Origin of the sequence: Halomonas sp. GD1P12 (assembly GCF_025725645.1) — a bacterium.
In the GTDB taxonomy this organism is placed as follows: domain Bacteria; phylum Pseudomonadota; class Gammaproteobacteria; order Pseudomonadales; family Halomonadaceae; genus Vreelandella.
The window spans coordinates 622,521-678,856 of sequence record NZ_CP107007.1; the positions used below are offsets into that span (position 1 = coordinate 622,521).

The window sequence follows — 56,336 nt, forward strand, 5'->3', positions numbered from 1 at the left end:
GTCGTTGGCGATGGCGTCCTGCCACTGGGGCGCCTGGGCGCGAAACTGCCGCAGCCAGGCGCGGCCCAGGCGAAACTCCTCGAGACTCGCCGAAGGCGAGGCGCCGCCCAGGCTCGGCAGCTGGCTGTTATCGAAGCCCTGGCCCTGGGCGGTGGGAAAAGCGCTTGCCAGTACCAGCGTAAACGCCAGGGCCGAGCGCTGCAGAAAACGACGGTGCGACATGGCATCCTCTTGTGGTCTTGCGGCTTGCATCCGTACCGCGGCCCGTTGGGCGGCGAGACGTTGATTCGAGCCGGGAAGTGCCGTTAAATCAAACGCGAAAGCGCATCGGTGAACACCAGGTTTATGTCACAATGCCAGCTTTGCCCAGGCATTTTAAGGGAGTCACCATGACCGATGATGAAGGGTGTGACCAAAAGGCGCCAGTGCCGCTTGCGCCGGACGCGGTCGTCGACGCCTGTGGGCTCGCCTGTCCGCTGCCACTTTTGAAGACCAAACAGGCGTTGGCCTCGATCGCGTCCGGCCAGCTGCTGGAAGTCGTGGCTGACGACCAGGGCTCGTGGCGCGATATTACCTCGTTCACCGAGCAAAGCGCCCACACGCTCGAAGGGCGTGAGCAAAGAAGCGGTCATTATCATTTCTGGATACGCAAGGCGGGAGGTTCATCCCTATGACCATGCGCAGCATCCTGAAAAGCTGGGTAGAGCGCTACTTCTCCGACGAAGAGGCGCTGATTCTGCTGCTCGTGCTGGTGACCGGGTTTGCCGCGATCATCTGGTTCGGGCGCATGCTGGCGCCGTTTTTCACCGCGCTGGTGCTGGCCTTTCTGCTTCAAGGCGTGGTGAACATCTTCACCCGTCGCGGCGTGCCGCATCTGCTGGCGGTGATTCTCGTCTTTGTGGTGTTCGTCGGGGCGCTTTTGACCCTGGCGTTCTTTTTGATGCCGCTGATCTGGAACCAGCTCGTGGGGCTTGCGCAGGAGTCGCCGCGCATGTTCGCCAGCGGCCAGGCCTGGCTCGACGATCTTCAGGCGCGCTACCCCAACCTGATCACTCCGGATCAGATGCAGAACTGGGTGGGCGTGGCCAGTCGCGAGATCAGTCAGCTTGGCCAGCGCGCGCTGACCCTATCGCTAACCTCGCTTGGCAACGTGATGTCGATCATCATCTACCTGGTGCTGGTGCCGATTCTGGTGCTGTTCATGCTCAAGGACCGCGAGCAGCTGGTAGGGTTCATCCTCTCGCTTTTGCCGCAAAAGCGCACGCTGTTGACGCGCATCTGGCGCGAAATGGATCACCAGATCGCCAACTATATTCGCGGCAAGTCGATCGAGATCATCATCGTCGGCACGGTGGCGTTTTTCACCTTCACGCTGTTTGGGCTGCCCTATACCGCGCTTTTGTCCGTGCTGGTCGGCTTTTCGGTGCTGGTGCCGTTCATTGGCGCCGCGGTGGCGACCCTGCCCGTGGCGGCGGTGGCGGGGTTTCAGTTCGGCTTGAGCGAGCAGTTCGCTTACGTGATTCTGGCCTACGGCGTCCTTCAGGCGCTGGATGGCAACGTGCTCTCGCCGATTCTGTTCTCAGAGACCAATAATATTCATCCGGTCTCGATCATCGTCGCGGTGCTCTTTTTCGGCGGCATCTGGGGCTTCTGGGGGGTGTTCTTCGCCATTCCCTTGGCCACGCTCTTGAAAGCGCTGGTTTACGCCTGGCCGCGCCGAACTGATTTACAGCCAACGCCTTTGGATAACGCGATCCTGACCGAGGACCGTACGCCGCTACGCTAGCGAGCGCCAAAGTTGGTCAGCGCCCAAACGAGTAGCGCCCGCCCGATTGGGCGGGCGCTTGCGTTAAAGCGCTCTCTTTAAAGCGGCTATCAAGAGGCTTGCTGGTCGAGCGCCTGGGCCTTTTCCAGCACCTCGTCCACATGGCCGGGCACCTTGACGCCGCGCCACTCGTGGGCCAGCACGCCCTGCTTGTCGAGCAAAAACGTGCTGCGCTCGATCCCCAGGTGCTCCTTACCGTACATCTTCTTGAGCTTGATGACGTCAAATAGCTGGCACACGGTTTCGTCCTTGTCGGAGATCAGCTCGAAGTTGAAGTCCTGTTTGGCCTTGAAATTCTCCTGGGCACGCAGGCCGTCGCGGGAAACACCGATGACGACCGTGTTGGCCGCCTTGAAGCTTTCCATACGATCGCGAAAGTCGCCGCCTTCGGTGGTGCAGCCCGGCGTGCTCGCCTTGGGATAGAAGTAGATCACCACCTGCTGGCCCTCGAGGCTCGAAAGCTCGACGGTGGTATCGCCGGTGGCGGGGGCGCTGAAATCCGGGACGGGTTTGCCTAATTCCACGGCCATGAGCGTGCTCCTGTTTTTCAAGTTCGTGTTCTCAAGTGAATGTTATCAAGTGAGTGTCGTGAAGTGAGAGTCGTGAAGTGAGAGTCGTGAGATGAGCGCTCGATTACACGCAACGCGGCGCGCCGTGTCAAAGCCTGATCGGGCCCGGAAGGGCGGCTTGCGCAAACTCGCCGCGCTTTACGCTGTACAGGCTCGAATCCGCTGAGTACCATTTGCCCCTTGAGCGTGGCGGTCGAGGGCAGGGCGCAGGCAGTGCGATGCGCCGTGAAACGATGATCGATTCAACACGACGATTTTTGCAACGATGCGCCCGGGCGACCGGGCGCCGCTATCAGGTGAGGAATAGACGGATGATCACAGGCAGCATAGTCGCCCTGGCGACGCCAATGAAGGTCAATGGCGATATCGACTGGGAGGCGTTACGTCGTCTGGTGAACTTCCACCTTGAGAACGGCACCGACGCCATCGTCGCCGCGGGCACCACCGGCGAGCCCACCACCATGTCCTTTGCCGAGCACTTCGACGTCATTCGAAGCGTGGTGGAAGAGGTCAATGGGCGTATTCCGGTCATCGCCGGCACCGGCGCCAACGCCACGTCCGAGGCGGTCGAGCTTGCCCGCTACGCCAGCGAAGTCGGCGCGGACTACTGCCTGTCGGTCTGCCCTTACTACAACAAGCCCACCCAGGAAGGCCTCTACCAGCACTTCAAGGCGGTGGCCGAGGGCAGCAAGCTGCCGGTCATCATGTACAACGTGCCGGGGCGCACCTGTTCGGATCTCTACAACGAAACCGTGGTGCGGCTGGCCGAAGTCGACAATATCATCGGTTTGAAGGACGCCACGGGGAACCTTGAGCGCGCCGAGGATCTAATTGCCCGCTTGAAGGGCAGCGATTTCATGCTCTACTCCGGCGACGACGCGACCGCTTGTGACTTCATGCTGATGGGCGGCCACGGCGATATTTCGGTCACCGCCAACGTGGTGCCCAACGCCATGCACGAGCTGTGCACCGCGGCGGTCAACGGCGACAGCGAGAAAGCGCACCAGATCAACACGCGCCTGATGCCGCTGCACACCAACCTGGGCATCGAGGCCAACCCGATCCCGGTCAAGTGGTCGCTCCACCGCATGGGCTACATGGACGCCGGCATTCGCCTGCCGCTGACCTGGCTTTCGGAAAAATACCACGCCACTGTGAGTGAAGCGCTGCAGTTGGCAGGCGTCGTCGAGGAGTGATCCGCGGCGTCCGACCCCTGGGCCCGGCCAGTGCCGGGCGAGAGAACTGTTGACTTAAGGTGGCTTGATGAGCTCCATGCTTGAAAGACCCGCGCTGAAATGGATACCGCTGACGCTCGTAATGGGGGTAGCGCTTGCCGGCTGCGCCCGCGAAGGCTTTTACGACGACCGTAACCTCGACTACACCGACGTGCGGCCCGCGCCGCCGCTGGTGTTGCCGGAGAGTCGCAACACGCAGCGCTATAACGACGCCATGCCGGTGCCCCAGGCCGCGCTACAGGGAAGCCGGGTCGACGGCGCCGCCGATGTCGCGCCGCCGCCGTCGCTTTCGATGGGCAGCGGCCTGCAGCCGGAGTTCGTCGAGCGCCGCCAGGTCGGCAGCGACGTCTGGCTGGTCGTGGCCGCCGACACCGGCGCGGTCTGGCCGCAGCTGGAAGCCTTCGCCCAGAGCCGGGGGTTGGGGATTCAACGAAGCGACGCCAACCAGGGCGTGATCGAAACGAACCAGGCGACGCTGTCGCTGCAAAGCGCGCTGCGTGCCGGCAGCAGTGAAGTCCGCTGCGAGCAGGGTGGGCGCAGCGTAGCCAACTGCCTCGATGCGCTGGAAGAGTACCTGGGCGCGCGCAGCGCGACCGCCAGCGCCTCCTCCTGGAACGCCCAGCGGCTTTCCAACGCGCGCACGGTCGAGATCCGCCAGCAAAACGGTGCCTGGGAAGTGGCCATCCCGCAGACCGCCGAGCGCGTCTGGGCCGAGCTCGACCACTACCTGACGCTCGATTTCACCGTCGAAAACCGTCGCGAGCTGCTCGAGAAGTCGCCGGAAAACTATTCGTTTTTGGTCAACTACATGACCGCCTCGGAAGAGAGCCGTAACCCGATCGAGGTCGTTTTCAGCCGCGACGTTCGCCGCATGACCCAAAACATTCGCCTGGTGCTCGAGCCTCAGGGAAATCAGAGCGTGCTGCGCGCGATCAACGAAAGCGATCGCGAGCTAAGCGCTGACGACCAGCGTGAACTACTCGAGCGCGTTTCCGGCTACCTGCGCTAACGTTTTTTATTCTATTTCGGAGCTTGTATGGAAAAGCGTGACGAACTCTACGCTGGCAAAGCAAAATCGGTTTACACCACCGATGACCCGGACCTGCTGGTTCTGACGTTTCGCGACGACACCAGCGCCTTCGATGGCAAGAAAAAGGAGTCGCTGGCGCGCAAGGGCATGGTGAACAACGTTTTCAACGCCTTCATCATGGAGCGTCTGGAAGAAGCCGGTATTCCGACCCACTTCGAAAAGCAGCTCTCTGATACCGAGAGTCTGGTCAAGAAGATGGACATGATCCCGGTGGAGTGCGTGGTGCGTAACGTCGCCGCTGGCGGCCTGGTCAAGCGGCTGGGCATCGAGGAGGGCAGCGAGCTCACTCCGCCCACCTTCGAGCTGTTTTTGAAAAACGATGAGAAGGGCGACCCGATGATCAACGAATCATTGGCGGAAACCTTCGGCTGGGCGAGCCCTGAGCAGCTCGCTCAGATGAAAAAGCTCACCTTCAAGGTCAACCAGGTGCTCAAGCAGCTTTTCGCCGAAGGCGATATGATACTGGTCGACTATAAGCTCGAGTTCGGCGTGTTCAAGGGCGAAGTCGTACTCGGCGACGAGTTCTCCCCGGACGGCTGCCGCCTGTGGGACGCCAACACCCGCGAGAAGATGGACAAGGACCGCTTCCGTCAGGGCCTGGGCGGCGTGATCGAGGCCTACGAGGAAGTCGGCCGCCGGCTCGGCATCACCTTTCCCGCCTAAACGCTGACGTCCAAGCGCTACGGCCTGTACGGCTCGATCGCCACCACCTCCAGGGTGGTGGCATCTGCTTCAAGGCCACGAAATTTCACGTCCACATCGCGAAGGCGCACCCCGTAAATGCGGGCCGTGTCGGCATGGTAGGCCGGACGCGGGTCCTGGCCGATCACCTGCTCGATCAGCGCGTGAAGCGAGGCGCTGTCAGTGCGCAGGCTTAGCGCCTCGCGCGCCGCCACGCCAAACACCACTCGCTTGAGCGCCGGCGCCTCGGGGGCGAAGCCCGCCCGCGCCTGGGGCTGCGACTCCGCCCAGGGCAGGTAGGGTTTGATGTCCACGACCGGCGTGCCGCTGACCAGATCGCACCCCGTCAGGTGCAGGCGCACGCCGGCGTCAAGCTCGATGCCTGCCAGCTCGACCAGCGAAAGCCCCAGCCGGTTGGGGCGGTGGGTACTGCGGCTGGCGAACACACCGACCTTCTGGTTGCCGCCAAGGCGCGGCGGGCGCACCAGCGGCGTCCACCGCTGCGGACTCTGGTGGAAAACGAAGCTCAGCCACAGGTGGCTGAACGCCTCGAGCCCGCGCACCGCGAGCGGGTCGTTGTAGGGCGGCAACAGCTCGAGGCTCGCCCGCGCCGCAGGGGCCAGCCCCGGCTGGCGCGGAATGCCGAACTTGTCCGGATAGTCGCTGGTGATGACCCCGAGGGTGGTAAGCGAATGAGTCGCGGCGTTGTGCATCGCGTAACCTTGTGCTGAGATGAACGCTTGAAAAATGGCGGGCTAAAGTCGGCCCGCTGTAAATGACCCAGTATAAACCCTGCCATTTCACCGCGCGCGTTTGGCGCCCTGTCTGTCCGAGGTAGTGCATGTCGACCCACCACGAGCCCTCATCCTCGAAGCCCGCCGCCGCCCGAATCACCTACCGCCAGGCGCTGTCGCGCGATGCCGGGGATCAGGCCGAAGTGTTCTATCACGCGGTGATGCAGGGCGCCTCCGGTCACTATGGCGTGGCCGAGCGCGAGGCCTGGGCCTGCGCGCTGCCGCGCGAGGCGAGTGCCTGGGCGGCGCGCCACGCGTTCTACACCACGATCGTGGCGGTGTGTGACGGGCGCTGCGTTGGCTTTTTGGAGCTTGACGTTAAAAACGCGCGCATCGTGACGCTCTACGTCTGGCCATCGCTTGCCGGGCGCGGCATTGGTAGCACTTTGCTGATCCACGCCGAGCGGCTGCTGCTCGAACAGGGCGCCGGGCGAGTCGATATCGAGGCGAGCCTGGTGCTGTTCGAGCGTCTGGAGCGCCGCGGGTTCGAAAACCACGGCGAGCAGTGGGTCGAGCGTGGCGGACAGTGGCTCAAACGCTACCGCATGAGCAAGGCGCTCAGCGCTGTCGAGACCTGAGTCGCCGATGTTTAGCCCGTCAAAGGAGTACGCTCTCGTGACTCAGTCCGAAAGGCCCGGCGTCTGGCCCGGCGCCCGCCCGGTCGACTCGCCCAACCAGGATGCCCGCGAGAAAGGAGAGGTGTCGCTTCTGGTGATTCACGCCATTAGCCTGCCGCCTGGCGAATTCGGCGGCCCCGCTATCGAGGCGCTGTTCACCAACACGCTCGACCCAAACGCGCACCCGTTTTTCGAGACGATCGCGCACCTTCGCGTCTCGGCGCACTTTTTGATTCGCCGCGAAGGCGCTTGCGTGCAGTTCGTCGATACCGACCACCGCGCTTGGCACGCCGGCCGCTCGCGCTGGTTCGACCCGCGCTTGAGCGCCGCGCGCGAGGCGCTCAACGACTTCTCCGTCGGCGTCGAGCTCGAAGGCGACGGCGAGCACCCGTTCACCCGCGCCCAGTACGAACGCCTGGCGACGCTGACGCGCTGGCTGATGGCGCGCTACCCGCTACTCAATGAGCAGCGCATCACCAGCCACGCTCACGTGGCACCGCTTCGAAAGCAGGACCCGGGCCCATGTTTCGATTGGGCTTACTATCGTCAGTGCCTTTCACGTTCGTGACCTGCGTCAGAAAACGCGCACTTGCCGGTGTGAAAAAGGTGCGAGCGCACCAAAGTAATTCATTCCCAAGAGAATAAAACGGTAGTTTGACTACAATTTGGCGTTCTAGAGGCTTTGGAAATGCCTTCCAAAAGCATTATGTTGCGGTGCAATATGTTGTTTTGGATGGAATTTCCATTGCGTGATAATTGGCAGAATAGCGACTTTGCGGTATCTTCTCTATACAAAAGGCTAACCTGTATGGCCCCTGTGTAGCGCTGCTACATTCAAGCGCCATTAACCTCGCTAGCGCTGAATGTAGAACCCAAAACCTGTCAGACACGCAAGCTCGGCCTCACTATCGGCCCTGGCGGCTCAACGTCGCAGCCGCCCCATCCCCAAAAGGGTAGCGGGCGTATTGTCATTTATCGTCATTCGGAGAGACCTCTATGAGTCTGGAGACAAGAGAAGATCTCGATCCGGTCGAAACCACGGAGTGGCTTGAATCCCTGGAATCGGTACTGGATCGTGAGGGCGAAGATCGCGCCCGCTACCTGATGACCCGCCTGGCGGATCGTATGCGTCGGGACGGGATGAAGGTGCCCTTCTCGGTGACGACCCCGCACCGCAACACCATTCCGGTTCATCGCGAAGCGCAGATGCCGGGCGATCTGTTCATGGAGCGGCGCATCCGCTCGCTAATTCGCTACAACGCGATCGCTCAGGTCATCCGTAACAACCGCGCAAACCCGGGGCTGGGCGGCCACATCGCAAGCTTCATGTCCTCGGCCACACTCTATGATGTGGGCTTCAACCACTTCTTCCGTGCCGCAAAAGACGACTTCGCAGGCGACTTGGTCTACATTCAGGGCCACGTGGCGCCGGGCATCTACGCACGCTCCTACCTGGAAGGGCGTCTCTCTGAAGAGCAGATGGACAGCTTCCGCCAGGAAGTCGACGGCGACGGCCTCTCCTCCTACCCGCACCCCTGGCTGATGCCGGAGTACTGGCAGTTCCCGACGGTTTCCATGGGGCTGGGCCCGATTCAGGCGATCTATCAGGCACACGTGATGAAGTATCTGCATCATCGCGAGCTCAAGAACATGTACGACCGCAAGATCTGGTGCTTCATGGGCGACGGTGAGTGCGACGAGCCGGAATCCCTGGGCGCGATTTCGTTGGCCGGGCGTGAAAACCTCGACAACCTGATCTTCGTCATCAACTGCAACCTTCAGCGCCTCGACGGCCCGGTGCGCGGCAACTCCCGCGTGATGGACGAGCTCGAAGGCGTGTTCCGCGGCGCCGACTGGAACGTGATCAAGGTCGTCTGGGGCCGTCACTGGGACCCGCTGTTCGAAAAGGACAAGAAGGGCGTTCTGCAAAAGCGCATGGACGAAGCCGTCGACGGCGAGTACCAGAACTACAAGGCCAACGGTGGCGCGTATACCCGCGAGCACTTCTTCGGCAAGTACCCGGAAACCGAGGAGATGGTCAAGGACCTCTCCGACGAGGACATCTGGAAGCTTAACCGCGGCGGCCACGACCCGTTCAAGGTCTACTCGGCCTATCACGAGGCGGTGAACACCCAAAACGGCAAGCCCACCGTCATCCTGGCGCACACCGTCAAGGGTTACGGCATGGGCGCCGGCGACGGCGAAGCGGCCAACGAGGCCCACCAGGTCAAGAGCATGGAGTACGAGGCGCTGAAGAAATTCCGCGACCGCTTCGGTATTCCGCTGTCTGACGAGCAGCTCAAGGAAGTGCCGTACTACAAGCCCGAGGAGGACTCCCCGGAGCTCAAGTACATGCACCTGCAGCGCGAGCGCCTGAACGGCTACCTGCCGGCGCGCCAAAGCGATTTCGAAGCGCTCGAGATTCCGAGTCTCGAAGACAAGACCTTCGCCTCGCAGCTCGGCGGCTCCAAGGGCCGCGAAGTCTCCACCACCATGTCCTTCGTTCGCGTATTGAACGGCCTGGTCAAGGACAAGAAACTCGGCAAGTACGTCGTGCCGATCATTCCGGATGAGGCACGTACCTTCGGCATGGAAGGCATGTTCCGCCAGCTGGGTATCTATTCGGCCGCCGGCCAGAAGTACGAGCCGGTCGATAAAGGCCAGATCATGTACTACCGCGAGGACCAGAAAGGTCAGGTGCTCGAGGAAGGCATTACCGAGGCGGGCGCGATGTCGGCCTGGATGGCGGCCGCGACCTCCTACAGCAACAACCACGTCACGCTGTTGCCGTTTTACATCTACTACTCGATGTTCGGCTTCCAGCGCATTGGCGATCTGGCCTGGGCGGCCGGCGACCTGCAGGCGCGCGGCTTCATGGTCGGCGGCACTGCAGGGCGCACCACGCTCAACGGCGAAGGGTTGCAGCACCAGGATGGCCACAGCCTGATCCAGGCCTCGACCATTCCGAACTGCAGAAGCTACGATCCGACCTACGGTCACGAAGTCGCCGTCATCGTTCAGGACGGTTTGAAGCGCATGTTCACCGACAAGGAGAACTGCTTCTACTACCTGACCGTGATGAACGAGAACTACGAGCATCCGGAACTCGAGGACGTGCCCACCGAGGACATCGTCAAGGGCATGTACCTGCTGCGCGAAACGAAGGGCGACAAGGGCCGCGTTCAGCTGCTGGGCTCCGGCACGATCCTGCGCGAAGTCGAAGCCGCTGCCGAGCTTCTGGCCGAGGATTGGCATGTAGGCGCCGACATCTGGAGCGTCACCAGCTTCAACGAGCTGCGCCGCGAAGCGCTGACGCTGGACCGCGAAGCCTTCCTGAACCCGGATGCCGAGGTGCAAAAGCCGCACGTCACCAAGTGCCTGGAAGGGCGTGAGGGACCGGCGATCGCCTCAACGGACTACATGAAGCTTTACGCCGACCAGGTGCGCGCCTGGGTGCCCACCGAGTACACCGTGCTGGGCACCGACGGGTTCGGTCGCTCCGACACCCGCGAGAAGCTGAGAAGCTTCTTCGAGGTGGATCGTCACTTCGTCGTGGTCGCCGCTCTGCGCGCGCTTGCCGAGCGTGGCGATATCGAACGCAAGCTGGTAGGCGAGGCGATCGCGAAGTACGGCATCGACGCCAGCAAGCCTAACCCGCTGATCAGCTAAACCGCAGTCCGGCGGGGTGACCCGCCGGCTCGATCCGATTTGGAAGGAGCGCGACCTTGAGTAGCGAAATCATCAAAGTTCCCGATATCGGTGGCGATACCGATGTCGAAATCATCGAGATTGCGGTGTCAGAAGGCGACGTCATCGAAGCGGAAGACGCCCTGATCACGCTGGAATCCGACAAGGCCAGTATGGACGTGCCCTCGCCCAAGGGCGGCAAGGTCATCAAGGTGCTGGTCAAGGAAGGCGATAAGGTCTCCGAAGGCGACGACATCGTCGAGCTGGAAGTCGAGGGTGACGATAGCGACGACGATCAGGCCGAGGACGACCAGGACGCCGACGCCGACGATCAGAGCGATGACGATCAAGGCGACGATGGCCAGAGCGACGACGAGCCGCCGAAAAGCGACTCCTCCGGCAGCGCCGAAAAGTCCAGCGGCGGCAAAAAAGCCGGCGGCAAGCAGACCGTGGACATCGTGGTCCCGGATCTGGGAGGCTCTGAAAACGTCGAGATCATCGAAGTCGCGGTCAGCGAAGGCGACAGCGTCGACGCTGAAGACGCGCTGATTACGCTCGAATCCGACAAGGCGTCGATGGACGTGCCGAGCCCGCACGGCGGCAAGATCGTATCGCTTACCGTCAAGGAAGGCGACACCGTCTCCGAAGGCGACGTGATCGGTCAGATCGAGATCGAAGGCGAAGGCGATGACGACGACACTGATGACAGTGTCGACGACGAGCCCCAGGCCTCCACCGATCAAGACGACGTCGCGACGCCAGACGCCGAAGAGGGCGAAGACGAGGACGACGGCGACGACGAGAGCGGCGCGACCGAGCGCAAGGAAGTCCGCGTGCCGGATCTTTCCGGCGCCTCGGACGTACCGGTCATCGAGCTTGCCGCCTCTGTCGGCGATGAGATCAACGAAGAAGACGCGCTGATCACGCTCGAGTCCGACAAGGCGTCGATGGACGTGCCGAGCCCCTACAAGGGCAAACTGGTCGAACTCAGTGTCAAGGAGGGCGACACCGTCTCCGAAGGCGACGTCATCGCCTACATCGAAGTCGCTTCCAGCGGCGGCAAGAAGTCTGCCAAGAAGCAGGAGAAGAAAGCCGCCCCTGACAAGCAGGCCGAGGGCAGCGCCAAAAAGTCCGAAGCGAAGTCCGACAGCGGCAAAAGCAAGGGCGGCGACAAGAGTGGCAAGAGCGAAAGCGCCGGCGGCTCACCAAGCCCCGAGGCGGCCATGGCGGCGCACAAGCCCCGCGATGGCAAGCTCGTGCACGCCGGCCCCGCGGTGCGCATGCTCGCCCGCGAGTTTGGCGTCGATCTCGAGCTGGTCAAGCCCAGTGGCCCCAAAGAGCGCATCCTGAAAGAGGACGTGCAGGCCTACGTCAAGCAGGCGCTTGCCGAGAAGGGCAGCGCCCCGGCGCAGTCCGGTGCTCAGGCGCCGAGCGGCGGCGCGGGTATTCCGGCGGTGCCGGAGGTCGACTTCAGCCAGTTCGGCGAAGTGGAAGAGAAGCCGATGGGGCGTCTGCTCAAGATGGGCGCGACCAATCTGCACAGAAGCTGGCTCAACGTGCCCCACGTGACCCAGTTCGACGAGGCGGACATCACCGAGCTCGAGAACTTCAGAAAGTCGATGAAGGCCGAAGCCGAAGCCCAGGGCGCCAAGCTCACGCCGCTGCCGTTTCTGGTCAAGGCGTGCGCCTTTGCGCTCAGGAAGTTCCCGCAGTTCAACGTCAGCCTCAAGGGTGACGGCGAGACGCTGGTGTGGAAGAAGTACGTCCACATCGGTATCGCCGTGGACACTCCGGAAGGCCTGATGGTGCCGGTGCTGCGCGATGCCGACAAGAAGTCCCTGATCGACATCGCGAAAGAGATGGCCGAGCTTGGCAAGAAGGCGCAGAGCAAGAAGCTCAAACGCGACGAGATGACCGGCGGCTGCTTCACCATTTCGAGCCTGGGCTCGATTGGCGGCACGGCGTTCACGCCGATCGTCAACGCGCCGGAAGTAGCGATTCTGGGCGTTTCGAAGTCGCAGATGAAGCCGGTCTGGGACGGCGCCGCCTTCCAGCCGCGTTTGATGATGCCGCTGTCGCTCTCCTATGATCACCGCGCGATCAACGGGGCCGACGCTGCGCGCTTCACCGCGTTTTTGGCCGACGTACTGACCGACATCCGCCGCCTGCTGCTCTAAGCGCGCAGCGACGGATGGCAAGCGGCGCCCATTTTTATGGGCGCCGCTTGCGTTTTGATTCTTTAGGCAGTGACCCGGCGCCCACCAGGCAAAAAAAGCCGCTCTCTGAGGCTTTTGGAGAGTTGTGCCGCTGGGGTCGCGCGGTTATTGTCTTTGCATTCTCTTTTTACTTTGAATGCTATCCACCTTTGCACGTTTTACGACTCGAGGAGCAGTGCCATGCGTTTGATCTTGTTGGGTGCCCCAGGCGCGGGTAAGGGAACCCAGGCCCGATTCATTTGCGAGCGGTTCAAGATTCCGCAGATCTCTACCGGCGACATGCTCCGCACGGCGATCAAGGACGGCACCGAGCTTGGTTTGAAAGTCCAGGAAATCATGAAGACCGGCGGCCTGGTGTCCGATGACATCATCATTGCCCTGGTGAAAGAGCGCATCAGCCAGCCCGACTGCGAGAACGGCTTTCTGTTCGACGGCTTCCCCCGCACCATTCCCCAGGCCGACGCGATGCGTGAAGGCGGCGTGAAGATCGACCACGTGCTCGAAATCGCCGTGCCGGACGAAGAGATCGTCGACCGTATGGCCGGTCGCCGCGTGCATCCGGCCTCTGGCCGCGTCTACCACATCGACCACAACCCGCCGAAAGAGCCGGGTAAGGACGACGTCACCGGCGAGGCCCTGATCCAGCGCGAGGACGATCAGGAATCCACCGTGCGCAACCGCTTGTCGGTCTATCACGATCAGACCGAGCCGCTGGTGGACTACTACCAGCAGTGGGCCCAGACCGAGCCGGACGCCGCGCCGCAGTATCACCGTGTGAAAGGCGTGGGCAGCGTCGCCGATATTACCCAGCAGGTGAAAGACGCGCTAAGCTAACCCTCACTACGCGCCGACGCTCGCCGCCGGCGCCGCTTCTTTTTCGAGTATCGAAGGCCGGGCGTTACGCGCTCGCGCCTTTTGCCGTTTGGAGTATCAAGTCGCCATGTCGTCATACCTTCTCGCCCTGGACGCCTCGTCGAGCGCCTGTTCAGCGGCGCTGATTCGCGCCGAAGGCGAGCATCGCGAATGCCTTTCGCGCTTCGAGCACACCCCGCGCGCGCATACCAAACGGCTTTTGCCGATGATCGACGAGGTGCTGGGGGAAGCAGGTATTACACCGAAAGAGCTCGATGGCGTCGCCTACGGCCACGGGCCGGGGTCGTTCACCGGCCTGCGTATCGCCGCCGGTACCGCCCAGGGGCTCGCCTTCGGGCTCGACTGCCCGCTGGTCGGGGTGTCGACGCTGGAGGCGCTGGCACTCCAGGCCCATCGGCGCTATCACTTTCGCCATATCGTCACCGCCCTGGATGCGCGCATGGGCGAGGTCTACACCGCCGCTTGGCGCTGCGGGGAGGATCTGGCGAGCCTTTGCGATGACGAGGTCGTGATCGATCCTGCCCGCGTCATTCTGCCGGACCAGCAAACCGACTGGGTCGGAGTGGGCTCGGGCTTCGCGCTCTGGGATCAGTTCGACGATCTCTTGAAGGCGAGTATGACGCAGCACCTGACAGATCTCGAACCGCGGGCCGAGGAGATGGCCTGGATTGGCCTGCGCGGGCTTAATGCCGGCGCTGGCCGCGCGCCCATCGAGGTGCAGCCGGTGTACCTGCGAAACGACGTGGCCTGGAAAAAGCCCGCGTGAGCGCAGACCCGGATCAGAGCGTGTGCGCACTGCCCGACGGGCTTGCGCTTCAAACCGTGGATGGGCGGCTGGCGCTGTGCGGCGACCCTAAGGTGTTTGGCCACCCGCTCAGCGTGGACTTCGTGGGCGGCAAGGCGGGGCACCGGCGCCAGTTCGGCGGCGGGCGCGGCCAGCTCGTGGCCAAGGCGTGCGGGCTTGCCAAAGGCGTGACGCCGAGTATCGTGGACGCGACCGCCGGGCTTGGCCGCGACGCTTTCGTGCTGGCGAGTCTTGGCGCGCCGGTGCTTTTGATCGAGCGGGTGCCGGCAATCGCCGCGCTATTAAAAGACGGCCTGGAGCGGGCGCTGATCGATGCCGAGGTGGGAGAGATCGCTGCGCGCATGACGTTACAGCAGGGCGACAGCGCCACTTTGCTTGCCGCGTTGATCGAAGAGGCGGCGTTCGAAGCTCAGGTGATTCATCTCGACCCGATGTTCCCCCACCGCGACAAATCGGCGTTGGTGAAAAAGGAGATGCGCCTTTTCCAGCGGTTGGCCGGCAGCGACGACGACGCGCCCAGGCTTTTGGAGCAGGCGCTGGACGTCGCCACCCACCGGGTGGTGGTCAAGCGCCCGCGCAAGGCGCCGCCCATCGAGGGGCCAACGCCCAACCATACGCTGATGGGCAAGACCAGCCGCTACGATCTCTACGTGCATCGCTCGCTTGCCAAATCACGCTAACGCCCAAGGAGTCGCCATGTCGCCTCTATGGCGCGACGGTAATCGCTTCACCCTGCTGCCGGAAGCGGCGGTGTTTCTGCCCAACATGCTCGAGACGATCGACACCGCCGAGCACTACGTGCTGGTCGAACTCTACCTGATGGAGTCCGGCGAGCTCGCCGACCGGCTGAGCAAAGCGCTGATCGACGCCTGCGCTCGCGGCGTGAAGGTCTACCTGCTGCTCGATGGCTACGGCGCCATGGGGCTTGAAAACGCGGACCGCACGCGGCTGATGCAGGGCGGCGTGGCGCTGGCGTTTTTCAACCCCCTGGGGCTTCACTCGCTGGCGCGCAACCTGAGTCGCGATCACCGAAAGATCGTGGTGGTCGACGGGCGCGTAGCGTTCACCGGCGGCTTCGGCGCGGTGGACGAATTCCTCAAGGCCTGGTACGAGATCGCGGTACGGGTAGAAGGCCCGGCAGTGGCGGACTGGGAGGCGCTGTTTCGAAGGCTATGGCGCTCGACGCTGACCCGCCATGACAAACAGAGCCCACGCCCGGCGCTTGCCCCGCGCCTGGCGCCGCCGCACTTCGAGGACGGCGCGTTTGGGCGAGTGATGCCGGCGCGCGGCTACCGCTACCAGGCGATTCGCCACTCGCTGCATGCTCAGGTGCGCGGCTCGAAAACCAGGCTCTGGCTCTGCACCCCGTACTTCGTGCCCACCTTTGCGCTTAGACGGCGGCTCGCCCGGGCGGCCAGGCGGGGCGTGGACGTGCGCCTGCTGCTGCCGGGGCAAAAGCACGACCACCCGGGTGTGCGCTACGCGGGGCAGCGCTTTTATCAAGCGCTATTGAAAGCCGGGGTGCGCATCTTCGAGTTCCAGCCGACCTTCATTCATGCCAAGTTCGTGCTGGTAGATGACTGGGTGAGCATCGGCTCCTGCAACTTCGATCACTGGAATCTTCATTACAACATGGAGGCGAACCAGGAGATTCGCTCGCTCGCCATGGCGGAAGAAGTGCAGGCGCTGTTCGAGCGTAACTTCGCCGCAAGCGACGAGGTCGACGCCCACGCCTGGGCGTCCAGACCCTGGCCCCAGCGCGTGCGAGAGTGGCTTTACGGGCTGCTGGATGCGGTGGTAACGCGCCTGAAATAGCTCTTTGGCTGAAATAGCTCCCTGGCTGAAATAGCGCCCTAGCGCTTTTGACCCTTGGGCGGCTTTTTACCGCCGGCGGGCTTTTTCGGCCGTGGTTTGGGCTTGGCTGTTTCCGGCGGTACGCGGTAGTGCAGGTACAAGTCGAGCACGAGTTCCGGCAGCTGGCCGACCAGCTCTTCCTGGCGGGCGGTATCCTTTGAAAGCTCCACCATGTCCGGCTCGTCGTCGAAAAGCCCCGACAGCAGCATGAAGGGCAGTAGCAGCGTGGCGGCGGCCTCTTCGTCGTCCTGGAACCAGGCCGCTTCGTCGCTGAACACCGCTTCCATGAAGCCGGCACACCAGTCGCCGATGGGCGTCTCTTCCGGGGCGATGCCATCGAGAGTCAGCTCGAACGGCAGCTCCGGAAGCCCACCCTGCTCCAACACGCTGATTGCGTTGTCGCGAAGCCGGGTCAAAAGCGCAGTGATCTCCTCGCGCTCGGCGTCACTCTGGTAGTCGGGCTCGCCCTGGAAAAGCTCCTCGAGCCAGGCCTCGACGGGCTGCTCGCTGGGGGCGACAGCCAACGCCACCAGAAAACCGTGGGCGGAGATCAGATCCAGCGCATCCTCACCCACCTGGTCGGAGTCGAGGAAGTCGTCGAGCCGGTCGAGCTCATCGTCGGCCAGCAGCGGCTCCGGTGGAAGCTGCTCGGCGTGGTCACTGCTCGCATCAGAAGGCGGCTTTGCCATAAAAGGCCTCGTTCGATCGGTTTTGAGAAATTCGGCGCGAGCGCTCACACTCATGAGCGTCACTTCAAGGGTCAGTTTATCATCAATGAGCCGTTCACCACTGCCCGCCTGGTCGCCCGAGCGATTAAACGCGCTGAGCGCGCGCGAATTGCTCGAGGCCGCGCAAACCCGCGTCGATGAGACGCTTATCCTGGCCCGCGAGGTTCACCCGGCGCTGCCCGCCCCGAAGGTGTGGTTCGATTTGAAAGGCGCCAGCGCCGGCCAGGCGCACCTGGGCCGGGGCGGGCTGCGCTTCAATCAGGCGCTGCTGCTGGATAACCGTCAGGCGTACTTCGACGAGGTCATCCCCCACGAAATGGCCCACTGGCTGGTGTTTCACCTGGAAAACGGCCCGCGGCTCAAGCCCCACGGGCGCGAGTGGCAAACCGTAATGCGCAAGCTTTATGGTCTCGCACCCAGGGTCACCCATCGCTTCGATATCGCGCACAGCCAGCGCCGGCCCTACCACTACCGCTGCGACTGCCAGAGCCACTATTTCACCGGCCAGCGCCACGCCCAGGCGCGCCGGGGGCGGCGCTACGCGTGTAGAAAATGTGGCACAGCGCTTCGCTTTATTGTTGAAAGTGAACCAAAATAGAGCATTAAGCATCTGTTTTATATGGCAAATTGGCTACTACCAATGTCTAAGAGGAAGGGGCCTTAAGTAGGTTTATGCTGAATCATCAAAAAGGCAAGCCACGCTCAGAGCGCTGTGGCTTAACGTTTTAAAATCCCTGCATTTTCACGGATCGAGGCTGTGTCATGAGCGAGCATAAAAACGTCTATCCGGTGCGCGATCACATCGCTTCCAACGCGTGGGCCGATCAGAAAACCTATCAGGCCCTTTATCAGCGCTCCATCGACGACCCGGAAGGCTTCTGGGCCGAACAGGCCAAGCGGCTCGAGTGGATCAAGGCGCCGAGCACGATCAAGAACACTTCCTTTGCCCGCGACAATGTCGATATCCGCTGGTTCGAGGACGGCACGCTCAACGTCGCCGCCAACTGCCTCGACCGCCACCTGGAAAAACGTGGCGATCAGACCGCGATCATCTGGGAAGGCGACGACCCGAAAGACTCCAAGCACATCACCTACCGCGAACTTTTTGAGCGCACCAACCAGCTCGCCAACGCGCTGAAATCGCTCGGGATCGAGCGCGGCGATACGGTGACGCTCTACATGCCGATGATTCCCGAAGCCGCCATGGCGATGCTCGCCTGCGCGCGCATCGGCGCGGTGCACTCGGTGGTCTTCGGCGGTTTCTCCCCGGATGCCGTCGCCCAGCGCGTGATCGGCGCGGACTCCAAGCTCGTCATCACCGCCGATGAGTCGGTGCGCGGCGGCAAGCAGGTACCGCTGAAAGAGAACGTCGACGCCGCGCTGACCCGCGACGGCACCGACGTGTGCAAGAACGTGCTGGTGGTCAAGCGCACCGGCGGCGACATCGAGTGGAATGAAGGCCGCGATCTCTGGTTCGATGAACTGGTCGATCAACAGTCCACCGAGTGCGAGCCCGAGGCGATGGGTGCGGAGGACCCGCTGTTCATCCTCTACACCTCCGGCTCCACCGGCGCGCCGAAAGGGCTCAAGCACACCACCGGCGGCTACCTGGTCTACGCCTCCATGACCCATCAGTACGTGTTCGATTACCAGGAAGGCGAGGTCTACTGGTGCACCGCGGACGTCGGCTGGGTCACTGGCCACAGCTATATCGTCTACGGGCCGCTCGCCAACGGCGCGACCACGGTGATGTTCGAAGGCGTACCGAGCTACCCAAGCCATGGGCGTATCGGTGAGATCGTCGACAAGCACAAGGTCAACATCCTCTACACCGCGCCAACGGCGGTGCGCGCGCTGATGGCCCACGGCGATGGCGTGATGGATTCGAGCTCGCGGGAGTCGCTGCGCATTCTCGGCTCGGTAGGCGAGCCCATCAACCCGGAAGCCTGGGAGTGGTTTTACCGCGTCATCGGCGACGAGAAATGTCCGATCGTCGATACCTGGTGGCAGACCGAAACCGGCGGCATCATGATCGCGCCGCTGCCAGGCGCGACGGATCTCAAGCCCGGCTCCGCGACCAAGCCGTTTTTCGGCGTGAAGCCGGCGTTGGTCGACAACGAAGGTAATATTCTCGAAGGTGCCACCGAAGGCAATCTCGTCATTCTGGATGCCTGGCCTGGCCAGGCGCGCTCGATCTGGGGCGATCACGAGCGCTTCGTGCAGACCTACTTCTCGACCTACGACAACATGTATTTCACTGGCGACGGCTGCCGGCGCGACGAGGACGGCGATTACTGGATCACCGGCCGGGTCGACGACGTGCTCAACGTCTCCGGCCACCGCATGGGCACCGCCGAAATCGAGTCGTCGCTCGTGGCGCATAGTGCCGTGGCCGAAGCCGCGGTCGTGGGCTTCCCCCACGACATCAAGGGCCAGGGTATCTACATCTACGTCACCGTCAACGACGGCGTCGATGCCACGGACGAGCTCAAGAAAGAGCTCACTCAGTGGGTGCGTAAGGACATCGGCCCGATCGCCTCGCCGGACGTGATCCAGTGGGCGCCGGGGCTGCCCAAGACCCGCTCGGGCAAGATCATGCGCCGGATTCTTAGAAAGATCGCCGCCAACGAGTGCGACGGTCTGGGCGACACCAGTACGCTGGCCGACCCCTCGGTCGTGGATGATTTGATCGAGCACCGCGCATCGAAGTAGCGTTTCACGCAGGGCGGCGGTTCAAGCGCCAGCGAAACGCACGCGCTAACGCGTCAGCTATGTTAAGTTGAACGCAGGTCATAACCGCTCGGGTGCCGGCTTCACGCCGGCACCGCTTTTTTAGCGCCAGACCACCTGTGATAAATTGTGCGTGGTGGTGCTTTTGTATCTCAAAGCCCATGGGGTACCATGCTTCAACCGAATGAGCCAGTCGCTGCGGCGAAGACTTCCCGCGCTCGTGGAACCGGAGGAATATCATGGCAGTAGCCCATAAGTTTATCGTCGCAGACGATCATCCGCTGTTTCGGGCAGCGCTCACCCAGGCGTTGCGTCAGTTGGCTCCCCAGGCCGAGATCGTCGAAGCCGATACCATGGACGCTACGACCGAGGCGGTCAGCCGACACCCCGACGCCGACCTGATTTTGTTGGATTTGCATATGCCCGGTGCCCACGGCTTCTCCGGGCTGATCCAGCTGCGCGGTCACATGCCGGATGTGCCGGTCGCGGTGGTCTCCGGCAGCGACGAGCCCTACGTGGTTCGCCGCGCGATCGATTACGGCGCCTCCGGTTTCATTCCCAAGTCCTCGTCGCTTGCGCTGATCGCCGAGGCGGTGGGCGAAATTCTGCAGGGTGAAGTGTGGTTGCCCGAAGCGCTGGCGGGGATTCTGGAAGAGACCAGCGAGGAGGAGTCGCGCTTTGCCGAGGCGATCGCCTCGCTCACACCGCAGCAGTTTCGCGTGCTCAACATGCTCACCGAAGGGTTACTCAACAAGCAGATCGCGTTCGAGCTCAACGTGTCGGAAGCCACCATCAAGGCGCACGTCACCGCGATTTTGCGCAAGCTCGGCGTCCACTCGCGCACCCAGGCCGTCATCGCCGCCCAGAAGCTCGAGGTCGAGCCGCCGAAAGTCGAATCCTGATCGAGATCGCGCCTTCAGAGAGCCTCGCTTATGGTCGCCATAAGCGAGGTTTTCTTTTGTGGCAAGCAAAAAGTTGCGCCGCGGGCTCGAGCAACCCTACGCGGGGCGCTGTGAATACTTCCCTGTACGCTACTTTCGCCATCTGACCGACATGGATGTCGGGAATGCCGAAAATGCAGGAGCGCTTTTCGGCCCTGGCGAAAAACCCCCGCTACGGGTTACTCGAGCCCGCTACCTCCTGGCTTACTCCTAATACGCAGCACTCAATCTCTGGCCCGACTCGCCTGCAGCGTCCGTGTCAGAAGCGCTCTGAGCGCCGCGGGTTTGACCGGTTTCAACAGCAGCTGATAGCCCGAGCGCTTGACCTCCTCGGCGACCTCCTCGGTACGGTCGGCGGTGATCACGATGCCCGGCACCGCGCCCGCCAGCCGCTCGGAGAGCGCCTCCAGCGCCATCAGCCCGGTGACTTCGTTATCCAGGTGGTAGTCCGCCAGAATCGCGTCCGGGTCGCCGTCCATGTTACGCAGGATCGACTTCGCCCCGCCGATGCTGGTGGCGGTGAAGACCTCACACCCCCACCCGCCGAGCATCGCGCTCATGCCCTCGAGAATCAGCGTTTCGTTGTCGATACAGACCAGTCGAGCACCAGCGAGCTTGTTGCCGCCGCGCCGAGCGGGCGCCTCGCTCGTCTCCGGCGCGGCTTCCCTGGCGGCCACGATCGGCACGCTCACCGAGAACACCGTGGCCACGTCTGGCCAGGAGCGCACCTTGATCGGGTGATCCAGCACCCGGCTCATCCGGTCAGCGATCGAAAGCCCGAGCCCCAACCCCTTTTCGCTCTCCTTATGGCGCGAGACCTGATCCAGGCGGCGAAACTCCTGGAAGATTTCGGTGAGCTTGGATTCGGGAATGCCCGGGCCGCTGTCCCATACCTCGATATTGATCCGCTCGCCCTGGCGGCGACATCCCAGCAGCACCCGGCCCTGCTGGGTATAGCGCAGCGCGTTGGACAAGAAGTTCTGCACGATGCGCCGGAGCATCTGCGGGTCGGAGTCGACCCATAGCGCGGTGGGCACTACCTTCAAATCCAGCCCCCGCTCATCGGCCATCACGTCGAACTCGGCGCGCAGCGGACGCACGATGTCCGCCAGCGCGAAGTGGCTGCGCCGTGGGGTCAGCGCCCCGGCGTCGAGCTTGGAGATATCCAGCAGCGTACCCAGAAGCTCCTCGGCGGCCTGCAGCGAGTTGTCGATATGGCCGATGGTGCGCTGGGTGCTGCTTTCGGATTCGTTTTGCATCAGCGCCGAGGTGAACAGGCGCGCGGCGTTCAAGGGCTGGAGCAGGTCGTGGCTCGCCGCGGCCAGAAAGCGGGTTTTCGAGGCGTTGGCGTCCTCGGCGACCTGCTTGGCCTGACGCAGTGCGTTTTCGGCCTCGGCGCGCACACGGTTCTCCTGACGCAGCGCCGCGTTGGCTTTGGAGAGGGCCTGGGTGCGCTCGCGCACGCGCTCTTCCAGCGTCTCGTTGGTCTCCTTGAGCGCAATCTCCGCCTGGCGGCGCTCGGTGATGTCCTGGTAGAGCGCGAAGAAGCCGAGAATCGCCTGGCTGTCGCCGAAGTGGGGCGTGTAGGTCACGAGCATATAGCGCATGCTCGACTCCACCCGCATCGATACCTCGAAGCTGACCCGCTCGCCGCCCAGCGCTCGGCGTACCCAGGGAATGCGCTCCTCGGCCTGCTTGACCGGCAGCACGTCCTCGAAGCGTTTGCCGATCACCGCGTTGCGATCGATGCTGAACGCCTGCTCGTAGGCGCGGTTGGTAAACAGATACCGGCTCTCCTTGTCGAAGTAGGCGATCAGCGCCGGCACGTTGTCGGTGTAAATACGGATGTTGTTTTCCGAGCGGATCAGCGCCTCTTCGATACGCTTTTGCTGGGTGATGTCCTGGTAGGTGTAGACGAAACCGCCGCCGGGCATCGGCGTGCCCTGTACCTCCAGCACGCTGCCATCCTGACGGTAGCGCACGTAGCGGTGGGGCTGGCCCTTGCGAATGTTGGCCATCAAGAGCTCGACGTGCTCTTCCGGATCACCAGGGCCGTACTCGCCGTTGTGGGCGTTGTAGCGAAAGATGCGATCGATCGGGGCACTGACGCGGATCAGGTGGTCGGGAAAGCGGAACAGCTCCAGATAGCGCTGGTTCCACACCACCAGGCGCAGGTTTTGATCCACCACGCTGATGCCCTGATTGATGTTCTCGATGGTCGCCTGCAACAGCGCCCGGTTGAACTCCAGCACCTGAGAGGCCTCATCGACGATCGAGATGACGTCCGAAATCCCGATGCCGCGGCCCTGTAGCGCCGAGTTCACCACGATGCGCGCGGAAGAGGCGCCGAGTACCGAGGCCAGAAAGCGCTCGGTGAACTGGATCACGTCGATCGAGGCGCGGGTACCGCTGTCCAGCGGCTTGCCGACGCGCCGGGCGTAGTCCTCGAACGCGCGCTCGACCTGGCCGGCACCCAGAAAGCGCTCGCACAGCACTTTCAGATCGCCCACCGTGGTCGCCCCGGTCCAGGGGCGGTTGACCGAGGTCTGCCGGGTCTCGACGCTATCGACGAACAGCGAGGCCTGAATGCGTTCGACCACCCGCTGGGAGCTCACCTGAGAGACGAAGATGTAGCAAAAGAGATTTACCCCGAGCGAGAGCATCACGCCGTGGGTGAAGCTGTCGCCCAGATTCAGTCCGAAAAGCGCCACCGGCGAGAGCCAAGCGATGCCCAGCGGCCCCCCGACAAGCCAGGCCGTTGGCAGTACGCCGGCATTGATCATCGCCGGCATCAACAGGCTATACGCCCAGATCGCGAAGCCCGCGTTCATGCCGACAACGACGCCCAAACGGTTGCCGCGCTTCCAGTAGAGCCCGCCGATCACCGCCGGGGCGAACTGGGCGGCGGCGGCAAAGGAGAGCATCCCGATCGAGGCCAGCGACGTGAACTCGACGATCAGCTGATAAAACCCGTAGGCCAGCGCCAAAACGGCGACGATGGTCAAGCGACGGGCGCGCAGCACCAGCCGTCCGTAGTCACGGGCCTTGGTATCGAACCAGCGCAGCCGGAAAAGCGCCGGAATGACGATCTCGTTGGAGATCATGATCGACACCGCCACCGCCGCGACGATCACCATGCCCGTGGCCGCGGAGAAGCCGCCGATAAAGGTTAAGAGCGTCAGCCACGTGTGATCGGAGGCCATGGCCAGCGCCAGCACATAGGTGTCCGGCTCGACGCCGGTGTCCGAGAACAGATAGAGCCCGGCGGCGGCCAGCGGCACTACGAAAAAGGCGAAGGCCAGCAGGTAGAGCGGAAACAGCCAGCGCGCCTTATTGGCATCGTCGGGGTGAATGTTTTCGACCACCGCAACGTGGAACTGGCGCGGCAGACAGAGAATCGCCAGCATCGCCAGCAGCGTTTGCGCCCAGAAGCTCTGGCCAAAATCCTGGTTGGCGAGCTGGCGCTGAAGCGCCAGCTCGCTTTCTGCGTGGGCCATCAGGCTCCCCAAACCGTCGAACATCCCCCAGGTCACGAAAGCGCCCAGCACCACGAAGGCGAAAAGCTTCACCAGCGACTCGAAGGCGACCGCGTGGATCAGGCCCTCGTGGTGCTCGGTGGCATCGGTATGGCGGGTGCCGAACAAAATCGCGAACACCGCCATGACGATCGCCACGTAAAAGGCGGTGTCGTTGAAAAGCGCCCCGGTCGGCGCGTTGTTTTCGGTCAGCACGCTGAAGGTGGTGGAGACCGCTTTTAACTGAAGCGCGATGTAGGGCAGGGTACCGATCAGCGCCACCAGACTCGCGAAGGCCGCCAGCGACTGGCTCTTGCCGTAGCGCGAGGCGATGAAGTCGGCGATCGAGGTGACGTTTTGATGCTTGGCCACGCGAATCATCTTGGCCAACACCGGCCAGAAAAGCAGAAAGGTCAGAATCGGGCCGACGAAGATGCTCGCAAACGACCAGCCCGCGGTAGCCGCCTGGCCCACCGCGCCGTAAAACGTCCAGGAGGTGCAGTAGATGGCCAGCGCCAGGCTGTAGATGATCGGCCGGCGGCGGCTGGCGCCTCGCGTGCGCGCGCGCCGGTCGCCAAACCAGGCGATGCCGAACAGCACCGCGATGTATAAAAGAGAGACCGCAACGAGAAGCCCGCCGTGAAACATGCCTTTCTCCTGCTCTGAGCCACGCCGGGCTAGTCGTCGAAGCCGCCCAGTTTAGGCCAAATCGCCCGGCGCGTCAGGCGCCAAACATCAGGCGCCAGGCTCGGCGCAGGCGCGCTGTAAAAGCGTGGAGTCACGGCGCAGGGTGCGAAGCCCCTCGCGGTCCGGGCGCTGATTCGCCTTGAAGAGTGGCACGAGTTCGCGGTTGTCGCAGTTGAGCAGATACCCCTGGGGAATCACGAGGTCGGTATGGCGGCGCTCGAAGTGGTAGAGCATGAATTCCGCCACGTCGCCGCTGCGCGAGAGGCTGTCGCGGTCGAGCACGCTAAAGCGGGTGGTCATCGGAAACGCGAACGTCCAGGGGCGCCAGATTTCGGTGCCCGCGGCGCTGTCGATGACCTCGGCGGAGGCGGGCAGTTGCGCCTTTTTGTGATCGAACCAGCTGTACTCCACGTGAATCTGATAGCCGAGCATGCCAAGCCCGGCCATGACCGGCACGATCCATTTGGGCAAACGATTGCCGGAGAGCTTGCGCAGTAGAAGGCCGATACCCGCCGCGGCCAGGGCGGCGAACACGGCGGCAACCAGATGCCAGATCATAAGCGTATTCCTGAAAGCGGTCGTTGAGTCGAATTCAAACGCGGCGGGCTTCCCGGAGGAAGCCCGCACGCGCCTTTCTTTTGTGAAACCTTTCTTTTATGAAACCTTGCGGCTTCGATTATGGCTTAGTGGTCGACGGCTGCACCAGCCCCTTTCGGATAGCGCACGCTTTCCACCAGCTCCTGGATCGCCAGGGGAGGCGGCGCGGTCACGCGCGATACCGCAAAGGCCACGGCGAAGTTGATCATCGCACCCACCGCGCCAAACGACAGCGGCGAGATTCCGATGAACCAGTTATCCGGCGTATTGGCCAGCATGTTGGTGCCGGGGATGAAGAACCAGCCAAGGTAGGTGAAGATATAGAGAAGCGTCGAGATCAGACCCGCCAGCATGCCGCAGATGGCGCCGGCGCTGTTCATGCGGGTGGAGAAGATCCCCATCATCAGTACCGGGAACAGCGAGGCCGCGGCGATCCCGAAGGCCAGCGCCACCGTCTGTGCGGCAAACCCTGGCGGATTGAGACCAAGGTACGTGGCGAGCAAAATCGCCCCACCCATGGAAATCCGCGCCGCCAGCATCTCCTTTTTCTCGCTGATGTTCGGATTGATGGTGTTCTTGATCAAGTCGTGGCTGATCGCCGAGGAGATCGCCAGCAGCAGCCCCGCCGCGGTGGACAGCGCCGCCGCGATACCGCCCGCCGCGATCAAGCCGACTACCCAGCCCGGCAGGTTGGCGATTTCCGGGTTGGCCAGTACCAGAATGTCGTTATTGACCGTCAGTTCGTTGCCCGCCCAGCCGCGCTCTTCGGCGGTGCCGGTGAAGCCTTCGCTGGTGTCGTTGTAGAACTGGATGCGGCCGTCATCGTTGACGTCGCTGTAGACGATCAGGCCGGTATCTTCCCAGGTCTGGAACCAGGCCGGGCGGTCGGCGTAGAGGATCGGCTCGGCGGCGGCCTCGTAATCCTCGACCTGACCGGTCATTTCCGGATACACCGTGGTCATCAGGTTAAGCCTGGCCATGGAGGCCACGGCCGGGGCGGTCAGGTAGAGCAGGGCGATGAACACCAGCGCCCAGCCCGCGGACCAGCGCGCGTCGGCCACCTTCGGCACGGTGAAAAAGCGGATGATGACGTGGGGCAGACCCGCGGTACCGATCATGAGCGACAGCGTGAACAGCACCATGTTGAGCTTGTTGTCCACATCGCCGGTGTAGTCCTGGAAGCCCAGGGCGTTGACCACGTCGTCGAGTTTCTGCAGAAGCGGCACGCCGGACTCGGTGTGGGTGCTGAACATGCCGAACATCGGAATCGGGTTCCCGGTGAGCTGCATGGCGATGAACACCGCCGGAATGGTGTAGGCGACGATCAGCACGACGTACTGCGCCACCTGGGTGTAGGTGATGCCCTTCATGCCGCCGAGCACCGCGTAGAAGAACACGGTGACCGCCGCAATCCAGATGCCCCAGGTGCTGGGCACTTCCAGAAAGCGCGAGAACGCCACGCCCGCACCGGTCATTTGACCGATAACGTAGGTGACCGAGGCGATGATCAGACACGCCACCGCGACCACGCGGGCGGTGCGGCTATAAAAGCGCTCGCCGATGAAGTCCGGCACGGTGAACTTGCCGAACTTGCGCAGATAAGGCGCGAGCAGCATGGCCAGAATCACGAAGCCGCCGGTCCAGCCCATCAGGAAGGTGGAGTTGGCGTAGCCGCCGGAGGCGATCAAACCGGCCATGGAAATGAACGACGCCGCCGACATCCAGTCCGCGGCGGTCGCCATGCCGTTGGTCACCGGATGAACGCCGCCACCGGCGACGTAGAAGTCCTTGGTAGAGCCGGCACGTGCCCATATCGCGATGCCGATATAGAGCGCGAAGGAGGCGCCGACGAACAGTAAGTTGATGGCAAACTGGCTCATTGGCTTACTCTCCCAGGCCGAATTTCTTGTCGAGCTTGTTCATTCTCCAGGCGTAGAAGAAGATCAGCGCGATAAAGGTCAGAATCGAGCCCTGCTGGGCGAACCAGAAGCCCAAATCCGTACCGCCCACCGGAATGGACGCCAGAAGCGGGCGAAACAGGATGGCGCAGCCGTAGGAGACGAACGCCCAAACGACCAAGCAGCCTGTGATCAAGCGAACGTTGGCCTTCCAGTAAGCAGCAGCGTTGGATTTATCATCTGCTATCATGGTGCTCTCCATTTATGATTTTAAGGTTGGAAAGTGTCCAAACGCGGCCAGCGCAAAGCGCCTGACCGTATCGAGCGATTAACGTGTTCCCTTTAAAGCGATTTTTATGCCGGGTTGGTGCCCGCCACCGAGCGTCAGATACTCCCTCCTTGCCACCTGACACGATAAGTCGTACGCCCTAAGGCAATGTTATCTTCAAAACTCAGGCTAATACTGGCCAATAAATGGAAAAAAGAAATCCAGACTTTGGTATCACGGACTAAAGGCGCTATTGGCAACCTGAAAAATAGCGCTAAATTACTCTATACAATGGCGTTTTGAAGACCCTTGAATACGACTTTGGTAAGGAGGCGACGATAGTCTATTAACCCAATTAATCTCATTTCAGTCGTTTTTATCGAGCGTCGCTACTCTTTTTTTAGAACGCTTTATTCAAACTCGACGCTTTTAAAAAGTATTTGTTGGGCGACGAGTTTATAGACTTTAGTAACAAGCGCGAGTAACCCGCGTTAGTCACAGGAAGTAGTCAGTCACAGGAAGTAGTAATAAGAACAATCAGCGCTAACGCCGCACTATCCGCGGGTATACACGGTTTAACCAGCTCGCATCACTGGTCGAACGTTTTCCCATTGTCGGATCCAGCGCGAGCGTGGCTTTTTAAGCAGGTGACGCATGATCGAGGTCGACCTTTCAAAACTGCCGTTTTCCCTGCTCGACGAAGCGGGCACGGCGCGGGTGCGCGACGGACTCGATCTCGCCTATTTCGATACCGGTGACGTCATTCTCGAGGCCGGTCAGCCCGGCGAAGGCGTTTTCATCATTCACAAGGGCGAGGTCGCCGAGCTCGACCCGGCAGAGCCCGCAGCCCGGACACGTATCGGCCACTACACCGAAGGTGATGTGTTCGGAGCGATCAGCCTTTTGAACGGCAAGAGTCGCTACCGCTTCGAAGCAGAGCAGGAGACGCTTTGCTACGTGTTGCAAAAGCAGACGTTCAGCGCGCTTTGTCAGCACTACCCGGCCTTCGAGGCATTTTTCCGGGAGACGCTTGCCCACAAGACCCAACTTTTGGCCGAGCGCCGCGCAGTGGACGGCATCACCATGGCCGGCTTCATGCTGGCGCGGGTGAGTGAGTGCATGCGCGCCCCGCTTGTGCTCGACGCCCGCGAGCCGCTCCAGCAGGCGGTGCATACGCTGCTGGCGCAGCAGGCCGACAGCCTGCTGGTAAGCGCAAAAGGCGGCTACGCCATGGTGACCAAAACGGATCTGCTGCGTGCGTTAGCGGTGGAGAAAACGCCGGCATCGACGCCGCTCGAGGCGCTGACGCCCACGGGGCTGGTCACCGTTACCCCGCAGCAGTACCTGTTCGAGGCGCTGGTGCTGATGACGCGCCACCAGATCGCGCGCGTGGTCGTGATGGACGGCGAAGCCCTGGCCGGCATCGTCGAGCTTCCCGACGTGCTGAGCTACTTTTCGAGCCGCAGCTACGTGGTGGGGCTTCAAATCGAAAAGGCCGGCGACTTGAAGGCGCTTGCCCAGGCGAGCCGACGCACCCCGGAGCTCGTGCGGGCGCTAATGGCCCAGGGGGTGAAGCTTCGTTTCGTCATGGAACTTCTGGCGGCGCTCAACGCCCGCATCCATCACAAGGCTTTCGGCTTTGGCGCGCCGGACGCCCCTACGCAGCGGTGCTGTCTGGTGGTGATGGGCAGCGAAGGCCGCGGCGAGCAGATTCTCAAAACCGACCAGGACAACGCCCTGATTCTTGCGGACGACGCCAGCTGGCCAGAGGCGTCGGCGGCGATGCAGGCGCTCACCCGTACGCTGGTCGAGCTGGGCTACCCGCCGTGCCCGGGTAACATCATGGTTTCCAACCCCGAGTGGGTCGGGAGCGTGGCGACCTGGCAGGCGCGGATCGAGCGCTGGGCCGAGAAGCGCGACGGCGACAGCCTCATGAAGCTTGCCATCATGCTCGACGCCCGGGCCGTGGCCGGCAACGCCGAGCTTGCCCGGCGCGTGCGCCAGGCGCTCTACGCGCGCTGCGCCGACGATGAGCTTTTGCTGAGCTATCTGGCGCGGGCGGCGCTGAGTTTTTCCACGCCGCTGACGCTGTTCGGCTCGTTGAAAAAGCGCGAGCACGGCATCGACATCAAAAAGGGCGGGATTTTTCCTATCGTGCATGGCGTGCGCACCATGGCGCTGGAGCGGCGCATCGACGCCGAAAGCACCTTCGAGCGCCTCGAGGCGCTGGTGGCCGACGGCCGGCTGGAACATCGCTTCGCCGAGGACCTGGGCGAGGCGCTGGCGCTTTTCAGCGAGCTTCGCCTGCGCCAGCAGTTGGCGGCCCCAAACGGCCAGGCGGCGCTCGCCAACCACGTGGTGGTGCAGAGCCTGTCGTCGCTCGAGCGCGACCTGCTGCGCGAGGCGCTGCACATCGTCAAGGAGTTCAAGGCGCGCCTGACCCACCGATACCACCTGGAGTACTCATAGCGGTATGCAATTGACGACTCGACACTTTTCACTCTTTGGCGGCTCGCTGCGTAGCTTGTTCAAGCGCGAGAGCGACCGCCGACGGCTGGCCGGTTCGCCCTTCGAGTGGCTGTTCCATCCTTATCTTGGCGAGGAGCTGGTGGCGCTGGCGTTTCGCTTCGCCCCGACCGATCCGATTTTGAGCGTGGCCGCAGTGGTGTTCAACGAGCGCCGCGTGCTGACCCAAAACGCCTGGGTGGCAACGCTTGCCGATCGCCACACGGTGGCAAGGCGTGCGCTGCGCCGCCACCAGGTGGAGCATCCGACCCCGGCGCTCATGGCGCCCACGGCGGAAAACATCGCCACGCTCGCCGAGTTCATTGGCAATCGTCCGGTCGTTGGGTGGGGGCTCGATCAAACGCTTGGGCCGGTCAACCGGCTGTTCGACCAGCGGCTGGGTTTCGAGCTGCCCAACGCCCAGGTCGATATCGAACGCCTCTACCAGCGCCGTCAGAAGCGCTCGTCGATCGACCCCCGGCTGGCGCCGGATCTCGACCAGGCGCTTCGCCATGCGCGGCTGACGCCCCCCGGTGCGACGTCGCTTCTGGGCGAGGCGAGCGCCTGCGCGCTTTTATACATGCGTCTTACGCGCGACGCCGCGCTCGAGGCGTGAGCGGCGCTCGACGTTATTGGGTGGGGGCGGGAGTCTTGATAGAATGAGCGCCTTATCCTCATCACCGGCAGTGCGTACACCATGCAGCAACCCGATCACTTCGACCCCGTCGCGTTGGAAGCTGTCGCGTCCAACGGTTCAGCCGAGCTTCACGACGTCAAACAGAAGCGCGAATTCAACAAGTTGCAGAAAAGGCTTCGGCGCGAGGTCGGCAACGCCATTCTCGATTACAACATGATCGACGAAGGCGACCGGGTGATGGTGTGCCTGTCCGGCGGCAAGGACAGCTACACCATGCTCGAGATTTTGCGCAATCTGCAGCGCAACGCGCCGGTGAACTTTTCGCTGGTGGCGGTGAATCTCGATCAGAAGCAGCCGGGGTTCCCCGAGCACGTGCTGCCGCGCTACCTCGACGCCCAGGGCGTGGAGTACCACATCCTCGAGCGCGATACCTACTCGGTGGTGAAGGAGAAAACGCCGGAGGGCAAGACGACCTGCGCGCTCTGCTCACGGCTCAGACGCGGCTCGCTCTACGGCTTCGCTGAAGAGATCGGTGCGACCAAGATCGCGCTGGGCCATCACCGCGAAGACATTCTCGAAACGCTGTTTTTGAACATGTTCTTCGGCGGCTCGCTAAAGTCCATGCCGCCGAAACTGCTCTCTGATGACGGCAAGAACATCGTCATTCGCCCGCTGGCTTACTGCAAGGAAGCGGACATCGCCGAGTTCTCGCGGCTGATGGAATTTCCGATCATTCCCTGCAACCTGTGCGGCTCGCAGCCGAACATGCAGCGCCAGGAGGTCAAGAAGATGCTCGCCGAGTGGAACAGGAAATTCCCGGGTCGGCTCGAAAGCATGTTCAAGGCGGTCACCAACGTGGCGCCTTCGCAGCTGGCCGACCGCGCGCTTTTTGACTTCCAGGGGCTCGAGGCCAAACAGGCCGAACTCAAGGCCGGGCGTATTTCGGCGCTCAACCTGGGCTGATCCAGCGTCAGTTTACCGCTTCCTCATCGGCCAGGGTAATGAGCCTGGCCATGTCCAGAATGTTCACTTCCCGCCCGGATACCGCGACGACCTGCTGGCTTTGAAGGCGGCTCAGAATGCGGCTGACCGTCTCGACGGCCAAGCCAAGGTAGTTGCCGATATCCGCCCGCGCCATGGAGAGGCGAAAGCTGTAGGGCGAGTAGCCGCGGCGGCGAAAGCGATCCGAGAGCGTCGTGAGAAAGGTCGCCAGGCGCTGGTCGGCGGTCTTGCGCGATAAAAGGCGCATCATGCGCCGGTCGTCGCGAAGCTCCTTGCTCATGCTGCGATAAAGCTGGGTCCTGAGTTCGGGAAGCTCCTCGGAAAGCGTGTCCAGATGCTTGAAGGGAATTTCGCACACGGTGGTGGTTTCCAGCGCAATTACGCTGCCCGGGTAGGTCTCTTCGTCGATGCCGTCGAGGCCCACCAGCTCGCTTGGCAGGTAGAAGTTGGTGAGCTGCTCGAAGCCCGAGCCTTCGCTGGTGACCTGCTTGAGACTGCCCGAGCGCACCGCAAAGACGCTCGAAAAACGCTCGCCCTGATGAAACAGCGCCTCGCCCTTTTTGAGCGGCGCGCGGCGGCGAATGATCGCGTCGAACTGGCTGATATCCTCGATCTGAAGCGCCAGCGGCAGGCACAGCGAGCTCAGGCTACAGGTCTGACAGCGAGGGGCTTGCAAAAGCGCCGAGCGCTGGCGGGCGGGAGTCGACATTACCATCTCCTTATAAACCGTAGGTGCCCATTATAGGATTCTTGAGTAGCGCTGGGCGAGCGGCGCCGACAGATGAGCGTCGAAGGCCATCGCCAGATGGCGGATCAACAGCCGACCGATTGGCGTCACGTTCAACACCGCGCCCGTGCGCTCGATCAAACCGTCACGTTCGGCCTGGGCGAGCCGTGACAGCGCATCAGCAAAGTAAGCCTCGGCGTCGATGTCAAAGCGCGCGCTGATCAAGGCCAGGTCCAGGCGCATATCGCACATCAGCCGCTCGATCACCGCGCGGCGAATCAGATCGTCCTGGCTCAAGCGAAGGCCCTTGCAGGTCGCCAGTCGCCCCTCATCGAGCGCCGCGGCGTAGTCGTCGAGCTTGACCGGGTTTTGCGCGTAAACGTCATCGATACGCGAAATGGCCGACACGCCCAGCCCGATCAGATCGCACTGCGCGTGGCTCGAGTAGCCCTGGAAGTTACGCGCAAGCGTGCCCTCGCGCTGGGCGATCGCCAGGCTGTCCTCGGGCAGGGCGAAGTGATCCATGCCGATATGCACGTAGCCCGCACTGGCCAGCATTTCGATGCTTTTACGCAACATGGCGAGTTTTTCGTCAGCGCCGGGAAGCTCGGCTTCATCGATGCGCCGCTGCGGCGCGAAGCGCGCGGGCAGGTGGGCGTAGTTGAAAAGCGAAAGCCTGGCCGGCCCCAGCTCGATCACCTGAGAGAGCGTATCGGCAAAGCGGCGCTCGCTCTGGCGTGGAAGGCCATAAATCAAATCCACGTTGAGCGAGCCAAAGCCGAGCCGGTGCGCCTCGTCCATCAGCGTTTCGGTCAGCTGCCTTGGCTGGACGCGGTTGATGGCGCGCTGCACGTCCGGGTCCAGGTCCTGCACACCCAGGCTCAGTCGGTTGAAGCCGAGCGACTGCAGATGGCGCAGGGTGAACACGTCCGCCTCGCGCGGGTCGATCTCGATGGCGTAATCGCGGTGCGGGTCGCTCGAGAGCCCGAAGCGGGCATCCAATCGATCGATCAAATCGCCCATTTGCGACAGCGTCAAAAAGGTTGGCGTGCCGCCGCCCCAGTGAAGCTGCTCGACCGGGCGCGAGGTGTCCACGTGGCGCGCGGCGAGCACCATCTCCCGGTCGAGGCGTGAAAGGTACGGCTCGGCGAGCTGACGGTTTTTGGTGGCGATCTTGTTGCAGGCGCAGTAGAAGCAGATCTTCTCGCAAAACGGGATGTGCACGTAGAGCGAAAGCGCCCGGCCGCTTGGGTTGCTGCGCGAAAGCGCCTGGGTGAAGTCATCACACGTAAAGCCGTCGTGAAAGGCCAGCGCCGTTGGGTAGGAGGTGTAGCGCGGCCCGCTCGTGTCGTAGCGGCGCACGAGCGCCTCGTCCCAAACGGGGGCAAAGGGGGCAGCGGTTGCGTGGGCGCAGGTCGGCATGGAGGCTCCCGGTCAGAGAAACGAACGCCAGGTTCGTTCGATGGCGGCCTAAAAGATACCCCGGCGCGCTTGGCGGCTTCTTGCGTCAGGTCAAGAAAGCCCGACAAACGCGCCGGGCAAACGCTCAGTGATGCGCCGCCTGGGGCCAGAGCGTCCCAAGCTGGTAGAGTGCGAAGCTGATGATGACGAGCGCGGCCAGGGTGCGGGTCGCGGGGTGGCGAATGAGGTTTGAAAGCGCTCGCGCGGCCAGGCCGGTAGCCAGCAGTGCCGGCAGCGTTCCCAAACCAAAGGCGCCCATCAACAGCGCCCCCTGGGCCGGGGCGGCGGTGGCCATGCTCCAGGCGAGCATCGAGTACACCAGCCCGCAGGGCAGCCAACCCCAGAGCGCGCCGAGCGCCACCGCCTGGGGCAGGCGCACCACCGGCATCAGCCGCCGGCCCAGCGGCTCGATGACGCGCCAAAGCCTTCGCCCCAGCCCTTCCAGCGCCAAAAGCCCCTTCCACCAGTTGGCGATATAGAGCGCCATGAGGATTAGCATCACCGCGGCGAAGGCCTCGAGCACCACTCGCGCGGCGGGGGCGAGGGTGACCAGCGTGCCGAGCACGGCGGCAAGTGTCCCGGCCACCATGTAGCTTGCGATGCGCCCGAGGTTGTAGCCCAGCATCAACCCGGCCATGCGCGCGGGGCGGCGCATGCTCGGCGGCACCGCAAAGGCCAAAGCACTCATGATGCCGCCGCACATGCCGATGCAGTGGGCCCCGCCGAGCAGGCCAAATACCCAGGCGGCAAGCAGCGGGGGTAGATCGAAGCCGGTGGGGTTCACCGGCGCGGCTCGTCGCGCTCGGCGGGCGCTTTTGCCCGGCGGCGACTGGGGGGTGCGGCCAGGTCGTCATCGAACAGGATGCGATGGGCGGGGCCGTCGAGGTCGTCGAACTGATCGTTGCTCACCGCCCAGAAAAATGCCCAGACGGCCAGCGCCAGCAGTAAAAGCGACAGCGGAATCAACAGATAAAGACTCGTCATGCGGGCTCCCAGTGATGAGCGGGCAGATGCTGACGGCGACCGCGCGCGCCGTGTTTCAGCCGCAGGGCGTTGCCGACGACCACCAGCGAGCTCAGCGACATGCCGAGCGCGGCAAGCCAGGGCGGCACGAGGCCGAGTGCGGCCAACGGCAGCGCCAAACCGTTGTAAGCGACCGACCAGGCGATGTTCTGGCGCATCACCCGGCGGGTGGCACGGGCAAGCGAGAGCGCCTCGACCACGCGGACCAGACGCGGGCTCAGTAGCAGCGCGTCGGCCCGGGTCTGGGCCAGATCCGTGGCGCCGTTCATCGCCAGCGCCACGTCGGCCCCGGCCAGCACCGGTACGTCGTTGATGCCGTCGCCGACCATCAACACCCGCTCGCCTTTGGTCTGTAACGCTTGGATGCGCGCAAGCTTCTCTTCAGGCGTGGCGCGGGCCTGCCAGGTCGTGATGCCGAGCGTTTGGGCCAGCGCTTGGACGGGAGCGCGCTCGTCGCCGGAAAGTAGCTCGACGTCGAGACCGAGCGCCTGGAGCCTGGCCACGGTCTCGGCGGCGTCGTCCCGCAGGGTGTCTTCGAGGCGAAACCAGGCGCTTGGGATATAAGCGCCGTCGGCGCCTTCCCGGCTGAGTAACAGCCACTGGCCGGGCCCGGGCGGTGTGATGTCGCCCGCGGCGAACGCCGCCCGACCCAGGCGCCAGCGCTTGCCGTCGAGCGTGGCGCCAAGGCCCTGATTGGGGTGACGCACGACGTCGCAGGCGCTGAGCGCCGGCTCGCGAAACGGGCGAAACGCCGAGGCGATCGGGTGTTCTGAGTGCGCCTCGATGGCGGCGGCGATCTGCCGGGCGTGGGGCTCGCTTAACGCGCCGAGCGTTTGAGTCGCGGCCAGGCGCATCTCGCCGTGGGTAAGCGTGCCGGTCTTGTCGAACACCACGCGGGTCACGCCGGCAAGCGCCTCCAGCGCGTCGGCCCGGGTGATCAGTACGCCGCGCCGGTAAAGCGCGGCGTGGCCGGTCGCCAGTGCGGTGGGCGCGGCCAGCGCCAGTGCGCAGGGGCAGGTGACCACCAGTACCGAAAGCGTCACCCACAACACCCGGTCAGGGTCGATAAATAGCCAAGCGGTGGACACGCAAAGCGTGACCAGTAAAAGGCGCAGCACGAAGCGGTGCGCCATGGTGTCGGCAAGCCGCGCAAGCCGCGGGCGGTGCGCGAACGCCCGGTCGGTCAGGTCGAGCACGCTATTGATCGTCGACTCACGCCCGGCGTGGGTGACGCGCACGATCAGCGCGTTCTCCACGTTTTGGCTGCCGCCGATGACGCACCCGCCGGGGCGTCTGGTCACCGGCAAAAACTCACCGGTCAGCATCGACTCATCGAGACTCGATTCGCCCTGCTCGATGATGCCGTCGGCGGGCACCGTGGCGCCCGGGTTCACTCTCACCCGCTCGCCGGCCTTGAGAAGGCTCGCCGGCACCACCCGCTCCGCGCCGTCGTCCTCCAGGCGCAGCGCGGCGGCGGGAAGGGCGTGGCTCAGCGCGTTGCCGCCGGCGCGCCGGGTGCGCGCTTCGATATGGCGGCTCAACAGCAAAAAGAAGGTGAACATGGCGATGGAGTCGAAATAGACGTCGCCCTGGCCCTTGAACACCGCGTAGACGCTGGCGCCATAGGCAAGCATCAGCGCGAGTGCCACCGGCACCTCCATGGTGAGCCGCCGGTGGGCAAGCGCGCTGGCGGCAGCGCGAAAAAACGGCCAGGCGGAGAAGGCTACCACCGGCGTGGTCAGCGAGAGCGACAGCCAGTGAAATAGCGCGAAGAAGTGATCGCCAAGCTCGTTTGGCCCCGCCACGTAGAGCGGGATCGAGAACATCACCACCTGCATCATGCCCACGGCGGCCACGATCAGCCGGCGCACGCTCATGCGCGCCTCCCGCTTCTGGCGGGCCAGCGCCCGGTCCGGCTCGAAGGGCATGGCCTCGTAGCCGATCGCGGCCAGCTCGGCAAAAATGTGTGAGGGCGCGAGTATGGCCGGGTCCCAGCTCACCCGCAGGCGGTGCTCGGTCAGATTCACCGCGCTGCCGGTGATGCCTTCCAGTGCGTTCAGATGGTGCTCGATCAGCCAGGCGCAGGCGGCGCAGGTGATGTTCTCCACCGCCAACGTGGCGCTGACATCGCGCTCGCGCGGATGAACGAACTGCGCCTGCAGCTCCGGGTGATCGAACGCCGTCCAGGTCTCGGCACGGGCGCGGTCGTCCGCCGGGCGGGGGGAGAGCTCGGTGCGGTAGCGGTAGTAGCCTTCGAGCCCGCCTTCGACGATGGCGTGGGCCACCGCCTCGCAGCCCGGGCAGCAAAGCGGTTTGGCCGCACCGTCCAGGGTGATCGTCCAGGAGGCGCCGGCGGGCACCGGCGCGCCGCAGTGGTAACACGCCGCGCTCACGGCGCCCCCGCCGGGGCCAAACGTACCGCGGCGTCGCTTGGCAGGGTAATCTCGCCGTTGAGCCGCCAATCCGGCGCCTGGCTCGGCGCAAGCGTCACGTAGCGCCGGTAGGCAAGCCCCACCGGGGCCTGGCCGACGTAATGGCCGCCCCGGCGGTGGGTCAGCGTCAGGCGCACGTCGCGCTCGTCCCGGGTGGGGTGAATCAGGCTGAGCGCCAGTGCGCTCGGTCGCGCCTGGCCTTCGAGGTCGAGCACCACGTCCTGGGTCACCGGGTCGACGTAGAGCGTCGCGGAAAGATTGAGCGCCTCGGCGCGTTCGGCCTTTTCGAGCACCGCGTTGATCATCTTGCCGTGTTCGAAATAGTCCTCCTGCACCACCATGCCGTCGAAGGTGTTGAGCGCCACGACCGCAAAGGCCACGCTCATCAGCATCGACGAGAGCAAAAGCGTCAGCAAGCACCAGGGCCAGAACTGACGATACCAGGGCGGCGGCGCGGGCTCGAACATGGCTTATCTCCTCTCACCGCTCAAAAAACGCGCCGGCCGCCGCGCCAGCGGCTCGCCCGACTCGGAGGCAAGCACGAAGCTGAACGGCTGGCTGGGGGAGACACCGGCGGGCGCACTCACGCTGACGACTCGGCTTGTAGAGCCGCCGCCGGGCACCTCGATCGCGCGGGTGTCGAGCCGGGCGCCGGCCAGTGCCTCGATGCCCAGGCGGTAGGTATGCGCCTGGCGGTCGTGGTTGCGCACCGTCAGCCGGTAGACGTTTTGAACCTCGCCGCCCTCGATGACGCTATAGAGCGTGCCGCGCGCGCGCTCGGCCTCGAGGCTTGCCGGCGCGCGCTGAGTGAGCGCCCACGTAAGCAGTGCGAGCGTGAGCGCCAGCAGCAAAAGCGCCCCCGCTCGGTAACGCCAGGCGCGCGGCGCCGGACGACCCTCGAGGCGGTTCTGGGTGGTGTAGCCCACCAGCCCCGTGGGGCGGTTAAGGCGCGTCATGACCGTATCGCAGGCATCCACGCAGGCCGCGCACTGGATACAGGCGTACTGCAGCCCGTCGCGTATGTCGATACCGGTAGGGCAGACCTGTACGCACAGATGGCAGTCGACGCAGTCGCCTTTGGACGTGGGCTCACCCCCGCGCGGCTCGCCGCGGGCAGTATCATAGGCCACGGTGAGCGTGTCGCGGTCGACCATCACCGACTGAAAGCGTGCGTAGGGACACATGTGCAGGCAGACCTGCTCGCGCAGCCAGCCGGCGTTGAGATAAGTGAAGAAGGTAAAAAAGCCGACCCAGAACAGCGCCCAGCCACCGGCCTCGAGCGTCACGACGTCGAGCGCGAGCGTGCGGATCGGCGCGAAGTAACCCACGATCGTGATGCCGGTGGCCAGCGCCATCAGTGCCCACAGCGCGTGCTTGACGAGCTTACGCGGGGCCCAAACGGCGGGGCCTTTTTTATCGCGGCGCAGGCGGCGATGGCGCGAGCCCTCCAGGCGGTGCTCGACCCACATGAACAGAAACGTCCAGACGCTTTGCGGGCAGGTATAGCCGCACCACACCCGCCCTAAAAGCCGGGTGACGAAGAACAGTCCAAAGGCGGCGGCGATGAATAAAAGCGCCAGCAGGATGAACTCCTGAGGGTAGAACGTGGCGCTCATCAGGTGGAACTCGCGCCCGGGTATGTCGAGCCAGAGGGCCGGGCGGCCTTGAATATTGATCCAGGGCAGCAGAAAAAAGCCGCCCATCAACAGCACATTGAGCCGCCGGCGAAGCGCCTGAAAGACCCCCTTGCTCTCGCGCACGTAAAGATGCCCGCGCAGGCGCACACCGGCTTCACCAAACGTGTCCGGCGGCGGGGTGACGTCCTGTAGGGGAATCGGCTGCATCAGACTCGGTCTCGCGAAAAGGGCTCGAAGGGCGCTTGGCGTTTGATCATAACAACAATCGCGGGCGCGTTCGTTGTCCTGGGTGATCGAGGCCCAAACGCGGGTGCGACAAATGCGCGCCTAATCGCCGTCGGCGTTTTTAAACCGCAGGCTGTAAACGTAGGCGGCGATCAGGTGAACGCGCGCCTCGCCGATGAAGGGCGCCTGGGCGGGCATCACGCCGCTTCTTCCTTCGGTCAGGGTCTGGCGGATGGCATCCGCCACGCTTTGGTCTGGCGCGCGGTAAAGCCAGATATCGTTGGTCAAATTCGGCGCGCCGAGGGCCTGGTTGCCGGTGCCGTTGGCGCCGTGGCAGGCCACGCAAAAGCTTGCGTAGCGCTGCGCGCCGCTTTGGGCGCGGGCGGCGTCGTGCTCCAGGTCGGAGAGTGCGAGCACGTGCTGGGTCAAATCCTCAATGGCCTCCTCGCCCAGGTGCGCCCAGGCGGGCATCACGCCGCGCCGGCCTTGAGTGAGCGTGGTGAGAAGCGCCTCGGGCTCGCCGCCGTAGAGCCAGTCGTCGTCGGTCAGGTTGGGGAAGCCGTCACCGCCCTGGGCAGCCACGCCGTGGCACACGGCGCAGTTGTTGGCGAAAAGCCGCCCGGCGATCTGCATGGCCTCGCCATTCTGGGCAAGCTCGGGAATCGGTACGTCGTGATAGCGGGCGAAGATCGGGCCGAAGCGCGCCTCGGCGGCGGCCACCTCCTCTTCCCACTGCGCCTGCTGGCTCCAGCCCAGAAGGCCCTTGAAGTTGCCAAGGCCGGGGTAGAGTGCCAGGTAGCCAAGGGTAAACACCACCGTGGCCACAAACAGATAGAACCACCATCGCGGCATGGGGTTATCGAACTCCTCTATACCGTCGACCTCGTGACCGGTGGTGCGATGAGAGTGCGGCTCATCATTGGATGTCGCGTCGCGCCCGGCGTTGGCCGCCACCACCCAGACCACCAGCACCAGCGTGATCAACGTCAAGGCGATCACCCAGACGCTCCAGAAACCGGGCAGGGCGTTGTCCCACAGATCGCTCACCGGCAGTCCTCCCGCTCGTCGTGCGGCTCGTCGTCGGCGAAGGGCAGATTCGCCGCCTCGTCGAACGCCTTGTGCTGGCGCCGGGAGTAGGCCCAACGCACGATGCCGATAAAGGCGATGATCAACAGCAGGGTGATCAGCCCGCGAAAGGTGCCGGTCGTCATTTAGCGCGTCCCCTCCAGCACCGTGCCGAGCTGCTGTAGGTAGGCCACCAGCGCGGTGATCTCCGGGGTGCCTTCGACCGCCGCGCGGGCGCCGTCGATCTGCTCGTCGGAGTAGGGCACGCCCAAACGCTTGAGCGCACGCATCTTGGCCGGCGTGTCGGCGCCGTCGAGCTCGCGCTCGAAAAGCCAAGGGTAGGCGGGCATGATCGACTCCGGCACCACGTCGCGCGGGTTGTAAAGATGCGCCCGGTGCCAGGCGTCGCTGTAGCGCCCGCCGACCCGGGCCAGATCCGGCCCGGTGCGCTTGGAGCCCCAGAGAAAGTTGTGCTCATAAAGGCCTTCGCCGGCCACACTGTAGTGGCCATAGCGCTCGGTTTCGGCGCGAAACGGGCGGATCATCTGCGAATGGCAGCCCACGCACCCTTCGCGGCGGTAGATATCGCGCCCTTCGAGCTCGAGCGCGGTCAGCGGCGTCAGCCCCTCGACGGGCTCGGTGACGTCCTTTTGAAAAAACAGCGGCACGATTTCGGCAAGCCCACCAAAGCTGATCGCCACCAGAATCAGCGCGCCCAGAAGCCCGGCGTTTTTTTCGACCAGCTCATGCTTCATGGCGGGCCTCCCGATGACGGGCTTTTTCGTGATGGGCCTGGTTGTGAGGGCCTTGGTTGTGAGCGGCCTGGTCGAGCGCGGCGCGCGACGAGGCGGCCTTGATCGTCATGTAGACATTGAACGCCATGACCAGCGTGCCCGCCAAAAACAAAAGCCCACCCACCATGCGCACGAGATAGCCCGGGTGGCTCGCCTCGACCGCATCGACGAAGCGGTACATCAGCGTGCCGTCGGCGTTGACCGCGCGCCACATTATCCCCTGGATGACGCCATTGGCCCACATCGCCATGACGTACAAAAGCGTGCCGCACAGCGCGAGCCAAAAGTGCAGCGCGATCAGCGGCGTCGAGTACATGGCGGTGCGCCCGTAAAGGCGTGGAATCATGTGATAGAGCGAGCCGAAGGTGATCATCGCTACCCAGCCAAGCGCGCCGGAGTGAACGTGACCGATGTTCCAGTCGGTGTAGTGGGAGAAGGCATTGACGGTCTTGATCGCCAGCATCGGGCCTTCAAAGGTCGCCATCCCGTAGAAGGTCAGCGCGGTGACCAGAAAGCGCAGGATCGGGTCGGTGCGCAGCTTATGCCAGGCACCCGAAAGCGTCATGATGCCGTTGATCATGCCGCCCCAGGAGGGCACCAGCAGTATGATCGACATCACCATGCCCAGCGACTGCGCCCAGCTCGGCAGCGCCGTGTAGTGAAGGTGGTGCGGGCCGGCCCACATGTAGATCATGATCAGCGCCCAGAAATGGACGATGGAGAGCCGGTAGGAGTAGATCGGCCGCTCGGCCTGTTTGGGCACGAAGTAGTACATCATGCCGAGAAACCCGGCGGTCAGGAAAAAGCCCACCGCGTTGTGGCCGTACCACCACTGCACCATGGCATCCACCGCACCCGTGTAGAGCGAAGTCGAATACATCGGCGTGACCGGAAGCGCGGCGTTATTGACGATATGCAGCACCGCAATGGTGAGAATGAACGCCGCAAAGAACCAGTTGGCCACGTAGATGTGCGAGGTTCTACGCCGCTTGAGCGTCATCAGAAACACGATCGCGTAGCAGATCCACACCACCGCCAGCACGATGCTGATCGGCCATTCGAGTTCGGCGTACTCCTTGGTGGTGGTGTAGCCCATCGGTAGCGATACCAGCGCCGAGACGATCACCGCCTGCCAGCCCCAAAAGGTGAAGGCGGCGAGCCGGTCGCTATAGAGCCGTGTCTGGCAGGTGCGCTGAACCACGTAATAGGAAGTGGCAAACAGCGCCGAGCCGCCGAAAGCGAAGATTACGAGATTCGTGTGCAGCGGGCGCAGCCGGCCAAAGCTCGTCCAGGCAAGCCCCAGGTTCAGCTCCGGCCAGACCAGCTGGGCGGCCAGCAACAGCCCCACGCCCATACCAACGATCGCCCACACCACGGCCATGATCGCGAACTGGCGAACGACCTTGTAGTTGTAAATATCGCTATAGACATCGCTGTAAACGGGCGAAGCGGTGCGGGGTGGTACGGTTTGCATAGTGAATTCCATCGATCGCGAGAGGGCATCAAGGCCCTGGGCGAGTCTAGCCTGGCCGGGCGCCGAGCTAAATAGCGCCGGTGGGAAAAGCCTCGCGCGAGATTCGGGTCAGATTATGACAGTTTTGATTGACGCGCCGGGGGCAATTACGGCATTCTTCGACGGCGCTTTCGCAGGCCCTCGGGCCCTGGTCGCCAACACGCTAATTTGAATCAAAATTCTTTCAGCGTATTGACACCCAACCCGAACCCTGTAGAATGCAGCGCCACGTGACCAGCGGGTGGTTAGCTCAGTTGGGAGAGCACCAGCCTTACAAGCTGGGGGTCACTGGTTCGAACCCAGTACCACCCACCATTTTTAATGGGTTGGCACGTGTAGCAGTAAAAGTTGATGTAATGCGGACCGGTAGTTCAGTTGGTTAGAATGCCGGCCTGTCACGCCGGAGGTCGCGAGTTCGAGTCTCGTCCGGTCCGCCACATCATCGTTTATTGCCAAGTTATCGCTATTCGGACCGGTAGTTCAGTCGGTTAGAATGCCGGCCTGTCACGCCGGAGGTCGCGAGTTCGAGTCTCGTCCGGTCCGCCACGATAACCTGATGTAGTAAATGATCAAGCGCGCCTGCGTTGATTATTGGGTGGTTAGCTCAGTTGGGAGAGCACCAGCCTTACAAGCTGGGGGTCACTGGTTCGAACCCAGTACCACCCACCATTTAAAAGCGCCTCTGAACCGCCTTTAAATGGTCGATCCAAAAGTGGACCGGTAGTTCAGTCGGTTAGAATGCCGGCCTGTCACGCCGGAGGTCGCGAGTTCGAGTCTCGTCCGGTCCGCCATCGATTTTTCCTTCCTGCTTTATCTTTTCTCTCCAATTCGTTTTTATCAATTGATTTGGGCCCTTTCGCGCTCGAATACCCTCTATTCACGCTTTATGCATAAAAAACCCCGAGCCGTGGCCCAGGGTCATCGTGTTTGTGTGCCTGACGTTTAGCCAATCGCGCTCACGCCGGCTTTGGCGATTTGAACGTCCTGCTCGGGTTTGACGCCGGAAACGCCGACGGAGCCGACCACCTGGTCATCCACCATGATCGGTACGCCGCCGGTGAGCATGCCCGTCAGCGGCGCGGAAACAAACGCCGTGCGCCCGCCGTTGATCATGTCTTCGAACACCTGGGTTTCTTTGCGCCCAATGGCGGCATTACGCGCCTTGTGCGTGGCGACATCGGCGCTGAAGGGGGCGGCGCCGTCGAGGCGGCGAAGGCCCAGCAGATGGCCGCCGTCGTCGGCCACGGCGATGGTCACTGCCCAGCCCTGGCGTTCGGCCTCTTGTTGCGCGGCGTCGAGCACGCGGTTGACATCGGTGTGACCCAGTACGGCTTTGGTTTTCATACGGCGTTTCCTTTTGCGTTGTCGTGTAAGCGATTATTCAGGCGCCCGGCTTCGTGAGCAGGCGCCAAGTGGTCAATCAGGCGAGCGCGGCGTCGACGACCTCGACCCAGTGGCGCACCGGCGTGCGGTTGGCGCTCGCCAGATGGGTTTGGCAGCCGATATTGGCGGTGACGATCATTTCCGGGTCACCGGCTTCCAGCGCCGCGAGCTTGTTGTCGCGAAGCTGGGTCGCGATCTCCGGCTGGGTGATCGAGTAGGTACCTGCCGAGCCGCAGCAGAGGTGACTATCCTGCACCGGCGTGAGCGTGAAGCCAAGCCGGGTCAGCACGCCTTCGACCGCGCCGTTAAGCTTTTGCGCGTGTTGCAGCGTGCAGGGGCAGTGAAATGCCAGGCGCTTTTGCGCTTGAACGCTCAGTTTCTCAAGCGGCTCCTCGCGCAGGACCTCGACGATATCCCGGGCCAGGGCGCTGACGCGCTTCGCCTTGTCGGCGTAGGCGGGGTCGTCTTTCAGCATCTCGCCGTACTCTTTCACAAACGCCCCGCAGCCGCTGGCGGTCTGAACGATCGCCTCGATGCCACTTTCGACGTGGGGCCACCAGGCGTCAATATTGGCGCGCATGCGCTCGCGCCCGGCTTCCTGGGCGTTCAGGTGGAAATCGATCGCTCCGCAGCAGCCCGCTTCCTGAACCGGCGTCAGGCCGATATCGAGCCGGTCGAGTAGCCGTGCCGTGGCGGCGTTGGTGTTGGGCGAAAGCCCGGGCTGCACGCAGCCCTCGAGAATCAGCATCTGGCGCGTGTGGGCGCTTTGCGGGCGCTTGCCGGCGTCCACCGGGGGCGGCGGCATCTTGGCTCTGAGCGGGCCCGGCACCAGCGGCTTGAAGGTCTGGCCGAGTGTTAACAGCGCCTTGAAGCGTTTGGGCTCGACCATCATCTTTCTAAGTGCGAAGCGAGTGGCGCGCTCGGCGGCCGGGCGCGGTACTCGGCGCTCGATTTCCGCGCGGCCGATGTTCAATAGCTTGTGGTACTCGACCCCGGACGGGCAGGTGGTTTCGCAGTTCTGGCAGGTCAGGCAGCGGTCGAGATGCAGGCGTGTCTCCTCGGTCACCTGGCTGTCGTCGTCCGCGCTCTCAAGAAGCTCCTTCATCAGATAAATGCGCCCGCGCGGGCCGTCGCGCTCGTCGCCCAACAGCTGGTAGGTGGGGCAGGTGGCGTTGCAAAAACCGCAGTGAACGCAGGTGCGAAGAATCCGCTCGGCTTCCTGGATATGGGGTTTCTGGCGATCGGCATCGGTAAAGTGCGTTTGCATGAAAGCTCTCCTTAAAGCCCCGCGTACAGCCGGCCCGGGTTGAAAATACCGTGGGTATCGAGCTCGGCCTTGAGCCTTTTGTGATACTTCTCGACGACCGGGTCGAGCGGCATGAAGGGCGAGTCCGCCCCGCCCTGGGCTGCGGGCGTAAAGCAGGTAGCGTGGCCGCCGGCCTGCTGGCAGGCGCGGCGCAGCGCCTCACCGTCATGGGTCTTGATCCAGCGCTGGCTGCCCGCCCAGTCGTAAAAAATATCCGTCTCGTCAACGTCGATATCGAGCGGCGCGGTGTGGGGCGGGAGCGAGGCGCGCCAGAGTGCCTGGCCGGAGGTCCGCGTGAAGAAGTCGTGCTGGTGGTCGCGCAGCTGAGTCCAGAACGCATCCTCGAGCGGCTCTCCGCCCAGGCGCTCCCGGGTCGCCTTCACCGAGCTTTGGCCGCCTTCCAGGCGAAGGAACAGCGTGTTCTGGTGCCAGGCCGCGCCGGTGATCGGCAGCGGCTCGCGGCCAAGCGTGGAGAGTGTGCTTAGCGCGTCCTCGATACCCATGCCGTCAAGGCGCAGGCTGTCGGTGGCCGCCGGCCGGGGCAATACCTTGAAGGAGATATCGGCCAGCACGCCGAGCGTACCCTGAGCGCCGGCCATCAGCCGCGAGACGTCGTAGCCGGCGACGTTTTTCATCACCTCGCCGCCAAAGCTCAGCAGTTTGCCTTCTTGCGTGATGACGTGAGAGCCGAGCACGAAGTCCCGCGCCGCGCCCGCCCAGGGGCGGCGCGGGCCGGAAAGGCCGGTGGCGACAGCGCCGCCAATGGTACTGGCCTGGCCAAAGCGCGGCGGCTCGAAGGGCAGCATTTGATGCTTTGCGGCGAGCGCGGCTTCGAGTGTGGCAAGGCGGGTGCCGGCGCGCACGGTCACGACCAGCTCGACCGGGTCGTAGGTGATGATGCCGCTATGCTCGGTCATATCGAGCGTGATGCCCTCGACCGGCCGGCCGTAAAAGCCGCGAGTGTCGCCGCCCTTGATGCGCAGCGGCGCGCGGCTTTGGTAGGCGTTGGCCACCTGCTGGCAAAGGGCCTCGCTGATATCGCGATCCGGCGCCCGTGTCGCTGGGTCAGTCGCTGGTTCAGTCATGGTCATTCCTTTCTCTCGTTCGCGGCGGCCTTTTTAAAAACGCGGCAGCTCCGGGTGGGGCAGATCGTTGTTGTGCACGTGCATGGCGCCAAACTCGGCGCAGCGTGCAAGCGTGGGGATGTTCTTGCCCGGATTGAGCAGACGCTTGTCGTCGAACGCTGCCTTCACCGCGTGAAACACGGTGATCTCATCGGCCTGGAACTGGCTGCACATCTGGTTGATCTTCTCGCGACCCACGCCGTGCTCGCCGGTGATCGAGCCGCCGGCGGCGACGCACAGCTCCAGAATCTTGCCGCCCACGTCCTCGGCAAGCTCGAGCTCGCCTTCCTTGTTGGCATCGAACAGGATCAGCGGATGCATGTTGCCGTCACCGGCGTGAAAGACGTTGGCGACCCTCAGACCGCTCTCCTCAGAGAGCGCCGCGATGCCCTTGAGTACCCGCGGCAGCTCCTTGCGCGGAATGGTGCCGTCCATGCAGTAGTAGTCCGGCGACATGCGGCCCACCGCAGGGAAGGCGTTCTTGCGCCCGGCCCAGAATTTGGCCCGCTCGGCCTCGTCCTTGGCCTGCTGAATGTCGGTAGCGCCGGCTTTTTCCAGTACCCGGCGCACGGTCTCGCAGTCATCGTCCACGTCCGCTTCGACGCCGTCGAGTTCGCACAGCAGGATCGCCTCGGCGTCCAGCGGGTAGCCCGCCCGCACGAAGTCCTCGGCGGCCTGGATAGCGAGTTTGTCCATCATCTCGAGCCCGCCGGGCACGATACCGGCGGCGATGATGTCGCCTACCGCGCGGCCGGCCTTCTCGACATCGTCGAAGCTCGCCATCAGCACCTTGGCGACGGTGGGCTTGGGCAAAAGCTTCACGGTGATCTCGGTGACCACGCCGAGCATGCCCTCGGAGCCGTTGATCAGCGCGAGCAGATCGAAGCCCGGGGCATCAAACGCCTCCGAGCCGAGCGTCATGTGCTCGCCTTCGATGGTCAATACGTCGACGCGCAGCACGTTATGTACGGTCAGCCCGTACTTCAGACAGTGCACGCCGCCGGCGTTTTCCGCCACGTTGCCGCCGATCGAACAGGCGATCTGCGAGGAGGGGTCCGGCGCGTAGTAAAGCCCGAAAGGCGCGGCGGCCTCGGAAATCGCCAGATTGCGCACGCCGGGCTGCACCCGGGCAAGCCGGGCGTCCGGGTCGACGTCGATGATCTTGTTGAAGCGCGACATGACCAGCAAAACGCCTTGTTCTAGCGGCAGCGCCCCGCCGGAAAGGCCGGTGCCCGCGCCGCGAGTCACCACCGGCACGCCAAGTTCGAAACAACACTTCAAGAGCGCCTCGACCTGCTCGAGGTTTTCCGGCAGCGCCACCAGCATGGGCAGCACGCGGTAGGCCGCCAGGCCGTCGCACTCAAAGGGGCGTAGATCCTCTTCGCGAGAGAGCAGAGTGAGCGTCGGGGCGGCGCGCTCGAGGGCAGTGAGCACCTCGCGCTTGTCACGGTCGATCAGCTCGCCGTCGAGGCGCGCGTCATAGAGGATATTCATATCCCCTCCTGTTATTAGGGTACTGATTTTTTAAAAACGCTAGGTCACGGGATAGCCGCTAATCTGAGCTTTTTTTGTGTACCTGTCCAGCCTGTGGTGCAATGGTCTGACCAGTTGATGGTCGCCCCTTTACCGTTGGAGACACCCGCGTGACATCCTCATTCATGGAACCCTCGCTTGGCCGGCGTGCCCCGGAGCACGTGGCAGCGAGAATCGAAGAGCTGATTCTTGAAGGGGTGTTTCGCCCGGGCCAGCTGCTGCCTTCCGAGCGCCGGCTATGTGAGCGGCTGGGCGTTTCTCGCGCCTCGCTGCGTGAAGGCCTTCGCATTCTGCGCAGTAAAAGCATCATCGAGACCCGCCAGGGGCGCGGTTCGGTCGTGGCCTCGCTGCTCCCCATGCCTCAGCAGGGGCCGCTGATGCACCTGTTTCGCGACCATCCACGTACGCTGTTCGATTTGCTGGAAGTGCGCTCGCTGCTGGAGGGGGAGTCCGCGTACCTGGCCGCTCGCCGCGGCACTTCGATGGACCGCGTGCTGATTACCCGGCGCTATCAGGAGATGGCCGAGTACGTCGAACACGCCGAGCCAATCGACGTAGAGCAGCTGGCGCGCTTTGATCACGCTTTCCATCTGGCGATCTCCCAGGCCTCGCACAACCCGGTGCTGGTGCACACCCTGCAAAGCCTGACGGATCTGCTGCTGAGCTCGGTGTTTGCCTCGGTCAAGCACCTTTACCACCGCCCGGCGCCGCGCGCGATGATCAACCACCAGCACCAGCAACTTTTCGAAACCGTCATCGCCGGCGACGCCGACGGCGCACGGCGCGTCGCGCTAGAGCACCTTTCCAGCATCACCGAGCTCTTGCGCGAGCTGGATCTCGAGAACGAGCGGTTGGAGCGCTCGGCGATGCGCCTTGAAGAGTGGCGTTGATTCAGGCGCTGGCCGCGTTTTGGCCGTCGTCGCCTATGACGCCGGCCAGCGTCGCCACCTCGATCTTATTGCAGAGGTGTTCGCGCAGTACTTCGCCCAGTTTTTGACTATCGCGATTTTCCAGCGCCGTGATCATTTGTTCGTGGTCGTCAACGGCACGACGCCAAAACTGCTCGGTCATCTTCTTGGAATAGCGTACGCGTTTGACCCGTTGGCTCAGGTTGTTGTAAGTCTCCTGTAGCACCGGGTTATCGGAAGCGGCCAGAATACGTTCGTGAATCTGACGGTTCATATCGAAATAGTTGTTCAAATCGCGCGCGTGGTAGTACCCGAGCATGGCATCGTGAAGCGTGCGAATGTGTTTGATTTCACTGTCGTCGATATGTCGACAGGCAAGTTCACCCGCCAGCCCCTCCAGTGCCGCCATTAGATCGTAGGTATCCTTCACGCTCTTGAAGGTCAGGCGTACCACGCGCGCGCCGCGATTGGGCAAAATCTGAATTAGCCCCTCGGCGGCCAGCACCTTGAGCGCTTCGCGAAGCGGCGTACGCGAGACGCCGAACTGCTCGCAAAGCTCTCTTTCCGAGATACGCTCTCCCGGCGCGAGCTCGCCGTGCTCGATTAAATCGCCGATGCGGTCGGCCACCTCTCGATACAAGTGGCGCTGTAGAATTTTGGTCATGGCACGCTCCTTTATTCTGACTTACGCCTTTCTAGCGGCCCTGTGAAAGCGTCAATCGGCGAATGGTGTTTTTTTCTATAGTGGCGATGCGGTTTCTGTTCTGCAAAGATAATTATGAATTCACTGGACTCCTCGTGACAAATAACGACCCGCAAGAATCTGATTTACTCGTCCCATCACAATGATAAAAGAGAGTTTTTTATGCCCAGCAACGTTTATCTCGCAAGCGTTCAGCTTACCCGCTCCCAGGCAAAACGCATTCTCGAAGGCGCCGTCGATAAAGCACGCGAGTTCGATTTACCCCCCCTCACGCTGGTGGTATTGGACGGCGGTGGCCATCTGGTGGCCGCTGAGCGAGAGGACGGCTGTGGGCCGCTACGCTTTCCGGTGGCCAATGGCAAGGCGTTTGCAGCGCTTGGCATGGGGATTGCCAGCGGCGTGATGGGGGCGCGTAATCAGGAGCGCCCCGCATTTTTGGCAAGCGTCGCCGCCGCTTCCCAAGGGCAGGTAGTACCGGTAGCCGGCGGCGTACCGATTCTGGACGATCAGCAGCGCGTTATCGGTGCCGTGGGGGTGAGCGGCGCATCGTCCGAGGAGGATCAAAGCGTCGCGATCGCCGGTATCGAGGCTGCCAATCTAGCGTTTGGCCTCGAACCCTGACGTCGCCTAAGCAGGTTCATCAAGCAAACGGCGCCGAATTCGGCGCCGTTTTTATTTTTAAATTATTGAATTTTCAAGATAAAAAATAAATCGTCCAATCCAAAGACGAAAGTTTAATACCTAATTTTGAATTTTGAATTCAAATTGTAAGGGCAGAACGAGCAAGGACATCCAACTAATAACGTTAAAGTACGCTTGCTGAGTCCCATGGTTACCAGCGAGCGCCCGCCAGGTGCCGCCGACGCCTTGCTGCGACGGCACCGAGACAACAACAACTATTCACTCGGAGTGCTCTATGAAATTCCTCAAACCTGCATTCATGGCTGCGGCCATCTCCTTAAGCCTTGGTGCGTTTGGCGCATCTGCCGAAACCGAAATTCGCCTTGGCCACGTTGGCGGGCCGGGCTCGCTGTTTGAAATCACCGCCAACCGCTTTGCCGAACTCGCTAACGAGCGCCTCGACGGGGTGGCCGAGGTAAGCGTTTATGGCAATAGCCAGTTGGGCAGCGATGAGTCGATGCTTCGCCGGCTACGCTTGGGCTCGCTGGATTTGACCATTCCTTCGACGGTCATGAGTTCTGAAGACGCGCAGTTCGCTCTGTTCGAAATGCCTTATCTGATCGAAAACCGCGAGCATATGAAGCGCGTACGCGACGAGGTCGTTCGTGGCCCGTTGGCGGAGGCCGCCCAAGCGCGTGGGTTCGAGGTGCTTGGCGTATGGGAAAACGGTTTCAGACAGATCACCAACAACGTTCGCCCGATAGTAGTGCCGGAGGATTTGGACGGCATCAAGCTGCGTACCCCGAGCGGCGTTTGGCGTATCGAGATGTTTAGAAGCTATGGCGCGGCGCCGTCTCCCATGTCGCTTTCCGAGGTGTTCGTCGCTCTACAGACCGGCGCGATGGATGGCCAGGAAAACCCTTTGATCCAGGCCTACTCCTCGCGCTTCCAGGAAGTGCAGGAGTATCTCTCTATGTCGAACCACGTCTACACACCGGCCTATCTGGTAGCGGGTGCGAGCTGGAATCGTTTGCCCGAAGAGGTACGCACGGTGTTGGAAGAAGTTGCGGTCGAAGTGGAAGACTTTGCGCTCGAGGAGGGCGCGCGGCTGGACGAGGAGATTCTCGTTCTCATGGAAGAGGCGGGTATGGAAGTAAACGACGTAGACTTCGAGGCGTTTTCCGAGGCCTCCCAGCCCATCTATGAAAAGTTCGCCAACGAGGTGGACAACGGCCAGGAATTGATCGATCAGGTTAATGCGCTGCGCGAATAACCATCATCACGCCAAGCGCCTCTCAACGAGGCGCTTCAGGTCTCGGAGGTTTCAATGAGTACTTTTGACAGGTTCAGGAAAGCCTACTCTGTCTTTCTTGAAGCGATCGTGGTGGTGCTTGTTATTGCGCTTGCCGGGGTAGTAACCATCGGGTTCGTTACCCGATACCTGGGTTCGCCGCTTAGCTGGTACGACGAGTTGGCGGCGGTGCTGCTGGCTTGGGTCACCTACTACGGCACGGCCCTGGCCGCTGCGAAAGGCGCCCACATTACCTGCCCCAGCGTTCTCAACATGTGTCCGCCCTCCATCCGAGTGCCCATAGCGCTGCTGGCAGAGGCGATCACCATTGGTTTCTTCGTCTTTCTGGGTCTTGCGAGCTATCAGGTCATTTTAATCCTCGACGGAGTGAACATGGTGAGCCTGCCCTCGATCTCGATGCAGCTCACTCAATCCGCCATTCCGGTAGCGTCGGTACTTTTCATTATCGCCGAGCTACTGCGCCTGCCGGAGATCGTCAAACACGCCCGTGGCAAGGGCTTCATCGATCACGAGCTCGAAGAAGCAGGGCTCGATGCCGATGAGGTCGAGGCCGTCAGCACACAGCATCGAGGATAGGTAATCACCATGGTTATTCTCTATATATTTCTGGCGCTGATCGTGCTGATCTTGATCAATGTCCCCGTGGCGGTCGCCCTTGCGTTGGTAGGTACCGTAGCCACGTTCATGACCTACGGCAGCATGGCGATGCCCACCGTGGGCATGACGATGTTCGAAGGCGCGACCAACTTCCCCCTTATCGCAATACCGCTGTTTATTCTCGCCGGCGCCATCATGAATGCCTCGAGCATTTCTCGGCGGCTGATCGATCTGGCCATGGCGATGGTCGGCTTTATCAAAGGAGGGCTCTCGATGGTGACCATCGGAGCCTCGGTGTTCTTCGCGGAAATTTCCGGCTCGTCCGTTGCTGGGGTCTCGGCGATCGGCAGTATTTTGATTCCCGCTATGCGCAAGAAAGGCTATTCGAAAGAGTTCGCGGCCTCGATCTCCTCGTCGGCGGCGAGCCTCGCGATCATTTTGCCGCCGTCCATTCCGATGATTCTCTACGCGGTCATGTCGGGGGAGTCGGTGGTTCAGATGTTCGTTGCGGGCATCTTCCCGGGACTTCTCGGCGCGATGGGCTTGGCAGCGATGTGCTACTACCTGGCGCGCAAGTATAACTTTCCTTCGGAAGGGCGTTTTCGCGTCTCTCAACTCTGGCTGGCACTGAAGGAAGCCGTTTGGGCACTATTGATTCCGGTCATCATCCTGGGCGGTATCTTCGGCGGCTTTGTCACCGCGACCGAAGGTGCGGCGCTCGCTGTGTGCGTGGCCATCTTCATCAGTGCCGTGGTGTATCGCGAGTTCACGATCAAGAACTTCATCGACTCCTGTAAGAGCGCCGGTATCCAGACCGCGGTGGTCATGCTGCTGGTCGCGGCCTCCGCCGTGGTCGGCGGCTATCTGACCGAAACTCGAGTACCTCAGGAAATCGCCTTGCAGATCAGCGAGCTGACGGACAACCGCTATGTAATATTGGCGCTTTTGAACGTCATCTTCCTGATTCTCGGAATCTTCCTGCACTCTGCCGCGGCCATCATTTTGGTGGTGCCGATCGTGCTGCCGCTGGTCATCGAAGTCGGGATCGACCCGCTGCACTTTGGTTTGATCGTCACGCTCAACCTGGCCATCGGTCAGCAAACTCCGCCGGTTGCGAGCGTGCTGATCGCATCGTGCTCGATCGCCAAATCGGATATCTGGGCGACCTCGAAGACCAACTTGTGGTTCATCGCGGTGCTGTTCACCATTTTGATGATCAACACCTACATTCCCGCCTTCGCGCTGGCGCTGGTTAACTTCGTCTACGGCTAACCACCGACTCCGGGAGAAAAGACAATGACGCAGAAGACAAAAAAGCCTACGACTGACAGCGTGCATTTCGAGATCAAGGAGGGCGTGGCTTGGTTGGGCTTCAACCGTCCGCAAAGCCGTAACGCCATGACGTGGGACATGTACAACGCGCTCGAGTACTACTGCGATACGCTCGCCGAAGAGAGCGGGGTCCATGCGCTGGTCTTGCACGGTATGGGGGGGGAGGCCTTCGTGGCCGGCACCGATATTACCCAGTTCGCCAGTTTCGACAAATCCGCGGACGCCATCGACTACGAGCGCCGCATCGACCGGGTAGTCGGAAAGTTGGAAAACTTTCCCAAACCGACGCTTGCGCTCATCGAGGGCGCCTGCGTCGGCGGGGGCGCCGCGCTTGCGCTGGTCTGTGACTTTCGCTACGCCACCGAGTCGATGAAGTTTGGCGTGCCCATCGCCAAGACGCTGGGCAATACACTTTCGATCACCAATGTCTCGCGGCTGGTGGAAACGCTGGGCACAGCGCGGGCCAAGGAGGTGTTGATGTTGGCTCGGCTGGTCACCGGTCATGAGGCACTGTTGCTGGGACTGGTCAACGAGCTGTTTTCATCGGATAGCATTTACGACGACGTCAAAAGCCGAGCGGCAGACTTTTTGAAGCGCGCGCCGCTGACCCTTCAGGCAAGCAAGGCGTTGATCAACCGCGTGCAGCAGAGCCACAGGCTGACACCGGATGCGGGCGATGACTGGGTCAGTATCTGCTACATGAGCGAAGACTTCGCCGCGGCGGTGAACAAGTTCGTCAACAAGACGCCTTTTGAGTGGTCCGGCCGCTAACGTTTTAGGGAGACACGCGCATGCAAGCGTTACACAATATGAAAGTACTCGATGTCTCGCAAATCATGGCAGGGCCTTATTGCACCATGGTGCTGGCCGACATGGGTGCCGACGTCATCAAGGTAGAAAAGCTCAATGGAGGCGACGATAGCCGCCAGATGGGGCCTTACGTCAACGGCGAGTCCACCTGCTTTTCGCAAATCAACCGCAACAAGAAAAGCATCTCGCTCAACCTGAAGGACGAGCGGGGCCGCGAGATTTTTTATCAGTTGGCCGCGGATGCCGACGTCATCGTCGAAAACTATCGCCCGGGGGTCACGAAGTCGCTATCAATCGACTATGACACGATCAAGGCTATCAACCCGAGCATCGTCTACTGCTCGATCTCCGGTTATGGCCAAACCGGGCCCTACAGCCATAAAGGCGGCTTCGACCTGGTGGCTCAGGGAATGACGGGGCTCATGTCGATGACCGGCGAGCCCGGTCGCCGCCCGCTCAAGACCGGTATCGCGGTCTACGATATCGGCGCCGGCATCACCGCCGTCTACTCCATTCTCGCCGCCCACATTCATAAGATGCAGACCGGTGAGGGCCAGCACGTCGATATCGCCATTACCGAGTGCGGTCTGCCCTGGTTCACTTGGGAGGCTGCCGCCTACTTTTCCGAGGGCACCGTGCCCGAACCTACCGGCTGGCGTCATCGGGTATCGGCTCCTTATCAAGCGGTTAAGGCGAGTGACGGTTATCTGATGCTGGGCTGCGCCAATCAGCGCACTTGGGAGCGCTTTTGTTCCGACGTGCTGAAAACGCCCTCGTTAATGGAGGACGCGCGGTTTTTGACCAACTTCGACCGCGGCCAGCACGTCGACGAGTTGGAAGCCGTTCTGGAAGCGATGATGGCCGAGCGTACGGTGGATGAGTGGCTCACCCTTTGCGATAGCGCTGGCGTTCCCGCAGGTCCAATCAATAATTTTGCCCAAGCGCTGGACGACGAACATTATCTGGCGCGCGGTATGGTCCAGGAAATGGAGCATCCCGTGATTGGCAAGATGAAAACCATCGGTTTTCCTAGCAAATTTTCTAGAACCCCGTCGGAAATTCGCTCTTCGGCACCGCTTTTCGCCCAGCACACCGACGAAGTGTTGGGAGATCTCGGCATGAGTCGAGAGCAACTCGATAACCTGCGTGAGGAAGGTTGTATCAAATAGCAGTTTTTTTAAAGTCGACGTTTGAATTCATTATTCAAAAAGTGCGGCGTCGATAAACGTAGCCTTATCGGCGCCATTGTCATCACAGCAGCGAGATCAACAATAAAAGGATCTATTCCATGCTCAACCTCGATTTTCATCCCACCGGCCGCCATTTTTTGCAAATTCCAGGGCCATCACCCGTACCGGACCGCATCCTGCGCGCCATGAGCTTGCCCACGATCGACCACCGTGGCCCGGAGTTCGGCGCGCTGGGGCTCGAACTTCTCGAGAAAATCAAACGCGTCTTCAAGACCGAACACCCGGTCATTATTTACCCGGCCTCGGGAACCGGCGCTTGGGAAGCCGCGCTAGCCAATACGCTCTCGCCCGGCGATCAGGTATTGATGTTCGAAACCGGCCACTTTGCAACGCTTTGGCACAAGATGGCGCTCAGATTGCAGCTTGAGCCCGAATTCATCGGCCTGCCGGACTACGATGGCTGGCGCCAGGGCGTACAAGCCGACATGATCGAGGCGCGACTCAAGGAGGATAGCAATCACGCCATCAAGGCAGTGTGCGTCGTGCATAACGAAACCTCGACTGGCGTTACCAGCGACATCGCCTCGGTGCGCCGCGCCATCGACGCTGCCGGCCACCCGGCGCTTTTGATCGTCGATACCATTTCCGGGCTTGCCAGCGCTGACTATCGCCACGATGAGTGGGGCGTTGATGTCACCGTATCAGGGTCCCAGAAAGGCCTCATGTTGCCGCCGGGGATCAGTTTCAACGCGCTGTCGCCCAAGGCGATCGAAGTGAGCAAGGGCGCGAAGCTGCCCAGAAGCTTCTGGGCCTGGGATGAAATATTGGAGGCCAACAAGAACGGCTACTGGCCTTATACCCCAAGTACCAACCTACTCTACGGGCT

At 62.6% G+C, this 56,336-nt stretch carries 51 protein-coding genes and 5 tRNA genes (2 of these 56 cut by a window edge); 32 read left to right on the forward strand and 24 right to left on the reverse strand.

Annotated features, from left to right (window positions below; genetic code table 11):
- A protein-coding gene (locus tag OCT39_RS02945) for a M48 family metalloprotease (RefSeq protein WP_263586207.1) crosses the window boundary here: on the reverse strand, positions 1-222 show its beginning. Its footprint begins 1,239 nt before the window's first position; only the first 222 of its 1,461 coding nucleotides appear in the window; its start codon is at positions 220-222; its stop codon lies off the left edge, out of view.
- 167 nt (positions 223-389) lie between these two features.
- Between OCT39_RS02945 and OCT39_RS02950 the strand changes: the two genes are divergently transcribed.
- The gene (locus OCT39_RS02950; protein WP_263586208.1) at positions 390-674 is read left to right on the forward strand and encodes a sulfurtransferase TusA family protein; all 285 of its coding nucleotides are present in this window, start codon (positions 390-392) and stop codon (positions 672-674) included.
- Entirely contained in the window at positions 671-1,786 is a 1,116-nt protein-coding gene (locus OCT39_RS02955; protein ID WP_263586209.1) for an AI-2E family transporter, read from the forward strand. The genes OCT39_RS02950 and OCT39_RS02955 overlap by 4 nt, the downstream gene beginning before the upstream one ends.
- Positions 1,787-1,875: 89 nt before the next feature.
- On the opposite strand, the gene OCT39_RS02960 is transcribed toward OCT39_RS02955, so the two are convergent.
- Positions 1,876-2,355 carry a peroxiredoxin gene (locus OCT39_RS02960; protein WP_263586210.1) on the reverse strand — a complete coding sequence of 160 codons (480 nt, stop codon included), beginning with the start codon at positions 2,353-2,355 and terminating at the stop codon, positions 1,876-1,878.
- Between the two features lie 350 nt (positions 2,356-2,705).
- Here OCT39_RS02960 and dapA point away from each other — a divergent pair, with 350 nt between their 5' ends.
- The 3 genes from dapA (at position 2,706) to purC (ending at position 5,382) form a co-directional block, all read left to right on the forward strand.
- Positions 2,706-3,590: a 4-hydroxy-tetrahydrodipicolinate synthase gene (gene dapA, locus OCT39_RS02965; protein WP_263586211.1), complete on the forward strand. Its 885-nt coding sequence runs from the start codon at positions 2,706-2,708 to the stop codon at positions 3,588-3,590.
- 67 nt (positions 3,591-3,657) lie between these two features.
- Positions 3,658-4,638, forward strand: coding sequence for an outer membrane protein assembly factor BamC (bamC, locus tag OCT39_RS02970; RefSeq protein WP_263586212.1), 981 nt, complete (start codon positions 3,658-3,660; stop codon positions 4,636-4,638).
- A 27-nt stretch (positions 4,639-4,665) separates the two neighbouring features.
- Entirely contained in the window at positions 4,666-5,382 is a 717-nt protein-coding gene (purC, locus tag OCT39_RS02975; RefSeq protein WP_263586213.1) for a phosphoribosylaminoimidazolesuccinocarboxamide synthase, read from the forward strand.
- A gap of 17 nt (positions 5,383-5,399) precedes the next feature.
- Here the strand turns inward: purC and tsaA are convergent, their stop codons facing one another.
- Positions 5,400-6,113: a tRNA (N6-threonylcarbamoyladenosine(37)-N6)-methyltransferase TrmO gene (tsaA, locus tag OCT39_RS02980; RefSeq protein ID WP_263586214.1), complete on the reverse strand. Its 714-nt coding sequence runs from the start codon at positions 6,111-6,113 to the stop codon at positions 5,400-5,402.
- Positions 6,114-6,241: 128 nt separating this feature from the next.
- On the opposite strand from tsaA, the gene OCT39_RS02985 reads away from it, so the two are divergent.
- The 8 genes from OCT39_RS02985 (at position 6,242) to OCT39_RS03020 (ending at position 16,207) form a co-directional block, all read left to right on the forward strand.
- Positions 6,242-6,772 carry a GNAT family N-acetyltransferase gene (locus tag OCT39_RS02985; RefSeq protein ID WP_263586215.1) on the forward strand — a complete coding sequence of 177 codons (531 nt, stop codon included), beginning with the start codon at positions 6,242-6,244 and terminating at the stop codon, positions 6,770-6,772.
- Between the two features lie 37 nt (positions 6,773-6,809).
- Positions 6,810-7,379, forward strand: coding sequence for a 1,6-anhydro-N-acetylmuramyl-L-alanine amidase AmpD (gene ampD, locus OCT39_RS02990; RefSeq protein WP_263586216.1), 570 nt, complete (start codon positions 6,810-6,812; stop codon positions 7,377-7,379).
- A 428-nt stretch (positions 7,380-7,807) separates the two neighbouring features.
- A complete protein-coding gene (gene aceE, locus OCT39_RS02995) occupies positions 7,808-10,480 on the forward strand; it encodes a pyruvate dehydrogenase (acetyl-transferring), homodimeric type (RefSeq protein WP_263586217.1) in 2,673 nt (890 codons plus the stop codon).
- A 56-nt stretch (positions 10,481-10,536) separates the two neighbouring features.
- Entirely contained in the window at positions 10,537-12,675 is a 2,139-nt protein-coding gene (gene aceF / locus OCT39_RS03000; protein WP_263586218.1) for a pyruvate dehydrogenase complex dihydrolipoyllysine-residue acetyltransferase, read from the forward strand.
- Between the two features lie 219 nt (positions 12,676-12,894).
- Positions 12,895-13,548, forward strand: a complete 654-nt coding sequence (gene adk / locus OCT39_RS03005) for an adenylate kinase (RefSeq protein WP_263586219.1) — start codon at positions 12,895-12,897, stop codon at positions 13,546-13,548.
- 106 nt (positions 13,549-13,654) lie between these two features.
- Positions 13,655-14,353: a tRNA (adenosine(37)-N6)-threonylcarbamoyltransferase complex dimerization subunit type 1 TsaB gene (gene tsaB, locus OCT39_RS03010; RefSeq protein WP_263586220.1), complete on the forward strand. Its 699-nt coding sequence runs from the start codon at positions 13,655-13,657 to the stop codon at positions 14,351-14,353.
- Positions 14,350-15,072 carry a class I SAM-dependent methyltransferase gene (locus OCT39_RS03015; RefSeq protein ID WP_263586221.1) on the forward strand — a complete coding sequence of 241 codons (723 nt, stop codon included), beginning with the start codon at positions 14,350-14,352 and terminating at the stop codon, positions 15,070-15,072. The genes tsaB and OCT39_RS03015 overlap by 4 nt, the downstream gene beginning before the upstream one ends.
- A 16-nt stretch (positions 15,073-15,088) precedes the next feature.
- Entirely contained in the window at positions 15,089-16,207 is a 1,119-nt protein-coding gene (locus OCT39_RS03020; RefSeq protein WP_263586222.1) for a phospholipase D-like domain-containing protein, read from the forward strand.
- A gap of 38 nt (positions 16,208-16,245) precedes the next feature.
- Here OCT39_RS03020 and OCT39_RS03025 read toward each other — a convergent pair whose 3' ends face one another.
- Positions 16,246-16,935 (reverse strand): YecA family protein, encoded by a 690-nt coding sequence (locus OCT39_RS03025; protein WP_263586223.1) that lies wholly within the window; start codon positions 16,933-16,935, stop codon positions 16,246-16,248.
- 85 nt (positions 16,936-17,020) lie between these two features.
- Between OCT39_RS03025 and OCT39_RS03030 the strand changes: the two genes are divergently transcribed.
- From OCT39_RS03030 to OCT39_RS03040, 3 genes are all read left to right on the forward strand, one after another.
- Positions 17,021-17,572: a SprT-like domain-containing protein gene (locus tag OCT39_RS03030; protein WP_263586224.1), complete on the forward strand. Its 552-nt coding sequence runs from the start codon at positions 17,021-17,023 to the stop codon at positions 17,570-17,572.
- A gap of 164 nt (positions 17,573-17,736) precedes the next feature.
- Entirely contained in the window at positions 17,737-19,686 is a 1,950-nt protein-coding gene (acs, locus tag OCT39_RS03035; RefSeq protein ID WP_263586225.1) for an acetate--CoA ligase, read from the forward strand.
- Between the two features lie 257 nt (positions 19,687-19,943).
- A complete protein-coding gene (locus tag OCT39_RS03040; RefSeq protein ID WP_252106281.1) occupies positions 19,944-20,606 on the forward strand; it encodes a response regulator in 663 nt (220 codons plus the stop codon).
- A gap of 263 nt (positions 20,607-20,869) precedes the next feature.
- Here OCT39_RS03040 and OCT39_RS03045 read toward each other — a convergent pair whose 3' ends face one another.
- From OCT39_RS03045 to OCT39_RS03060, 4 genes are all read right to left on the reverse strand, one after another.
- Positions 20,870-24,808 (reverse strand): NahK/ErcS family hybrid sensor histidine kinase/response regulator, encoded by a 3,939-nt coding sequence (locus OCT39_RS03045; protein ID WP_263586226.1) that lies wholly within the window; start codon positions 24,806-24,808, stop codon positions 20,870-20,872.
- A gap of 87 nt (positions 24,809-24,895) precedes the next feature.
- Complete coding sequence (locus OCT39_RS03050; RefSeq protein ID WP_263586227.1) at positions 24,896-25,405, reverse strand: hypothetical protein; 510 nt, start codon at positions 25,403-25,405, stop codon at positions 24,896-24,898.
- 125 nt (positions 25,406-25,530) lie between these two features.
- Positions 25,531-27,324 carry a sodium:solute symporter family protein gene (locus OCT39_RS03055; protein ID WP_263586228.1) on the reverse strand — a complete coding sequence of 598 codons (1,794 nt, stop codon included), beginning with the start codon at positions 27,322-27,324 and terminating at the stop codon, positions 25,531-25,533.
- A 4-nt stretch (positions 27,325-27,328) separates the two neighbouring features.
- The gene (locus OCT39_RS03060; RefSeq protein WP_409335768.1) at positions 27,329-27,592 is read right to left on the reverse strand and encodes a DUF4212 domain-containing protein; all 264 of its coding nucleotides are present in this window, start codon (positions 27,590-27,592) and stop codon (positions 27,329-27,331) included.
- Positions 27,593-28,264: 672 nt separating this feature from the next.
- Between OCT39_RS03060 and OCT39_RS03065 the strand changes: the two genes are divergently transcribed.
- From OCT39_RS03065 to ttcA, 3 genes are all read left to right on the forward strand, one after another.
- Positions 28,265-30,079, forward strand: a complete 1,815-nt coding sequence (locus OCT39_RS03065) for a putative nucleotidyltransferase substrate binding domain-containing protein (RefSeq protein ID WP_263586229.1) — start codon at positions 28,265-28,267, stop codon at positions 30,077-30,079.
- A 4-nt stretch (positions 30,080-30,083) separates the two neighbouring features.
- Positions 30,084-30,731, forward strand: coding sequence for a DNA polymerase III subunit epsilon (locus OCT39_RS03070; RefSeq protein ID WP_263586230.1), 648 nt, complete (start codon positions 30,084-30,086; stop codon positions 30,729-30,731).
- A gap of 81 nt (positions 30,732-30,812) precedes the next feature.
- Positions 30,813-31,715 carry a tRNA 2-thiocytidine(32) synthetase TtcA gene (ttcA, locus tag OCT39_RS03075; protein ID WP_263586231.1) on the forward strand — a complete coding sequence of 301 codons (903 nt, stop codon included), beginning with the start codon at positions 30,813-30,815 and terminating at the stop codon, positions 31,713-31,715.
- 7 nt (positions 31,716-31,722) lie between these two features.
- Here the strand turns inward: ttcA and fnr are convergent, their stop codons facing one another.
- The 11 genes from fnr to ccoN all read right to left on the reverse strand — a co-directional run bounded on the left by fnr (position 31,723) and on the right by ccoN (position 42,592).
- Positions 31,723-32,463, reverse strand: coding sequence for a fumarate/nitrate reduction transcriptional regulator Fnr (gene fnr, locus OCT39_RS03080; RefSeq protein ID WP_263586232.1), 741 nt, complete (start codon positions 32,461-32,463; stop codon positions 31,723-31,725).
- 30 nt (positions 32,464-32,493) lie between these two features.
- Complete coding sequence (gene hemN, locus OCT39_RS03085) at positions 32,494-33,903, reverse strand: oxygen-independent coproporphyrinogen III oxidase (protein ID WP_263586233.1); 1,410 nt, start codon at positions 33,901-33,903, stop codon at positions 32,494-32,496.
- A gap of 124 nt (positions 33,904-34,027) precedes the next feature.
- The gene (locus OCT39_RS03090) at positions 34,028-34,726 is read right to left on the reverse strand and encodes a sulfite exporter TauE/SafE family protein (RefSeq protein WP_263586234.1); all 699 of its coding nucleotides are present in this window, start codon (positions 34,724-34,726) and stop codon (positions 34,028-34,030) included.
- A complete protein-coding gene (gene ccoS, locus OCT39_RS03095; RefSeq protein ID WP_263586235.1) occupies positions 34,723-34,926 on the reverse strand; it encodes a cbb3-type cytochrome oxidase assembly protein CcoS in 204 nt (67 codons plus the stop codon). The genes OCT39_RS03090 and ccoS overlap by 4 nt, the downstream gene beginning before the upstream one ends.
- Positions 34,923-37,358, reverse strand: a complete 2,436-nt coding sequence (locus OCT39_RS03100; protein WP_263586236.1) for a heavy metal translocating P-type ATPase — start codon at positions 37,356-37,358, stop codon at positions 34,923-34,925. Before OCT39_RS03100 ends, ccoS begins: the two co-directional genes overlap by 4 nt.
- Complete coding sequence (locus OCT39_RS03105; protein WP_263586237.1) at positions 37,355-37,864, reverse strand: FixH family protein; 510 nt, start codon at positions 37,862-37,864, stop codon at positions 37,355-37,357. Before OCT39_RS03105 ends, OCT39_RS03100 begins: the two co-directional genes overlap by 4 nt.
- Positions 37,865-37,867: 3 nt before the next feature.
- Positions 37,868-39,241 (reverse strand): cytochrome c oxidase accessory protein CcoG, encoded by a 1,374-nt coding sequence (gene ccoG, locus OCT39_RS03110; protein WP_263586238.1) that lies wholly within the window; start codon positions 39,239-39,241, stop codon positions 37,868-37,870.
- 120 nt (positions 39,242-39,361) lie between these two features.
- Positions 39,362-40,306: a cytochrome-c oxidase, cbb3-type subunit III gene (gene ccoP, locus OCT39_RS03115; RefSeq protein WP_263586239.1), complete on the reverse strand. Its 945-nt coding sequence runs from the start codon at positions 40,304-40,306 to the stop codon at positions 39,362-39,364.
- Positions 40,303-40,470, reverse strand: a complete 168-nt coding sequence (locus OCT39_RS03120) for a cbb3-type cytochrome oxidase subunit 3 (RefSeq protein WP_263586240.1) — start codon at positions 40,468-40,470, stop codon at positions 40,303-40,305. Before OCT39_RS03120 ends, ccoP begins: the two co-directional genes overlap by 4 nt.
- Entirely contained in the window at positions 40,471-41,079 is a 609-nt protein-coding gene (gene ccoO / locus OCT39_RS03125; RefSeq protein ID WP_263586241.1) for a cytochrome-c oxidase, cbb3-type subunit II, read from the reverse strand.
- Positions 41,069-42,592 carry a cytochrome-c oxidase, cbb3-type subunit I gene (gene ccoN, locus OCT39_RS03130; protein ID WP_263586242.1) on the reverse strand — a complete coding sequence of 508 codons (1,524 nt, stop codon included), beginning with the start codon at positions 42,590-42,592 and terminating at the stop codon, positions 41,069-41,071. The genes ccoO and ccoN overlap by 11 nt, the downstream gene beginning before the upstream one ends.
- A gap of 278 nt (positions 42,593-42,870) precedes the next feature.
- On the opposite strand from ccoN, the gene OCT39_RS03135 reads away from it, so the two are divergent.
- The 5 genes from OCT39_RS03135 (at position 42,871) to OCT39_RS03155 (ending at position 43,422) form a co-directional block, all read left to right on the forward strand.
- A tRNA-Val gene (locus OCT39_RS03135) sits at positions 42,871-42,946 on the forward strand.
- Positions 42,947-42,991: 45 nt separating this feature from the next.
- A tRNA-Asp gene (locus tag OCT39_RS03140) sits at positions 42,992-43,068 on the forward strand.
- Positions 43,069-43,100: 32 nt separating this feature from the next.
- Positions 43,101-43,177, forward strand: a tRNA-Asp gene (locus tag OCT39_RS03145).
- Between the two features lie 47 nt (positions 43,178-43,224).
- Positions 43,225-43,300, forward strand: a tRNA-Val gene (locus OCT39_RS03150).
- A 45-nt stretch (positions 43,301-43,345) separates the two neighbouring features.
- Positions 43,346-43,422, forward strand: a tRNA-Asp gene (locus OCT39_RS03155).
- 151 nt (positions 43,423-43,573) lie between these two features.
- On the opposite strand, the gene OCT39_RS03160 is transcribed toward OCT39_RS03155, so the two are convergent.
- The 4 genes from OCT39_RS03160 to glcD form a co-directional block, all read right to left on the reverse strand.
- Positions 43,574-43,975 carry a heme-binding protein gene (locus OCT39_RS03160; RefSeq protein ID WP_263586243.1) on the reverse strand — a complete coding sequence of 134 codons (402 nt, stop codon included), beginning with the start codon at positions 43,973-43,975 and terminating at the stop codon, positions 43,574-43,576.
- 76 nt (positions 43,976-44,051) lie between these two features.
- Positions 44,052-45,281 carry a glycolate oxidase subunit GlcF gene (gene glcF, locus OCT39_RS03165; protein ID WP_263586244.1) on the reverse strand — a complete coding sequence of 410 codons (1,230 nt, stop codon included), beginning with the start codon at positions 45,279-45,281 and terminating at the stop codon, positions 44,052-44,054.
- Between the two features lie 11 nt (positions 45,282-45,292).
- A complete protein-coding gene (gene glcE, locus OCT39_RS03170) occupies positions 45,293-46,405 on the reverse strand; it encodes a glycolate oxidase subunit GlcE (RefSeq protein WP_263586245.1) in 1,113 nt (370 codons plus the stop codon).
- A 33-nt stretch (positions 46,406-46,438) separates the two neighbouring features.
- Positions 46,439-47,938, reverse strand: a complete 1,500-nt coding sequence (glcD, locus tag OCT39_RS03175) for a glycolate oxidase subunit GlcD (protein ID WP_263586246.1) — start codon at positions 47,936-47,938, stop codon at positions 46,439-46,441.
- A gap of 164 nt (positions 47,939-48,102) precedes the next feature.
- On the opposite strand from glcD, the gene glcC reads away from it, so the two are divergent.
- Positions 48,103-48,867: a transcriptional regulator GlcC gene (gene glcC, locus OCT39_RS03180; RefSeq protein WP_263587286.1), complete on the forward strand. Its 765-nt coding sequence runs from the start codon at positions 48,103-48,105 to the stop codon at positions 48,865-48,867.
- Position 48,868: 1 nt separating this feature from the next.
- Here the strand turns inward: glcC and OCT39_RS03185 are convergent, their stop codons facing one another.
- Positions 48,869-49,549, reverse strand: coding sequence for a GntR family transcriptional regulator (locus OCT39_RS03185; protein ID WP_263586247.1), 681 nt, complete (start codon positions 49,547-49,549; stop codon positions 48,869-48,871).
- Between the two features lie 201 nt (positions 49,550-49,750).
- Between OCT39_RS03185 and OCT39_RS03190 the strand changes: the two genes are divergently transcribed.
- The 7 genes from OCT39_RS03190 to OCT39_RS03220 all read left to right on the forward strand — a co-directional run.
- Positions 49,751-50,209 carry a GlcG/HbpS family heme-binding protein gene (locus OCT39_RS03190; RefSeq protein ID WP_263586248.1) on the forward strand — a complete coding sequence of 153 codons (459 nt, stop codon included), beginning with the start codon at positions 49,751-49,753 and terminating at the stop codon, positions 50,207-50,209.
- A 295-nt stretch (positions 50,210-50,504) separates the two neighbouring features.
- Complete coding sequence (locus OCT39_RS03195) at positions 50,505-51,482, forward strand: TRAP transporter substrate-binding protein (protein WP_263586249.1); 978 nt, start codon at positions 50,505-50,507, stop codon at positions 51,480-51,482.
- A 54-nt stretch (positions 51,483-51,536) separates the two neighbouring features.
- A complete protein-coding gene (locus OCT39_RS03200; protein WP_263586250.1) occupies positions 51,537-52,097 on the forward strand; it encodes a TRAP transporter small permease in 561 nt (186 codons plus the stop codon).
- A gap of 9 nt (positions 52,098-52,106) precedes the next feature.
- Positions 52,107-53,390 carry a TRAP transporter large permease gene (locus tag OCT39_RS03205; protein WP_263586251.1) on the forward strand — a complete coding sequence of 428 codons (1,284 nt, stop codon included), beginning with the start codon at positions 52,107-52,109 and terminating at the stop codon, positions 53,388-53,390.
- A 24-nt stretch (positions 53,391-53,414) separates the two neighbouring features.
- Positions 53,415-54,221: an enoyl-CoA hydratase gene (locus OCT39_RS03210; protein WP_263586252.1), complete on the forward strand. Its 807-nt coding sequence runs from the start codon at positions 53,415-53,417 to the stop codon at positions 54,219-54,221.
- Between the two features lie 20 nt (positions 54,222-54,241).
- Positions 54,242-55,429 (forward strand): CaiB/BaiF CoA transferase family protein, encoded by a 1,188-nt coding sequence (locus OCT39_RS03215; RefSeq protein ID WP_263586253.1) that lies wholly within the window; start codon positions 54,242-54,244, stop codon positions 55,427-55,429.
- Between the two features lie 119 nt (positions 55,430-55,548).
- Positions 55,549-56,336, forward strand: partial view of a pyridoxal-phosphate-dependent aminotransferase family protein gene (locus tag OCT39_RS03220; RefSeq protein WP_263586254.1) — the 5' portion only. The gene runs 436 nt beyond the window's last position; only the first 788 of its 1,224 coding nucleotides appear in the window; its start codon is at positions 55,549-55,551; its stop codon lies beyond the right edge, outside the window.

What these genes read in the sequence shown, in the direction of transcription:
- OCT39_RS02950 (WP_263586208.1), top strand. Translation starts at nt 390, where the DNA reads ATGACCGATGATGAAGGGTGTGACCAAAAGGCGCCAGTGCCGCTTGCG.
- OCT39_RS02955 (WP_263586209.1), top strand. Translation starts at nt 671, where the DNA reads ATGACCATGCGCAGCATCCTGAAAAGCTGGGTAGAGCGCTACTTCTCC.
- OCT39_RS02960 (WP_263586210.1), bottom strand. Translation starts at nt 2,355, where the DNA reads ATGGCCGTGGAATTAGGCAAACCCGTCCCGGATTTCAGCGCCCCCGCC.
- dapA (WP_263586211.1), top strand. Translation starts at nt 2,706, where the DNA reads ATGATCACAGGCAGCATAGTCGCCCTGGCGACGCCAATGAAGGTCAAT.
- bamC (WP_263586212.1), top strand. Translation starts at nt 3,658, where the DNA reads ATGAGCTCCATGCTTGAAAGACCCGCGCTGAAATGGATACCGCTGACG.
- purC (WP_263586213.1), top strand. Translation starts at nt 4,666, where the DNA reads ATGGAAAAGCGTGACGAACTCTACGCTGGCAAAGCAAAATCGGTTTAC.
- tsaA (WP_263586214.1), bottom strand. Translation starts at nt 6,113, where the DNA reads ATGCACAACGCCGCGACTCATTCGCTTACCACCCTCGGGGTCATCACC.
- OCT39_RS02985 (WP_263586215.1), top strand. Translation starts at nt 6,242, where the DNA reads ATGTCGACCCACCACGAGCCCTCATCCTCGAAGCCCGCCGCCGCCCGA.
- aceE (WP_263586217.1), top strand. Translation starts at nt 7,808, where the DNA reads ATGAGTCTGGAGACAAGAGAAGATCTCGATCCGGTCGAAACCACGGAG.
- adk (WP_263586219.1), top strand. Translation starts at nt 12,895, where the DNA reads ATGCGTTTGATCTTGTTGGGTGCCCCAGGCGCGGGTAAGGGAACCCAG.
- tsaB (WP_263586220.1), top strand. Translation starts at nt 13,655, where the DNA reads ATGTCGTCATACCTTCTCGCCCTGGACGCCTCGTCGAGCGCCTGTTCA.
- OCT39_RS03020 (WP_263586222.1), top strand. Translation starts at nt 15,089, where the DNA reads ATGTCGCCTCTATGGCGCGACGGTAATCGCTTCACCCTGCTGCCGGAA.
- OCT39_RS03025 (WP_263586223.1), bottom strand. Translation starts at nt 16,935, where the DNA reads ATGGCAAAGCCGCCTTCTGATGCGAGCAGTGACCACGCCGAGCAGCTT.
- OCT39_RS03030 (WP_263586224.1), top strand. Translation starts at nt 17,021, where the DNA reads ATGAGCCGTTCACCACTGCCCGCCTGGTCGCCCGAGCGATTAAACGCG.
- acs (WP_263586225.1), top strand. Translation starts at nt 17,737, where the DNA reads ATGAGCGAGCATAAAAACGTCTATCCGGTGCGCGATCACATCGCTTCC.
- OCT39_RS03040 (WP_252106281.1), top strand. Translation starts at nt 19,944, where the DNA reads ATGGCAGTAGCCCATAAGTTTATCGTCGCAGACGATCATCCGCTGTTT.
- OCT39_RS03045 (WP_263586226.1), bottom strand. Translation starts at nt 24,808, where the DNA reads ATGTTTCACGGCGGGCTTCTCGTTGCGGTCTCTCTTTTATACATCGCG.
- OCT39_RS03050 (WP_263586227.1), bottom strand. Translation starts at nt 25,405, where the DNA reads ATGATCTGGCATCTGGTTGCCGCCGTGTTCGCCGCCCTGGCCGCGGCG.
- OCT39_RS03055 (WP_263586228.1), bottom strand. Translation starts at nt 27,324, where the DNA reads ATGAGCCAGTTTGCCATCAACTTACTGTTCGTCGGCGCCTCCTTCGCG.
- OCT39_RS03060 (WP_409335768.1), bottom strand. Translation starts at nt 27,592, where the DNA reads ATGATAGCAGATGATAAATCCAACGCTGCTGCTTACTGGAAGGCCAAC.
- OCT39_RS03065 (WP_263586229.1), top strand. Translation starts at nt 28,265, where the DNA reads ATGATCGAGGTCGACCTTTCAAAACTGCCGTTTTCCCTGCTCGACGAA.
- OCT39_RS03070 (WP_263586230.1), top strand. Translation starts at nt 30,084, where the DNA reads ATGCAATTGACGACTCGACACTTTTCACTCTTTGGCGGCTCGCTGCGT.
- ttcA (WP_263586231.1), top strand. Translation starts at nt 30,813, where the DNA reads ATGCAGCAACCCGATCACTTCGACCCCGTCGCGTTGGAAGCTGTCGCG.
- fnr (WP_263586232.1), bottom strand. Translation starts at nt 32,463, where the DNA reads ATGTCGACTCCCGCCCGCCAGCGCTCGGCGCTTTTGCAAGCCCCTCGC.
- hemN (WP_263586233.1), bottom strand. Translation starts at nt 33,903, where the DNA reads ATGCCGACCTGCGCCCACGCAACCGCTGCCCCCTTTGCCCCCGTTTGG.
- ccoS (WP_263586235.1), bottom strand. Translation starts at nt 34,926, where the DNA reads ATGACGAGTCTTTATCTGTTGATTCCGCTGTCGCTTTTACTGCTGGCG.
- OCT39_RS03105 (WP_263586237.1), bottom strand. Translation starts at nt 37,864, where the DNA reads ATGTTCGAGCCCGCGCCGCCGCCCTGGTATCGTCAGTTCTGGCCCTGG.
- ccoG (WP_263586238.1), bottom strand. Translation starts at nt 39,241, where the DNA reads ATGCAGCCGATTCCCCTACAGGACGTCACCCCGCCGCCGGACACGTTT.
- OCT39_RS03120 (WP_263586240.1), bottom strand. Translation starts at nt 40,470, where the DNA reads ATGACGACCGGCACCTTTCGCGGGCTGATCACCCTGCTGTTGATCATC.
- ccoO (WP_263586241.1), bottom strand. Translation starts at nt 41,079, where the DNA reads ATGAAGCATGAGCTGGTCGAAAAAAACGCCGGGCTTCTGGGCGCGCTG.
- ccoN (WP_263586242.1), bottom strand. Translation starts at nt 42,592, where the DNA reads ATGCAAACCGTACCACCCCGCACCGCTTCGCCCGTTTACAGCGATGTC.
- OCT39_RS03160 (WP_263586243.1), bottom strand. Translation starts at nt 43,975, where the DNA reads ATGAAAACCAAAGCCGTACTGGGTCACACCGATGTCAACCGCGTGCTC.
- glcF (WP_263586244.1), bottom strand. Translation starts at nt 45,281, where the DNA reads ATGCAAACGCACTTTACCGATGCCGATCGCCAGAAACCCCATATCCAG.
- glcE (WP_263586245.1), bottom strand. Translation starts at nt 46,405, where the DNA reads ATGACTGAACCAGCGACTGACCCAGCGACACGGGCGCCGGATCGCGAT.
- glcD (WP_263586246.1), bottom strand. Translation starts at nt 47,938, where the DNA reads ATGAATATCCTCTATGACGCGCGCCTCGACGGCGAGCTGATCGACCGT.
- glcC (WP_263587286.1), top strand. Translation starts at nt 48,103, where the DNA reads ATGGAACCCTCGCTTGGCCGGCGTGCCCCGGAGCACGTGGCAGCGAGA.
- OCT39_RS03185 (WP_263586247.1), bottom strand. Translation starts at nt 49,549, where the DNA reads ATGACCAAAATTCTACAGCGCCACTTGTATCGAGAGGTGGCCGACCGC.
- OCT39_RS03190 (WP_263586248.1), top strand. Translation starts at nt 49,751, where the DNA reads ATGCCCAGCAACGTTTATCTCGCAAGCGTTCAGCTTACCCGCTCCCAG.
- OCT39_RS03195 (WP_263586249.1), top strand. Translation starts at nt 50,505, where the DNA reads ATGAAATTCCTCAAACCTGCATTCATGGCTGCGGCCATCTCCTTAAGC.
- OCT39_RS03200 (WP_263586250.1), top strand. Translation starts at nt 51,537, where the DNA reads ATGAGTACTTTTGACAGGTTCAGGAAAGCCTACTCTGTCTTTCTTGAA.
- OCT39_RS03205 (WP_263586251.1), top strand. Translation starts at nt 52,107, where the DNA reads ATGGTTATTCTCTATATATTTCTGGCGCTGATCGTGCTGATCTTGATC.
- OCT39_RS03210 (WP_263586252.1), top strand. Translation starts at nt 53,415, where the DNA reads ATGACGCAGAAGACAAAAAAGCCTACGACTGACAGCGTGCATTTCGAG.
- OCT39_RS03215 (WP_263586253.1), top strand. Translation starts at nt 54,242, where the DNA reads ATGCAAGCGTTACACAATATGAAAGTACTCGATGTCTCGCAAATCATG.